Source organism: Pedobacter westerhofensis (genome assembly GCF_900182595.1).
Lineage (GTDB): Bacteria > Bacteroidota > Bacteroidia > Sphingobacteriales > Sphingobacteriaceae > Pedobacter > Pedobacter westerhofensis.
In genome coordinates, this window is sequence record NZ_FXTN01000016.1 from 57,672 (window position 1) to 113,742 (window position 56,071).

Here is a 56,071-nt window from a genome sequence, read left to right on the forward strand (position 1 = left end):
GTTCATCGCATTTTTTGGCGGATGTACCGTATCAGAGTCATCCAAAAGCGCACTTAATCCTCTACCTAAACCTGTTTTTCGCTGAAAAGATGTCATTAAATTTTATTTAAATAGTAGTTACTGAAGTCACGCCCGGGGTTTCTGCAACCAATCCGTTTTTACGGACGATCTCCCTGGCAAGGTTCAGATAATTAATTGCACCCTTACAATTGGCATCATGCATGATCACGGAGACCCCATAACTTGGTGCCTCGCTCAACCGCGTATTACGCTGGATGATCGTATCAAAAACAAGGTCCTGGAAATGTGTTTTCACTTCCTCTACCACCTGATTGGACAGGCGCAAACGAACATCATACATCGTTAGTAAAATACCTTCGATCTCCAGTTCAGGGTTCAGCCTGTTTTGTACGATTTTGATGGTATTGAGTAATTTGCCCAAACCTTCGAGGGCGAAGTATTCGCACTGTACAGGGATAATGACAGAATCTGCTGCTGTAAGGGCGTTGATGGTAATAAGTCCCAAAGAGGGAGAGCAATCGATAATAATAAAATCATACTGGTCTTTGATCTTCTCCAGCACAGCTTTCATTTTATATTCCCTGTTAGTCAGGTTGATCATTTCAATTTCGGCACCAACAAGGTCGATATGTGCCGGCAAAAGATCCAGGTTTGGCGTTTCCGTCTTTTGGATAGCTTGCGAAGGTTCCACATCGTTGATAATGCATTCATAGATACTGTTCTTGATGCTTCTTGGATCAAATCCAATACCTGAAGTAGAATTGGCCTGAGGATCTGCGTCTACCAATAAAGTTTTGTATTCTAATACGGCCAGGCTGGCGGCTAAATTTATAGATGAAGTTGTTTTACCTACACCACCTTTCTGATTTGCCAATGCAATAATTTTACTCATTTATCTTTTTAATAATTACCAATTATTTCCCTGAGAACTTGTGAATTAGATTCTTTATATAAAAAAACGCTATTTTTTCCTATATTTAGGCGCTTTTTAACAATTAGCTAAGATACAAACTAAATGACAATATTAGTGTTAAACACCTAAGTGTTTTAAACATCTTATTAACAATATCACATGGTTACCATCATTTCCGGCACAAACAGACCTGGAAGCAATACGCTCAAAGTCGCAAAATATTATCAGGAAGAGCTTACAAAAAAAGGCCAGGAAGCCAGCATTCTTGATATGATGGAACTTCCGGAAAATTTTATCCAGACGGATATGTTTGGAAACAGGACCGAAGCTTTTGCAAAAATACTCAAAGCGATGGACCGTTCAGAAAAGTTCGTTTTTATCATTCCGGAGTATAACGGTAGTTTTCCGGGCGTTTTAAAAGCCTTTATTGATGCCTGCGATTTCCCGGGAAGTTTCTACAATAAAAAAGCCTGTCTGGTGGGTATATCAGGTGGTAAATATGGCAATATCAGGGGCATCGACCATTTTGTTGGGGTCTGTGGTTACCTGCATATGAATGTTTTGCCGCTGCGCCTGCACATCCCCGCGATCAAGACTGAACTGAACGAAAACAATGCCTTTTTCAAAGAAGACACCCTGAAGTTCACAGAGGAGCAGATCGATAAATTTATCGCATTTTAATTCCTTTTACACTCCGAAGCTTGTCCAGGTTTTCCCTTCGTTGCCGAAAACAAAATACCCCGGATAAAGCATCTCTGCCATATCCTCCAGTGAAGAAACAAAGGATTCAGGATCACTTAAAAAAGCAGAATTATCTTCCATCAGGTACAGCCTGTTGAACTCTACGGCAGGCCATTCGTTCTCCAGCAGTGCCGGTACAATACCCATGAAGTCGAGCATGCTTACCTGCGTTTCGTGGTAGATCAGTACCCGAGCCTGCATCGGATCGTACTGAATTTCGCCACCCGCAGCCTCAATCAGTACATTCAGCAGCGGATTCACTACATTTTGGGTATCCAGACAGCAAACAGGTACTTTGTCCATAAACTTAATCTTATGCAGCACGATATCTACGCGGTCCTGAAGATCTTCGCGCAAGGTTTCATCTTCAACATTATTTATAACTGCATTTAAAAAAGACATAGGATTAATTTATTACTTTGTGCAAAAATACTATTCCTTACCGATGCCCCGAATTATAAAAAACATTTTTTACACTTTGTGTGTGATTGCGCTGTACAGCTGCAGCCGGTCGGCAGACGATGACGGAAAAAAAGTATTCAACCTTAACCTGGATCAGAACCTCACTTCTATGGACCCCGCCTTTGCGCGCAACCAGTATGCGATTTGGATGATCAACCAGATCTTCAACGGTTTAGTCCAGATAGACAGCGCCCTCAACGCTGTGCCTGCAATTGCGAAGTCATGGGAGGTTTCTCCTGACGGACTGAGTTATACCTTTCACCTGCGTAACGATATTTCCTTTCAGGATGATCCGCTTTTTAAAAACGGGAAAGGAAGAAAAGTGATAGCTTCAGATTTCGTGTACAGCTTTAACAGGCTGATAGATCCCAAAGTAGGTTCTTCGGGGGGATGGATTTTCAGCGATAAAGTAACTGACATCCACAATTTCATTGCCGTAAATGATACCACTTTTAAGATCAATTTAACCAAGCCCTTTCCCGCCTTCCTCAACCTGCTGTGCACGCAGTACTGCATGGTAGTGCCAAAGGAAGTGGTAGAGCATTACGGAAAGGACTTCAGGAGCCACCCTGTAGGCACAGGCCCCTTCAGGTTTAAATACTGGAAGGAAGATGAGATTCTCGTATTGTTAAAGAACGAGAATTACTGGGAAAAGGAAAACGGTGTAAAACTCCCGTACCTGGATGCTGTAAAGGTTACTTTTATCAGCGACAAACAAAGCGCCTTCATGAATTTTATCAAAAAAGACCTTGATTATTTCAACAGCGTTGATGGTACCTACAGGGATGATATTCTGACCAAAACCGGGAACATGACCAATAAATACAAGGGTAAATTTCAGCTGATCAAGGCGCCTTACCTTAATACAGAATATGTTGGAATCCTGGTAGACACTTCCAAATCACTGGTGAGAAATTCTCCTTTAAGATTTAAAAAAGTGAGACAGGCGATCAACTATGGTATTGATAAGGCAAAACTGGTAAAATACCTGAGAAACAGTATAGGCGTTCCTGCTACATCCGGGTTTGTGCCCAAAGGCATGCCCGGATTTGACAGCACTGTCGTTAAAGGCTACCATTATGATCCGGCAAAAGCTGCAAGGCTGCTGGCCGAAGCCGGTTACCCGAACGGCAAGGGAATGCCCGAGGTAATGCTGACTACCTCAACATCCTATAAAGACCTGATTGAGTTTATACAGGGTGAGCTGAGCACACTTGGAATGAAGGTTAAGGTAGATGTAAGGCCTACCGCCAGCCTGCGTGAACTGATGGCCAAAAATGAGGTGAACTTTTTCAGAGGTTCCTGGATGGCCGATTATCCTGACGCTGAGAATTATCTTTCTGTTTTTTATTCAAAAAACAAAGTACCCTTCGGGCCAAATTATACGGGTTACTTTAACAAAGAATTTGACAGGCTGTTTGTTGCAAGTTACTATGAGAGAGACGCCAGGAAGCGTTACATCTTAAACCAGCGTATGGATAATATGGTCATCGAAAATGCGTCTGTAGTGCCGATATTGTATGATCAGTCGGTCACCATGCTGCAAAACAACATCAGCGGGTATTCGATTAACCCGCTGAGCTGGATGATTTTGAAGCGTGTGAAAAAGAAGTAATCATTTTTGAATTCTCTATACTAACAATTCTTAATTAGAATAAAGGCTCCACACCATGCTCCCGCATATAATCTTCCACTCTATCAATCTCATTGGTTGGAACCAGGTCTAAAACTGCAGAGTCATTGACAGCCCGCCAAAGCTTATGATTTTCTATATAATCTTTTGGAGGCTCGTCTCCAATTAGAAAAAAATGACCATTTTTTCCCATCGGAGTATCTCTAATTTTATCAATCAAAAACAAATGTGCATTGATCTGCTGCTGAATGATGTGTGGTTTTAGTCCATTGAAATCTTTAGCTTCTCCCGTTACCTGAACCTCATTTTTTCCTATAAACCAAACTTTGGCCGGAACAATTAAACCCGGAATCTTTGTATGATCAATATCTGCATCAAAATTGACATGTTCAGCAATAGATTTGGACAATCTTTTTTTTATCTGCTCGATAGGTTTTAGTACTGACTCATTTGAAGCCGGCAAGGTATAGACGAACTTTTCAAAAAGCTTATTGAAGACGTTTTGATTAATATCCACATCAATCGACTTTGGCGCTGAATAAGTTATTAAGTTATTGGCATATTTGGATAAATAACTGAAATATTGCTCTTTTAAAACAGATGCTCCCCTGTAAGTATTTGAATAATCGGCTTCATATTCATTAGCAAGCTTTTGCAGAGATTTCAAACTGATCTTCAACATGCTAAATGCACCTTCGGAAAATAGTCCTTTTATAATTGATAACTTATCCGCAGAAAATTGAAACTTGCAGGTTTCTTCGTTTCCAATAAAAAGACCTATACTAACTCTTTCATCCACATTTGGACGGATTGTACAGTATAATATTGAGTAAAACGTTTTCATCTTTGTTATTAACGAATAAATTTATGAATAAGTTGTGAAAAAGAGGTTATAGTCTCATTTAACCAAATATCATTCTTAATGATTGCGGAACTAATATTCTCTGATAATAAAGCTTTATCATCACACCACTCCTCCGGCAGCCTTTCTATGATAGCGGGTAAAATCTCGTTACAATCATTTACAAAGGTAGGGAAATTTTGAATCAGTTTGAAAGCCTCTTCTTCCACTTTCGTCTTTTGATTTAGGAAAGTAAAAGCCAGATCAGAAGTTAAAATAGAGTCATCTTCAGACAATTGTGCAAGCGGGCTCCCTAATCTTCCTCCATCAAATATGGTTGAATGGTCGATCGGAATGAACATATGATCGGCAATTAGAATATTGTAATTGTTGTGATTCCGGTCATCATTTGCCACCCAAAAATCAAACAAGGCTATTTTAAGAAGGTCAAGTCTGTTTGTAAATTTTCCTAATTCATAATTATCATTTTTCAACCCCAATAACACATTGGTTGCATCAAAAGCATCATTATTATATTGCAAACCGAATGCCGGCTTTTCAAAATCCACTATCCGAATCCGGCCCTGTAAAATATTTTCCGGAATATGTTCCCTTTTAATATTGACAAAGGCAGCCGGAAATAAATGTAATCCCCACTTCTGCAGAAATTGGTGAGCAACATACTCATTTACTAACTTACTTTTATGATCATACTTGCATGCCTACTCTTCCAAATCACTAGCCAGCACAACAACGGGCATACTTCCGCTGGTATCAATTACACGTGAAATTTCAGAAATTGATTGAAGAAGTGGCAACATCCTGATTAATTTGAATGAAACGCAAGTTAATAGTTTTATACATCTTAACAGAATTATATGAAGCTACAGGAATTTGCAGACATTTAAGTTAAAAGTTCTTTTCCAAAAAACATGTAAATAATAAGATCTTTATCAACTGTAGAACACTGAGAAAACCAATCTTACTGTTTAGGCTGCACTCCTCCGCCCATTCCACCGGCACCTTCGTCCTGTTTCAGGTCGTCATTATTCACGCCCTTTTTCTTTTTAGGCTGCGAGAAGGTAACCTTTCCAAACTTGTAGCTGAAGCTTACGCCAAAAGAGCGCAGTGGATAATAGATGTTGGTACTTTGCAGGAAGGTTGCCCCTTTATTTTCTGTACGGATATGCAGGTCCCTGTTGAAGGGATTAAGCACATTCACCCCAACAGTTGCCTGTTTCTTCATGATATCTTTCTTGAAGGCACCGCCATAAAAAGCCATTGCACCGGAAGTCCCCTGGAAGGTTTTCTTTCTTCCGTTATATACACCAAAAACCTCTGTGTTCCAGCCGCCGGTAAAGGCAACGGCTGAACGGGCAAAAACAGTATAGTTTGCATAGTTACCAGTACTTACCCCACTATCAGAATTCCTTACATTATAAGTACTTACACTAAAGTTTCCCATTAAAGTCCATTTAGGCAAGGGATTGTATGACCCGAATACATTGGCACCATAAGACCTGTTGTTACCTACGTTGGAGTAGGTGGTCAGTTTTTGGTCCGGCACATAAATACTTTCAATCACATCCATTGTAGAACGGTAGAATATCGAAGCATTGATCACCGATCCTTTGATAAAAGTAGAGTAACCCAGTTCAACAAGGTCGGTGAGCTCCGGGCTCAGGCTGGGATTTCCCTGCGACTGATTCTGCGGGTCTGTCCTGTTCAGGAAGGGGTTCAGGTAGTTTAAGCTTGGACGCTGCATACGTCTGTTGTAGCTTAACTTCAGCGTAGAGTTGCCCTTCATCTTTTTAGAGATGATTGCACTTGGGAAAAGGTTAAAATAATCGTTATTAAAATTCAGGGAGGATCCGGATACACCACTGATATCAGTATACTCAGCTCTTAATCCACCTTTAACATCAATCGTTTTTGCCAGTTTAAAGCTCAGCACACCATAGGCGGCGCCAACATCCTGGTTATAATCAAAATCCTGTTCGCTGCTTTCGTATTTACTTTTGATCGTTCTGAAAATACCTTTTAAACCTGTTTCCAGAATTACACCTTTACTAAATGGGTAGGTATAATCTGTTTGCACCGTGTACTCATTGTTCTTACCTGTGTTGTCTCCGATAACAGGAACACTGGTCTGTCCATTCTGGAAAATATTGTACGTATTGTAGTCGCTCGTATTTCTTCCAAAGCTTGCCTGTCCCGAAACAGTAAACTCTTCTCCTTCTTTTTTTGTAGTCCTTCTGTAATCAGCACTCCAGTCTACATTTTTGAAGCTCATATTATTTTTAGAGAAACGGTTGTAATTTACTGTTGTATCCACTACCCTGCTGATGACGCCAAGGCTTCCGTCAGACCCGGTAGTAAAATCGTTGTACTTGATATTTGTAGAAAGGCTGTTGTAAGCATTGATATCATAATCCAGTCCTACACTACCATTGTAGCCATATCTTTTGGCTTTGGTAAATCCGTCCTGCACCAGCGATGTATTGGCCGTATAATTATCATTTACAAGCACCACCTTTGTATCCTGCGGGATTGCATACTGAACGCCAAAGTTACTGGTTATCCCTAAACGGCCCTTTTTACCATTCAAACTAAAATTGCCATTGTTCTGGCGGGTTCCCGCAGATACACTTGCATTTCCGTTGATGCCCTGGGCAGTTTTCTTTTTGGTGATGATATTGATGATCCCGCCGGCACCCTCTGCGTCATACTTTGCAGAAGGACTGGTGATTACCTCAACGCTTTTGATCTCTTCCGCAGGGATCATCTTTAAAGCATCAGATACGCTATTAGACATCGTTCCGGATGGCTTGCCATTGATCAGCACACGCACCGCACTTCCGCGCAGCGTAGGGTTGCCGTCGATATCTACCGTAACCATAGGAACTTTCCGCATCACGTCACTGGCGTTTGCCCCCGCCGTGGTTACATCCTGCTCTGCATTGTATACCACCTTATCAATCTTGTTTTCGATCATTGGGGTTTTGCCCACAATAGCCACCTCCTTCAGATCGCTCTGCGTGCCGGAGATGTAGATCGTACCGGCGTTGAGATCAGGCTTCTCCGGACTTGTTTTTAACATCACCGTTTTATTCTTATAGCCCATGAAACCAATAGACAGCTTATATTGGTCGGGAGCAACATTCTGGAGCGTTACCTTTCCTTTTGCATCAGTTACTGCACCATTGACAGATTTATTATCCTTTACGCGGACCAGGGATATCGTAGCATAGTCGATAGGGGCTTTTGTAGCGGAGTCTGCAATGACGGCGGTGATCCTTCCGGTGATGGTTATCTTTTGCCCTCCGCCGCCAAGGCCAAATTGTGCCTGTGCGTTCTGCATCAATCCCAGGACAGCTAATAATAGTAAAATTCGTTTCATTTAGGTAGCGTTAATAGTTTTTATGTCTGATTAGTCTCTGCAAATGTAAATTTGTTACGCTTATCAAAAATTGTTTTTTTTGCCGCCGGAAGAAAACTGCCGGTGAAAGCAGGAAATCTGCCGGTTAAAAAAAAAGTTAAACTATCATCCTGCCCATAAAAGGGTCACTAAAACTCATTTTACCGGTTTCAACACGTCCGGCATACCGCTTTGTAAAATTATGGTTTCCTTTTACTTTCACACTGAAATCATACCAGCCATGGCTGTTCTTCAGGTTTAAGATCAGGCTTGCTGTCTGTGAAGCTTTTACTATTTTAGTGTGGTTATTTAATTTATAACCGTGGTCTGTAATCTCCAACGCAAGATCTTCTGAAGCCGCGTTTGCTAGCTTAATCGCGATGTTTCCACTGAGGCCGTCTCTGTTGCCGTCATGCTCATAAGCTACCGACACCTGAACAGCAGGATCTTTTTCATCCCCCATGTACTCACGGTAGAAACCATTGGGGCCATACGCCCGCAGATGATAGATGCCGTTCTCAAATTCAGACAGCGGCCAGTTATCGCTGATGGTATCACCCGCTTTTAGTCCGTAAGCCCAGGTCCTCACCTGCTCCAGCACACCAGGTTTATTGATATTCATATATTTACCCGGTGCATATACATTGAAGGGCGCTCCTGCGGTTTTACTGCCAAACACCTGATTTTTATTATCAAATGTTATTTCAAATGATTTTTTATCTGCGCTGAGTTTACCTTCTGCGTATAGCTGATAAGGCAATGCGCAGGAAGGACGGATTCCGGGCTCCTGTTTTGCCATATATGGTGAAGACTGCGGGTCCCTGTTGATCTGGGCAATCTCTTCCTGCGTAAGCAGTTTGTAATCTGAAGGAAGCTTTTTAAATTTCGCTTTATGGATACCTTCAAGAAAATTATTCTTGGCGATCGGCTCTGGATGGGCTATTTTTTCTCCGGTATCCGGCCTGAATACGGAGCTGAGATCCCCACAGATCATCCGCCGCCAGTCGCTGATATTCGGTTCTTCTATTTTCTTACCTGTTTTATTTGACAAAAAGTTCTCCAGGAACTGCAGCGTGGAGGTATGGTCAAAGACCTCCGAGTTCACATAACCGCCGCGGCTCCAGGGCGAGGCAATGATCATCGGGACCCGGTATCCCAGTCCGATTGCACATTCACGGTCGAACTTCTCCGGGAAATCTTTTCTGGCCAGTTCCTGCTCCAGCGTCACGTATTCTACACGCGTATCAATTCCTTCGGAGACTTTTCCTGTTCCCTTTTTGTGTGAGTGAGGTGCTGTAAACGGTGGCACATGATCAAAATAACCATCGTTTTCATCATAGGTGATGATAAAGATCGTCTTTTTCCACACTTCAGGGTTCTTCGTCAGGATATCCATCACTTCAGAGATATACCAGGCACCGTACCATGGTGCACTTGGATGATCGGAGAAATTTTCGGGAGCAGTGATCCAGGATACCGTTGGCAGCTTCCCGTTTTTCACATCTGCCCTGAACTGGTGAAGGACATCGCCCTTTGGCACCTTCATCGTGCGCGGGATGCCGTTATCATTGTAGGCCAGGTCTGTTACCAAATGATAATCAGGATCATTTTTGTTGGTATCAAATGCCCTGGAGTGTATACTTTGCTCGTGTTTGGGCAGCTGGTCAAATTGCCCCGGTTCAAGGAGCTGTTCCTTATTTTTATAATCCAGCTGTTTCTGGTTCAGCTGTTTCTGCAGATGGTCGATATGTGCATCTCCGGGCCTGAGCGCAGCCAGCTCGCCTTTCAGTGTTTCGATCTCTGCGGCTAAAACCGGCAGGCGTTTTTTGAGCTGCTCCAGATGTTTAGGGTGCAGGTCCACATGATACTGTGAGAAAAATTCAAGGGGGTTATCCTGGAAATTTGATAACCATGATTCCTCCTCACCTTTAAATCCCACATCGATGGCCACTTCATTCTGATAACATTTCCAGCTGATGTTGTTCTCTTCCAGCCTTTCCGGAAAAGTCTTCCATTTAAGTGTACCGTAATCCATATCATCGTTCCAGACATTGGCTTTTGAGTTTTCGTTCTGTTGTTCGCGAATGGTGCCCGACCAAAAATATAACCTGTTCGGATTTGTACCTGTAAGTGCAGAACAAAAATTCTGATCGCATACCGTAAAGGCATCAGCCATGGCATAGTAGAAAGGAATATCCTCCCGGGTATGGTATCCCAGCGTTAGCGGCATCTTTTTATAATCCGGATGGCCTGATTGTTTTACATTGAGCCACTGATCGTACTTACCGTCATTTCTGGCATTCACCTGATTTGCCCAGCTGTGCGGCAGGGAGCTCATCCAGGTAGATTTGGTGTCTTTGATATTTAAGCGGAATGGTGCATAAGTTTCTCCTGCGGCATTGCTTTGCATCCATACTTTATTTTTATTGGGAAGATCAATGGCACGCGGGTCGTTAAAACCACGCACACCTTTGAGCGTACCAAAACAATGGTCGAAAGACCGGTTTTCCTGCATCAGGATCACCACATGCTCTGCATCCATATAGGTACTCCCTGCTTTGGGATCAATGGCCATCGCTTTGAGAATTGATGACGGAAGTACACTGTAAAGACCTGCAGCACCGGATAAAAGTGCTGCTTTTTTAATAAATTCTCTCCGGTTGTCCATAAGGGAAAAATAAGTATCTGGTATGACCAGGATATGAAATTATAATAAAATATTGGTACGCTCTGCAACAACTTGCTCACATAAACCAAATGACAGCGTCATGCCGTTGCCGCCCATTCCGTTAATGATCATCACTCCGGGTTCCGCTTCCAGAATGAACTCGGTTTTTCCACCCGGCATCTTCGGATAGATACCGTTCCAGGTCTGGATGAGTTTACTGTTTTTTAAACTTGTAAAAGTTTGGAGATAATCCAGGATCATGCGGTTGATAAAATCTTTATCAAAGGGATCATGCACCAGTCCGTATTCATGAGAATCGCCCACGGTAAGTTCGCCGGTATGGTTCTGTGAGACCATCACATGTACGCCCCATTTCAGATGCTCGGCGTACTGTTCTTCATAACGCCTGCGCAATGCCGGTAAGGAGGCTGCCGACTGAAAGCCCGGATAATGGATCATAGACAGTCCGCCGCAGAGCGATGGGCCAATCCGCCAGCCATCAGGCTGTGCCTGCAAACGCATCATCTGCAATTTGCATTTGGTGATTTCTGCGGCGCTGTACAACTCAGGGTAGAGCGTTTCAAATTCAGCTCCGCTGCACACAAAGATCTCATCAGCTTCCCAGCTTTGCTGTCCGGCAAACACCGCAGGATGCTGAATCCGGCTGATTGCTGTGTTCCAGTAAAATTGAACATCGTATCTACCGCTAAGGTAATCTGCTACCTGCTGAATGGCTGCCCTGGCTTCCACGATCATCTCTGTACCGCTCCACAAAGCTCCTTTTAGTCCATCCGGTCTTACTGCCGGTGATTTTTTTAAAGTTTCTTCTATACTGAGCAGCCTGCAATCACGCAGGGATTGGTTTGCTTCGGCATATTCCGTCATTACCTGCAGTTCATCGTCATGGTAGGCGATGTGCAGCGAGCCTACTTCATCATGCCAGATACCAGCTTCTTCACAGATTTCTTTCCAGATACTCCGTGAGAGCATTGCCCGTTCAAACAAAGGTCCTGCGGGCTGACCGATGGGCCATACCATCCCGAAATTACGGATGGAAGCACCCACTGCCCGTTCGTTACGCTCAACAATCTTTACCTGGTAACCTCTGATGGCCAGTGCCCTTGCAGTAGCCAGCCCTACTATGCCAGCGCCAATCACTATGGCAGATCGTTTACTCATGCTGTATATAATTTAAGTTTACGCTTGTCTTTTTGTTCTTTATTTGCCGTTTGCAGAAAGTAAAGGAGCGACAGGATCCCTCCAATCCCGCCTATCAGCGACAACACCAGCAATCCATGTCTGAAAAACTGGTCCCAGCTAATCCCCGGTTTAACCAGTTCTTTCACCAGCAAAACACTGATACTGCCAAGATATCCCATTGCATCGGCCACATACATCACAAAGCCCACATTACTTTTATAATTGAAAGAGGCGATCATGCGTTCAAAAAATATGGCATTGTAGGGCACATATCCTAAATACAGGCCTAAACCCGCCATGGTCATCCAGCTGACAGGATCAATCAGTTTCAAATCAAACAGTACCGTAGAAATTCCGGCAAGGATACAGCCGCCGATAATCATCATATGGATCAGGCTAAAAGCGAGCAGGTTCTTCCTCACCAGGATCAGCAGGCTGATTAAAGTTAGTACAATCACTGAAATGATCGTATCAATATGCGTATAGATGGTATTGCTTTTAATACCGATGCCCGTCCAGATCTCTACTTCAAAGTTATCCCGGATGTCGCGCATCATGGTGAGCATCACATAAATGATCACTGTGAGGATAATCCCCGGAAGAAAGCGGATTAAGAAACCTTTTCTCTCGGCGGCCGACATTGGTACACGTTCTGCCCTCAGCTGTCTGTCTTTTTGTGTAGGCGGCGGCATCAGCTCCATGCAAAATACGAATAACAACAAGGGACCAACAAACAATGCTCCTGTACAAAATGGCATGAAATATTCGCCCACATGCAGGTGGTCCATCAGCGTCCGCCCGGTTGTTTTTACAAAACCCGAAGCAAAAATCAGACTGATAGACATGACGGAAGCCATAAACTCTGTTGACCTTCTCCCTTCCAGATAACCAAATACCAAACCCCAGATCATCCCGAGCGGAAAACCATTCAGGAATAGCATTGTGATATTGTAGGGGGCAGGGATCAGTGCAAAGCCCAGTAAAGCCAGCCAGGAAATTCCAATCAGCACCAGGATGCTCTTTGCCCGGTTTTCTGGCTTAACCTCGGCGATGAAACGGATTCCGTAGAATTTACTGAGCGTATAGCCCAATACCTGGGCGATCACCAGCCATACTTTGTAGTCGATATGAAAGTACTGTTGCCCGCTGTAGGTACCCGCAGCGAATGCTTTGCGAAAGGCATACATGCAGGTATAAGTTCCGAATGCCGCCAGGGCAGCCATTACCGAAAGCAAACCATAGGGCCACCTGGCAACCCTGGCTTTGAGATGGCTCATCAGCTGCATCTACTTAGCCTTTGATGATTTCCAGAACTTCTGCTATATTATCAATGATATGGGTTGGGTGATAAGGTTCCAGTTCAGCCCTGCTGAAAGCGCCCGTTGTTAGGGCGATCACAAAACGGCAGCCTGTATTTTGTCCTTCGCGCACATCCACTTCAGTATCCCCTACCTTTACCACGTCATTTGCATCTTCAATATTGCCTTCCTGCATGATTTTTTCGATCATGAAGGGAAAAGGGCGGCCCTGTTTAACTTCATCAGAACCGATAAGAAAATCAATCAGGTTTTTTTCGCGCCATTGCAGGCGGTTAATGATGGCATCGGCGATATCACGTGAAAAACCGGTGTTGATCCCTATGCGGATGCCTTTTTCATGCAATGCCGCAAAGGTTTCTTCAACGTTTGGCAATGGTTCAATGGTTCCGCTAAAGCTATAATGATCAATCATTGTCCGCACAAATTCACGGTGGATATCGCGGACAAGATCCGCAGTAATCTTTGAGCTTTCCGGTTCATGTGTATGCAGCATTTTGGTAATGGCCTCCGTTTTCTCATAACCCATGATTGGGTTAATCAGTTCAAGAGGTATACTGTACCCGAATTTGTTCAGGGCCGACTGAAAGGCTTTGCTTACATCATTGTTGTCTTTAACCGTAGTACCGGCAAGATCAAAAACCGCTAATTTGACAGACATATATTGCTTATTAAATGTTAAGCAATACTAAACTTTGTTTATTAAGGTTGAACTAAGTAAACATTAAGATATGATTAAATATCACCTTAATTCTTTTCTTCAAAAAAGTAAACGACCAGCATCCTGGCCGTCTGGCGGCCTAAATTGCGCGGGGTATGCGGAATCCTGCCGTCAAATAGCATAGAGTCCCCCTGGTTAAGCTCATACTTTTCTTCATTGAACTGATATTCTACCTTGCCCTGCAAAATATATTTATATTCAAAAGCTTCAGTTTGTACCAGGGGGCGCTGGGCATTAGGCTCCAGCTCAAGGATAACGATGTCTACCGTAGATGCTGTAAAGGACTGGGTGAAAACCCGCTGGTATAAAAAGCCCTCAGCATGTTCCTTTTCAAAATGATCATAGTCTGCCCTGCGTTTAATCAATACGGGCGACTGGCTTTCCTTAGACCTGATGTCTTTGAAAAAAGAATTGAGGTCAATTTCAAGTGCTTTGATGATGTCTATCAGTACAATTAAGGAGGGAATGGTACGGCTGTTTTCGATCTGTGAAATTAATCCCTTACTTACATTAGCCCTCAGCGACAACTCCTGAACTGTAATATTCATTTCGCGCCTGCGTTCTTTTATCCGGTTACTAATCTGTATCAGTACATCACTTCTCATCAGCTTTTTTATTATCAGTTTACTTTGGTTTGCATCAGCATATTTGTATCCTGGCAGATGCTGATGCAGACCTTAGCCTAAATCATATATTCTTATGAATGGCCGCAAAAATATAAAATAATCCGGGGCAGCACAACATTGCAGGGTTAAGGCTGAAATCAAATCAAAATGACAATCAATTGCAATACAAGAAGTTGATCGAAATGCCTAGATTTTATATCACTGAGTTAACAATTACATAACATGGGGAATTTTCCTTTGCTAAAAACAAATAGCTCATGACAGTATCTGCACGCAACGCCCAAATCATTGTTAACGAAATCTTTGCCCTTTATGAAAAACATGGGGATGAAGATTATATCGGCGAACCCGTATCCCAGCTGGAACATATGTCGCAGGCCGCAGCACTTGCAGCCGCAGACGGGCATGATGATGAGGTTATTCTTGCAGCGTTCTTCCATGATATCGGCCATCTCTGCGCAAGCGATGATGCGGCCAGCATGGACGGTATGGGCGCAGTAGACCACGAAAAGCTGGGTGCAGAATATCTTTCTGAAAAAGGGTTCTCCGACCGCCTTACACAACTGGTGCAAAGCCATGTAATCGCTAAAAGATACCTTACTTATAAGTTCCCGAAATATTACGAAAAGCTTTCCGACGCCAGTAAGGTTACCTTAGAATTTCAGGGCGGCAGAATGAGCGCTGAGGAAGGCGCAGCGTTTGAAGCGCATCCCGATGCAGAACTCATGATCCAGCTGCGTTACTTTGATGATAAGGCCAAAGAAACCCATATGGAGGTTAACAATATTACCTTTTTAAAACAACTGTCAATAAAACATTTATCCAATACAGAACTTTAATATACTATTCTAACATTAAGCCATTGTAAAATATTTATCTGTAATTTATTACCAGAAGCCGCCTGCTTAACGGTGAGGACATGAAATCTTAAGATACACTTAACCTAATCTTGGTTTACAAATAATAAACAAAGTTTAGTATTGCTGTATCAAATAATACTTCATTTCTCAAATAAAGACAAGCAGATGGAACACATTTACAAGCCGCTAAAAACTTTGATAACTGTGCTGTTGATTTGCATCGCTCCAATGATATCATTTGGGCAATCGCAAATAACAGGTACGGTTAACGATGAAACAAATCAGCCCTTACCCGGCATCAGCGTTGTGCTAAAGGGCACAACCAAAGGAACAACCACCGACGGCAATGGCCGTTTTACCATCTCTGCCGCTTCGGGCCAGGTGCTGGTTTTCCGCTCGGTGGGCTACGACCCGAAAGAGGTGACGATTACAGGTAATACTACTGTAACGGTAAACCTGATCAGCAACAGCAGTCAGCTGAGCGAGGTGGTAGTTACCGCATTGGGTATTAAAAAAGAAATCAGGCGCATCGGTTATGCTACCCAAACCGTAAAGGGCAGCGACCTGACTACCGCACGCGATGCCAATCCGATCACCGGATTGATCGGTAAAGTGGCAGGTTTATCCGTTGGCCCCTCAGCAGAGCTGCTGGGTTCACCAAATGTAAGTCTTAGGGGAAATACCATTTCATTATATGTGGTAGATGGTTTCCCGATCAATACAGATACGTACAACATCAGTCCTGACGACATTGAAAGCTATACCGTTTTAAAAGGTCCTGCAGCTGCCGCATTGTATGGAAACCGCGCTTCTTACGGAGCGATCCTGATTACCACGAAAAAAGCCAATAAAGAAGGTAAAGGACTGGCCGTTGATTTCAACAGCAGTACCGTGATCAACAAAGGCTTCCTGGCTTTCCCCAGGGTACAGCATTCTTATGGTGCGGGTGAAAACACGCAGTACCAGTTTGTGGATGGTAAAGGTGGTGCACCGGGTGGTGTGGATGCCGATTATGATATCTGGGGACCTTACTTTGCCGGTCAGCTGATCCCTCAGTATGACAGTCCGGTAGTCAATGGTGTACGCACAGCTACTCCATATACGGCCCGGGGAGCAAATAACTTAAACAACTTCCTGCAAACAGGTTATCAGACCAACAACAACATCTCCCTCTCTTCGACAGGAGATACCTACACTACACGTTTTTCTGCTTCACAGCAACATCAGTCGAGCTATATCCCTGAACAATACCTGGATATTGCCAACCTGAACATGTATGCTGCATTTACTCCAAGCAAACGCTGGAAATTTGAAGCTAACGTAGATTTTAACAGACAAACTACTGATAACTTTCCTGATGTTCAGTATGGCCCAAACAGTATCATCTATAACCTTGCTGTGTGGACCGGTGCCGACTGGGACGTGAATGCCCCGGATATCAAAGCCATCTGGCAACCGGGAAAGGAAGGTGTACAATCACAATTTGCCGAATATACACGTTATCACAATCCATGGTTGCTGGTCAAAGAATGGACCCGCGGTCATTATAAAAATGACCTTTACGGATACTTTTCCGGAAACTATAAAATCAATGATCACCTGAACGCTACTTTACGTTCACAGATCGATACTTACAACATCCTGCGTACCGAGAAACTGCCTTACTCTGCCCACCCTTACGGACGTGAAGGAAACCAGGGAGATTACCGCGAAGACCGCCGCGATCTGTTTGACAACAATACTGAGGTAATGGTAAACTACGATTACACGGTGAAAAACTTCCTGAACCTCTCAGGTGTGGTCGGCGGAAACATGAGGAACTTTAAATACAACTCAAGCTGGACTTCAACAGATTATTTAAGTGTGCCGGAAGTATATACTTTCAGTAACTCTAAAAATGCGGTACAATCTACCAGCTTTAACTCACAGATGCGTGTAATGAGTGCTTACTATTCATTGGATGCAAGTTTTGGAAAGTACGCTACATTATCAAGTACAGGACGTATTGATAAATCTTCTGCATTCCTTACCCCTACTACGTATTACTACCCAAGTTTATCCCTGGCAACAGTAGTATCTGATTATATCAAACTGCCATCAGTGATTTCTTATCTGAAAGGCCGCGTATCTTATTCAAGTATCAAATCCGACGCAACGTCTACCACAATCGGCCCGGCTCCGTATAACTCGATCTCTGTACTTGGCGGGACAACATCAGGCGACAATCCTTTATTCTATAACCCGCTGGGATATGGAACAACTTATGCTTCTCCATACAATGGACCTGACTATTCTTTGGTTAGCTCTTATTCATCTACCAAGCCTTATAACAGCCAGGCAGCAGGATACGCTTCTGATTACCTTTTCCAGAATGGCATTAAAACTTCTACACGCTTAAACTATGAAGAGGGTTTTGATATCAAGTTCCTGAAAAACAGGTTAGGTTTTAGCGGTACGGCTTTTCAGTATATTGACGGCCCACAGATCTTAGCTAATACAATTTCTACAAGTACAGGTTACACAATTGAATATATCAATGCACTGAAGACCAAGAAAACTGGTTACGAAGGATCGTTAACAGGAACACCGGTGAGAACCTCTACAGGCTTTAACTGGGATGTGATGGTGAATGTTTCTACGTATAAACAGGTATACAAAGAACTGCCTCCGGGACAGGACATCTACAAAACCTTCTTTAAGGTAGGAGACCGTACCGACAAATTATACGGTACTGCCTTTGTAAGGACTCCGGACGGTCAAATCATCAATGACGCTTCAGGAAAACCATTAATCAATCCTGTTTCACAACTATTGGGAAATATGAATGCAAACTTTGCGTGGAGTATATCCAACACCTTCAAATACAAAAGCCTGAGCTTAGGCTTCCAGTTTGATGGTTCGGTAGGCGGAAAGATTATCGACTATATGCACAACAAAACCATGCGTGGCGGTAGCAACATCGAAACTGCCGAAGGCGCACTTGGTGCAGCACGTTACCAGGATTGGTTAAACTACGGTAAGGACGGCTACACAGGTTCATATGTTGGTGAAGGTGTAGTGATTTCAAACGGTAAATCAATCAACTACAACTCTGCCACAGGTGCGGTACTCAACTATAACGAGCTGCAATATGCGCCGAACACCAAAGCTTCACTTGTACAGGGATACGTTAGTACGTATTACAATGCTGACGAAGCCAACCTGATGAGCAAGACCTATGCTAAACTGCGCGAAGTAACACTGGGTTATGACCTTCCAAAAAAATTCCTGGAGAAATCTTTTATCAAAAAAGCATCAGCATCCATCTACGGGCGTAACCTGCTGTACTTCTATAAAGACAAGAGATTTAAGGATGTAGACCTTGATCAGTATAATTATGCTACCAGCTCGACCGGATTACAGTCGCCAACAGTACGCAGCTATGGTTTCAATTTAAACCTGTCATTCTAATTCTATGAAAAACATTAAAATATACATCCTGCCCCTATTGATTTTACTGGCAGCAACAAGTTGTAAAAAGAGTTTTGACGACTTAACAGAAAATAACAATAAGCCTTCTACCGTACCTGCTTCGCTCCTTTTTAACGGGGTACTCAACAGCATGGCTGATCTTCCTGAAAAAATGCCGGAGGTTTATGACCAGTACTATCTGTACAACTATGACTACTATGGAAACAACAGGTATGACTTTGGCGGCGGAGATGATTATTACACGGTATTAAAAAACGTAGCCGCCATGGAAACCGCAGCGGCAAACACCGGTGGTGCTGCTGTTAACCCTTATGAAGCTGTAGGCAAGTTTTTCAAAGCCTATTTCTTTAGCAAAATGAGCCTTGAAATGGGCGATATCCCAATGTCGCAGGCCTTGCAGGGGCTCAACTCGCTGGAACCTGCCTATGACACGCAAAAAGCCGTTATGGTACAATCATTAGCCTGGCTTGAAAGTGCCAATGCAGACATGACCCAGCTGATTGCCAATCCTACTGCCGGAGGTTCCGGAGAGGGTGCTGCATTAGCCAACGATATCTATTATGGCAATGACCTGAGCAAATGGCAGAAAGCGGTAAACGCGCTAAGGCTTCGCCTGCTGGTTCAGCTGAGCAAAAAAACTGCTGATGCAGACCTGAACGTTGCAGCACAGTTTGCATCAATTGTGAATAATCCTTCCAAATATCCATTGATGATCAGCGGAGATGATAATTTGCAGTATACTTATGTTACTCCAAGTAATTTTTACCCCTCAAATCCTAATAACTTTGGTCAGAGTGGCTCACGTAAAAATACATCTGCTACCTATATCAGCCTGCTTACACAGCTGAAAGATCCAAGGGTTTTTGTAACTGCTGAGCCTTCACGTGACGCAGTGGATAACCTGAAGAAAAGCCCAACTGATTTTGCTTCCTTTATCGGAGCTGATGCAGGTGAGGATTTGAGTACAATGTACAACAATGCAGGTGCTCAGAAATACTCCTTCATCAACAGAAAGCATTATTACTCTACTTTCACGGGCGAGCCTACAATACAAATCGGTTATGCAGAAGAGCAGTTCAACATTGCCGAAGGGATTAATCGCGGCTGGGCAACAGGTGATGCTGCTACTTACTACAGAGCAGGTATCAAGGCTTCGATGACCGGATACGGAATACCAGACAATGGTATCTTCATTGCGTATTTCTACCGTCCGGGTTCAACGGATGTAACCAAGTCATCCAACTATGACAACTATAGTATCACTGCAAATTTTGAAGCGTACTACGCGCAGTCTCTGGTACAATATGCCGCCGGCAGCGCAGGACTGACTAAGATCCTGCAACAGAAATATATTGCACTTTTCCGCCATTCTGGTTTAGAGTCGTATTTCACTTACCGCAGAACCGGTGTACCTACCTTTACAACAGGGCCGGGTACAGGTAACGGAACACGTATCGCTATAAGGTTCCAGTATCCTTCAGTGGAAAGGACATCCAATACTACCAATTACAATAAGGCATTGCAAAGCCAGTTTGGCGGCAATGATGATATTAACGGGATCATGTGGATTCTGCAGTAGATTTCCTTTAGGGAATTTACAGGGGTAAAAAAAGAGATGTGATAAATCAAGACTGCCTGCTGCTGAAACGCAGCAGAAGGTCTTGATTTATCACATCTCTTTTTTTATGTATGGGTTAATTCCCCGCAGTCCATTGGGGGGATCATCCGGGAAACTGGGACAGTGCCAATACATCAGCGCATGCAATGTCAAATGGAAGAACAAAACTATTTAGAAGAGCTATAAAAACAAAAACATCGTTTAAAGAAATATACAGCCATTAATTAAACCTTTGTAATAATTATTTACTTAATATATATTAATTGTATAAATTATTTAACTTTGGAGAATGCAAGCGGAAAGCAATAGCAGGAAACAGGTTAACCAGTATGACAAGATCATAAAGGAAAATCTTGAAGTTACACTCCCGGTAATCATTAGAGATATCCTTGCGTTAGACGTTCTTATTAGTGAAGAATTGCCTGATGATATCCAGCATACTAAAGAAAGAAAACCAGACGCTTTAAAGAAAATAACTGATTTAAGCGGGAACACCTATGTTTTGCATGTTGAGTTTCCACTGAAGGATGAAAAAGAAATGGTATACCGCATGGCAGAATACAGCATTATGCTGATGCGCAAATACCAACTCCCTATTAAGCAATATGTTATTTTTATGGGGGATACCGATCCCCTGATGCGCAATTACTTAAATACCGATCATCATAAATACGATTTTACCCTAATTAAACTGTCAGAGGCGAACTTTAAAGTATTCCTGAAATCCGACAATCCTGAAGTAAAGATGTTAGGAATATTAGCTAAGTTTGATAGGGATGATAGTTACAGTGCAGTAAAATCAATTGTTGATGGCATTCAATCAACTGCAAAAAGTGATTTGAGAAAAGCAGATATTTTAGACAATTGCGTATATTTGTACAGTTACGCAATAGTATTAAACCACAATTAGAAAAAGCTATGGAATCTATAAGCACATTCTATAAGGAAGAAAACGATTATTTATATCGGAAAGGCGAAGAAAAGAAGAGCCATGCTGTTGTTGAAAACCTGATATTAAAATTAGGACTATCAGATGAAGAGGCGGCAGATGTTGCAGAAGTAGATGTAGCTTATGTGACAAAAGTCCGCGCTGAATTGAAAAAATAATCGAAATCATATTAACAGGAAGATCCACATATTGTGGATCTTCCTGTTAAAAATTAAGCTAATTTGGACCGTACCCCGTTAAACCACCAGATTAATAATCCGTCCCTTCACAACAATCACCTTCTTCGGGGTTTTACCATCAAGGTATTTTTGCACCTGCTCATCAGCAAGCACAATCTCTTCAATCGCAGCAGCTTCAAGCGTTAGGCTCAGATTCAGGTTCAGCCTTGTTTTACCGTTCACAGATACAGGATAACTAAACTCATCTTCCACCATATACGCCGGATTAAACACCGGATATTCCGCAAAAGATAAACTTTCCTTATTGCCCAGTAAGGACCAAAGCTCCTCAGTAATATGCGGCGCATAAGGCGAAAGCACGATCACCAGATCCTGCAGCACCGCACGTTTATTACATTTCAGATCTGTCAGTTCATTCACTGCAATCATAAAGCTGGATACCGAAGTATTAAACGAGAAACGTTCAATATCTTCCTGTACCTTTTTAATGATCTTATGCAAAGCTTTTAACTCCGCCTTGGTTGGCTCAGCGTCGCTGACAGCTAATTCCCATGCATCGTTATGGAACAAACGCCAGAACTTGCGCAGGAACTTAAACACCCCTTCGATGCCGTTCGTATTCCATGGTTTACTTTGTTCAAGCGGGCCCAGGAACATCTCGTACATCCTTAAGGTATCAGCACCATAACTACCGATCAGCACATCAGGGTTCACTACATTAAACTTGGATTTAGACATTTTCTCGACCTCTACCCCGCAGATATATTTCCCGTTTTCCAGGATAAATTCTGCATCAGTAAATTCAGGTCTGAAAAGCTTGAACTTCTCAATATTCAGGATCTCATTGTCAACAATATTCACGTCTACATGCAATGCAGAAGTTTTGTACTGGTCTTTCAGTCCATGGGAAACCAAAGTATTGGTAGCCCTGCCATCTGCTTCGATCACACGGTACACAAAATTACTGCGTCCCTGGATCATGCCCTGGTTGATCAGTTTTTTGAAAGGCTCTTCTTCATTTACATAACCAAGATCCTTCAAAAACTTATTCCAGAAACGGCTGTACAGCAAGTGCCCTGTAGCATGTTCAGATCCGCCGATATACAGATCCACGTTCTCCCAGTAATCAATTGCCTCTTTTGATGCAAAAGCATTTTTATTATGCGCATCCATATAGCGGTACCAGTACCAGCTGGAGCCTGCCCAACCCGGCATTGTGCTTAACTCATAGCTATACTGATCCTCATAGCTCCAGTCTTCAGCCCTTCCCAAAGGAGGTTCGCCGGTTTCCGTTGGCAGGTATCTATCGATCTCCGGCAAAACGAGCGGCAGTTCTTCTTCTTTAATCAGGTAAGGGATGCCCTCTTTGAAATACACAGGAATAGGCTCGCCCCAGTAACGCTGGCGGCCAAATATCGCATCGCGCATGCGGTAATTGATTTTAGCCTTGCCCACCTTCATCTCTTCAAGCCAGGCGTTCAGCGTTTTTACCGCTTCGGCATAGGCCATTCCGTTGATAAAACCAGAGTTGATATACAAACCCTCTTTGGTGCTGTCGGCCTGAACATCAATATCTTTCTGTCCGTCCAGGATCTGCACTACAGGCAGGCCAAAATGCTTGGCAAAAAGCCAGTCGCGCTGGTCACCGCTAGGCACGCCCATTACTGCACCGGTACCATAACCTGCAAGTACATAATCGGCAATCCAAAGCTGTACGCGCTCACCGCTTACCGGGTTGATCACATAACTGCCGGTAAATGCTCCGGAAACAGTTTTTGTATCCGCCATCCTATCGAGCTCAGACTTTTTCCTGGTCTGTGCGATATAATTTTTAACATCCTCGGCCTGTGCTTCTGTAGTTACAAAAGGAACCAATTCATGCTCAGGAGCCAGAACCAGGTAAGAAACCCCAAAGATGGTATCTACACGTGTGGTAAAAACCTCGATATAATCCGCAGGAACCTCAGCACCGTCTCTTTCTTCAATCCTGAAACGCACACTGGCACCAACACTCTTGCCAATCCAGTTCCGCTGCATTTCCTTTACAGGCTCCGGCCAGTCGATTGTATTCAGTCCCTGCAATAAACGCTCAGCATAGGCAGAAATACGCATGCTCCACTGCATCATCTTCTTTTGCTCTACGGGATGGCCGCCACGCTCAGAATAACCTTCCTTTACTTCGTCATTTGCAAGCACTGTTCCCAGCGCAGCACACCAGTTTACGGTACTTTCACGCAGATAAGTTAAGCGGTATTTCAGCAGCTCTTCCTGTTTTTCTTCGGCAGTCATCGCTGCCCAGTCGCTCGGCATAAAAGTTTTCACCTCTTCATCACATACTGCCCTCACATCGGCACTGCCGGATGCGTTAAACTTTTCGATCAGCGTAATGATGTCCTCAGCTTTATCCGTATCCAGGTTATACCATGAGTTAAACAGCTGCATAAAGATCCACTGCGTCCATTTGTAGTAATCAGCTTCACTGGTACGGATTTCCCTGCTCCAGTCGAACGAGAACCCAATCTGGTCCAGCTGGCGACGGTAGGTATTGATATTTGTTTCGGTTGTTAATGCGGGATGCTGACCTGTTTGTATCGCATATTGCTCAGCCGGCAGTCCGAAAGAATCATATCCCATCGGGTGCAGTACATTAAAACCTTTTATTCTTTTATATCTTGAAAAGATATCAGATGCAATATAGCCCAGCGGATGACCTACATGTAAACCCGCCCCGGAAGGGTACGGAAACATATCCATCACATAAAATTTAGGTTTTGCAGAATTATTTTCTGTTTTAAACGTTTGGTTCTCTGCCCAAAACTGCTGCCACTTCTGCTCTATTTCTTTAAATTGGTAATCCATTTACTACTATTCCTTAATACAGCGCGAAAATAACTAAATAAAGGGTGTTTCAGAAAGGTTATCAAAAGAATTTGGATTAGAGCTCAATAACATACGATACAATACAGTTTAACCGTTTAAAAGGCATATAATTAATTTTATTGCTTATATTTTTTTATTTTCGCAGAACATAAATAAATACCATGGAAGAATTTGAAGTTAGCGATGCTTCTAAGAAAACAAAAACCATCTATATCTCTACCATATTCAGCATCACACTGGTGCTGTTGATGCTGGGTGTACTGGGACTGATACTGGTACATGCGAAAAACCTTTCCAACTATGTAAAGGAGAATATCGTATTAAACATTATTGTGGATGAGGGCGCAAAAGAATCAGACGTACTCCAATTTCAGAAAGAGCTGAATGCCAATCCTGCCGTGAAACTAACGCAGTATGTAAATAAAGAACTCGCAGCAAGAAACCTTACGCAAGACCTGGGTGAGGATTTTGTAAACTTCCTGGGCTATAACCCTTTGTTATCTACGGTAGACGTGTATCTAAAGGCCGATTACGCGAACAACAAAAGCATTGATGCCCTTAAAGCCAATATCAGCAAAAACCCGGTAGTGAAAGAAGTGATCTATCAGAGTTCACTGATCGACATGGTAAACCAGAACATCAACACCATCGGACTGATTGTACTGGGTTTCGCAGCCATTTTACTGGTAATCTCCATTGCCCTGATCAACAATACGATCAGACTGGCGATTTTCTCCCAGCGTTTTATCATCAAGAGTATGCAGCTGGTGGGCGCTACCAAGAACTTTATCCGTAAACCCTATATTTTGGTGGCCATGCTGCACGGACTGATCGCATCATTTATTGCGGTAATCATCCTGCTGGGCCTTTTATTTTACGCACAAAAAGAAATCCCGGAAATTGTAATCCTGCGGAATTATACAGAATTTGGTATTGTGCTTCTCTTTTTAGTGGGCGTTGGCATCTTTATCACAGCCATCAGCACAACCTTTGCCGTTAACAGGTATTTACGTTTAAAAATTTACGATCTTTACAGATAATCATGGAGAAAAAAGCAACACCTGCAAATCAGGATCCCAAACATGAACTGGTTTTCACCAAAAAGAATTATCAGCTGCTGCTGATCAGTATTGCTATTGTAGCCTTCGGTTTTATACTGATGATGGGCACAACAGATATTTATGATGTAAGGAAAACCCTGATTGCTCCTATGGTAGTGCTTTTTGGATTTGGTTTTGGTATCTACGCAGTCCTGAAAAAGTAAGCATCCATGAATCTTATTCAGGCAATTATTCTCGCTGTCATAGAGGGATTAACGGAGTTTTTACCCGTATCTTCTACTGGCCATATGATCCTTGCGTCTTCCTATATGGGCATCGCATCCGATCCTTTTGTAAAACTTTTCACGATAGTGATCCAGCTGGGCGCTATACTTTCTGTGGTGGTTTTATACTTTAAACGTTTTTTCAAGACCCTCGATTTTTATTATAAGCTGATTGTGGCCTTTATCCCGGCAGCAGTATTTGGTGTCTTATTGAGCGATAAAATCGATGAGCTGCTCGAAAGCCCGATGACGGTAGCGATATCCCTCGTAATCGGTGGCTTTGTCCTCTTATTTGTTGATAAATGGTTCAGTGAACCTACTGTCCATACTGAAGAAGAAATTACCTATGGAACAGCATTAAAGATTGGTTTTTTCCAGTGCCTGGCGATGATCCCCGGAACATCGAGGTCCGCAGCTACTATCGTTGGCGGGATGACACAGAAACTGAGCAGAAAAGCAGCTGCCGAATTTTCTTTCTTTTTAGCCGTGCCCACCATGTTTGCCGCTACGGCAAAAAAACTGCTCGATTTCTATAAGGCAGGAAATACCGTTACACATGACGAAGTACAGATCCTGCTGATTGCCAATGTGATCGCTTTTGTAGTGGCCTTACTGGCGATTAAAAGCTTTATCGGTTTCCTTAATAAAAATGGTTTCAAGCTTTTTGGCTGGTACAGGATTATTGCCGGAATTATCATTATCCTGCTTATCTACAGCGGGCATGACCTCCAGATCATATAATTGTGTAAATTTGCCGCTTAATTAAAATCAGAGTTTTGAGCGTAGAAAAATTAATGGAAAGAACCTTCAATTTTGCCGAAGGTGAACTGTTACTCATCAACAAACCGTATGAGTGGACAAGTTTTGATGTAGTTGGGAAAATCAGAAACTCCTTAAAACCCCTGAAATTAAAAGTAGGCCATGCCGGCACGCTGGACCCGCTGGCTACCGGCCTGCTGATCCTTTGTACCGGAAAGCTGACCAAACAGATTGACACTTTCCAGGCAGAAGATAAAGAATATACAGGTACTATGATCCTGGGGGCTACTACCCCCTCTTTTGATCTGGAGACCACCGTTGATACAGAATATCCGCTGGATTACCTCACTGATGAAGCAATATATGCGGCCACTACTCCTTTCACCGGAGAAATCCAGCAATATCCCCCGGCACATTCTGCAGTAAAGGTAAACGGAGAACGTTTGTATGTTAAAGCCCGCAGAGGCGAAGAGCAGGAACTGAGGCTGCGCTTTGTAAATGTACCGGTGTTTGAAATCACGCGGATTGCACTGCCGGAGGTAGACTTCCGGATTGTGTGCAGCAAGGGGACATACATCAGGTCGCTCGTTTCAGATTTTGGCAAATACCTTGATAATGGTGCTTATCTTTCAAAACTCACACGCACCCGCAGCGGTAATTTCCTGCTGGAAGACGCATTTGAAGTAAAAGACCTTGTTGAGTATCTTCGTAACAGAAGAGCAGCCGCCACAACTGAAGCAGCAGTCACTGAAACAGCTGCAGTCATTGAAACAGCTGCAGCCCATGAAACAGCTGCAGTCATTGAAACAGGAGCAGCCACTGAAACAGGAGCTGCAACTGAAGCAGGGGCAGCAACTGAAAAAGCAACAGCTCCGAAAAATACCTGATCAGATGCACAATCATTTAACAAATAACTACCTGCGCTTCCTCAGAGACCTTCTGCTGATCACCTGCGGGATCTTTTCGGCTTGCTTTGGCCTGAAGAGCTTCCTGATGCCCAGCGGTTTTATCGACGGCGGCGTAACCGGTATTTCTTTGCTGATCAGTACCTTAACGGGACTCAAGTTATCCTATCTGATTATATTCATTAATATTCCCTTTGTGATCCTGGGATTTTCCCAGATCGGCAAAGCTTTTGCCATCAAAACGGCCTGTGCAATTGCTGTTCTGGCAGCATTCCTGATTATTATCCCTTTTCAGCCGGTTACACATGATAAATTGCTGATCGCCTTTTTTGGTGGGCTTTTTCTCGGCGGCGGGATCGGACTGGCCATGCGCGGCGGATGCGTGATTGATGGAACAGAAGTACTGGCGCTTTACATCAGTAAAAACAGCCAGCTCACGGTAGGCAACATTATCCTGATCCTCAACGTTGTGATCTTTGGTGTTGCAGCAATATTTCTGGGCACGGAAACGGCAATGTATGCCATACTTACGTACTTATCGGCATCAAAAACAATCGATTTTGTGGTGAATGGACTGGAACAGTATATCGGGGTAACCGTGATTTCGGAAAGGAAAGACGAAATCAAACAATTCCTGATCAATGAGATGAAACGCGGTGTCACCATCTATAAAGGTGAAGGCGGATACGCAGAGAATAAAGAGATTGATATTTTATATACAGTAGTGACCAAACTGGAAATGGGCAAGCTGCAAAACGAAATCCGGCAGATCGATCCGAATGCCTTTGTGGTGCAGCAGCAAATTTCCGATATCAAAGGAGGGGTGGTTAAACGCCATGCCCTGCATTAATTCTAAAGATTTTGAAAATATATAACCACCTGTCCGAATTTAAGAGATTGAACAACGCTGTTGCCACCATTGGCACTTTTGATGGCGTCCATTTTGGCCACCAGAAGATCATCAACAGGCTTTGTGAACTGGCCCGCAGTACCGGCGGAGAAAGCGTGATCCTTACCTTTTTCCCGCATCCGCGGATGATCATTGATCCTGAAAACCAGGACCTGAAAATGATCAACACGATCGAAGAAAAAGCAGAGATCCTGGCCGCGCTGGGTGTAGACCACCTGATCATTACGCCGTTTACCAGGGATTTCTCTAATCTTAGCCCCTCAGAATATATCCAGAAGATCCTCGTAGAAACTATTGGCATCAAACAGATCATCGTTGGGTACGACCATCGTTTCGGCAAAGACCGCTCGGGGGGGATGAAGGACCTGATTGCCTTTTCAGGGCCTTACGGCTATGAAGTTGAAGAAATTGGCGAACAGGACATCAACGATGTGGCGGTGAGTTCCACCAAGATCAGGGAATCGCTGCTCTGCGGACAAGTAGGACTGGCAGCAGAATACCTGGGCTATCCCTTCTCCCTATACGGCCCTGTGATCAAAGGAGATAAAATCGGCCGCACCATTGGCTATCCTACAGCAAATATATTTATCGAACAGCCTTACAAACTGATTCCCTCAGATGGCATTTATGCAGTCACAGTAGAAACGGACAACCAGGCGTACAAGGCAATGGCCTATATCGGGCAGCGCCCCACCATCAACGGTATGACCCGCAATATTGAGGTCAACATTTTTGATTTCGATAGGGAAATTTACGGTCAGTATATCAAAATGAACTTCCATGAATTTCTCCGCCATGATGTAAAATTTACCGGTCTGGAAGCCTTAAAGGTACAGCTGGCCCAGGACAAGGAAGACACTTTAAAATATTTCGCCCAACAGCATTAAACAAAGAAATCAGCATTTTCTTATTGAAAAACGCCATATTTTAGTATATTACGATAATCAGTTTTTCATCAGCATACATTTGTCTTTCATCGGTTATGAAGCTATCATAAGCATATCACTACTGATTTCAGGCGGTATGCTTATGATAGTTTTACCAGTGATTATTTTATATGCTACATTTACCCGTTTTAATAACCGATTTAGGTTTAATACTCGCGGCCGCAGGGGTTACCACCCTCCTGTTTAAAAAGATCAACCAGCCTCTGGTGCTGGGCTACATTTTAGCCGGACTGCTCGTTGGCCCGCACATCCATTTCTTCCCTACTGTTACCGATCATGAAAGCGTACATATCTGGGCGGAGATCGGTGTGATCTTTCTGCTGTTCAGCCTCGGCCTGGAATTCAGTTTTAAGAAACTGGTGAAGGTTGGCGGCTCTGCGTCCATCACCGCTATTGTAGAGGTATTCTTTATGCTCCTGATCGGCTTCGTTGCCGGTAAGGTGATGGGCTGGGGAACCATGGACTGTATTTTCCTTGGCGGGATATTATCTGTGTCGTCAACCACAATTATCATCAGGGCCTTTGAAGAACTTGGGGTAAAACATAAAAAATTTGCCGGTCTTGTTTTTGGCGTCCTCATCGTGGAAGACCTGGTGGCCATCCTCTTACTGGTTTTGCTCTCTACGCTGGCTGTGAGCAGGCAGTTTGCCGGCACAGAGATGGTATTTTCTATCCTTAAACTTTGCTTCTTCCTGGTGCTATGGTTCATTGGCGGGATCTTCCTGGTGCCAACTTTCCTGAAAGCCACAAAGAAACTGATGAACGACGAAACCATGCTGATCGTTTCACTGGCGCTGTGCCTGCTGATGGTGATGCTGGCTGTTAAGGTGGGCTTCTCTCCTGCCCTCGGCGCATTTATCATGGGCTCGGTACTGGCAGAAACTACACAGGCAGAAAAAATAGAGCACCTCACCAAGTCCGTTAAAGACCTTTTTGCCGCGGTATTTTTTGTGTCTGTAGGTATGCTGATTGATCCCGGGATCCTGGTCACCTATGCAGTGCCGATCCTGATTATCACCCTGGCCACCATCACCGGGAAGTTCCTCAGTTCTGGCCTTGGTGCACTTGTATCCGGCCAGCCGCTCAAAACTGCGGTACAGACAGGTATGAGCCTTGCTCAGATCGGTGAGTTTTCATTTATTATTGCAACCCTCGGGACTACCCTGAAAGTAACCAGCGACTTCCTTTATCCGATCGCGGTAGCTGTTTCAGCTATTACCACTTTTACCACACCCTACCTGATCAGGACTTCGGAACCCTTTTTCCTGTTTCTGGAACGAAAGCTGCCGGCAAAATGGGTGGCAGGCATCAGCAGGTACAGTACCAGTACGGCGGGGATTACCACAATGAGTGACTGGAAGGTCTTATTAAAGGCCTACACCTTCAATACGATCATTCATTCTGTGATCCTGATCGCCATCATATTTGCAGGCTCCCGTTACCTGCAGCCTTTTGTAACAGCACACCTCATCAGCGGCAATAACGGAATTATCATCAGCCTGATCATCTCACTGGTTTTAATGGCGCCGTTTTTATGGGCCCTGGCCATCCGCAGGATCGAGCGGAAAGCACATGCCCATCTTTGGCTCAATAAAAAATACACCCGCGGCCCGCTGATCTCATTGGAAGTACTGAGGATCAGCCTGGCGCTTTTTGCCGTAGGCTTCCTGATTTTTCAGTTTTACAGCACCTGGGCATCAATCCTGGCAGCACTTGCACTGATTATCCTTGGGATGACCATTTTCTCCAGGAAACTCCAGGCCTTTTACGACCGCATGGAACACCGCTTTCTGTATAACCTGAATGCAAGGGAAGAACAAAACAAACAGCCCGAAATCCTGCCCTGGGATACCCACCTGACGGAGCTCACCGTTTCACCTGAATCAGAGCTCGTGGGCAAGTCGCTCGTGGAACTTGCCGTAAGGGAAAAGTATGGTGTAAACATTGCCCTGATTGAGCGCGGGCATAAAATGATTCCCACCCCCCAAAGGGACGAAAGGCTGTATCCCAACGACAAGGTGATGCTGATTGGTACGGATGATCAGCTTGCTGCCGTACAGGAACTTTTTAACGGTTCCGCAAAGGAAAACGACGAAACCTATTTCCCAAAAAAGGATATGACGCTGCAAAAAATTGTTATCAACAGCTCCTCTCCTGTCTTTGCACAAACCATCCGCGATTCGGGGATCAGGGAGCAGACGCAGGGACTTGTAGTAGGAATTGAACGTCAGGGCGTAAGGATACTGAACCCCGATTCTAACCTTGTATTTGAAAACGAAGACATTGTCTGGATTGTAGGGAACCATAAAAAGATACCTGAACTGCTCAGGAAAACTTAAAAAGTATATTTTTGTTAACACAATTCATCACGGCAAAAAATGAAAATAGACCAGGAGAAAAGCGAGTTTTTGGACGAAATGCTGGAACACTGGCAGGAAGAACACCTGCTGAGCCAGGATCAGGTACAAAAACTAAAAGCAAGCTATGAGGCAAAATCCTTCGACTGGCGCAGGCTTGCACAGTATTCTTTCTGGATTGCAATGGCCTGTGGTGTCATTTCCCTTGGTGCTTTGCTGATCGACAACCAGATCCTCGATTACCTTAAAAAACTGTACGATACGCCCGACAGCATCATCAGCATCCTGTCTGCAGCTGCAGCTGCTGTACTCTACTGGCTCAGCTTTAAAAGAAAGAAATCATTGCCCCAGCAGGTATTCAGCAATGATGCCATCATTTTCACTGCGGTTATGCTTACCGCTAATGCAATTGCTTATTTCGGTAAAGCCATCGGCGATGGCGGCAGCCATTTTTCACTGCTCATCTTATTCTCGGTAGGGATTTACGGGGTACTGGCATTTGTATTCAGGTCGCGCCTCATCTGGGTATTTGTGCTGATCTCACTGGGTGCCTGGTTTGGAACAGAAACAGGGTACCTCTCGCGCGGAAACCTGTATTTCCTGGGAATGAACTACCCCCTGCGCTTTGTGATCTTTGGTTTTGCAGTAACCGCCACGGCACTACTGCTGAGAAAAGTAAAATCTTTTCAGTTTTTTTACCTCACCACCTACATCAGCGGGATGATGTACCTTTTTGTATCCCTATGGCTAATCTCGGTATTTGGAAATTTCGGTACGCTTGACCAGTGGTACGGCATCAAACAGATCAGCCTTTTCTACTGGGCCCTGATCTCTGCCGCAGCCTGCGGAATCGCAATCCTTACCGGGCTAAAATTCAGGGATGAAGTGGCCCGCGAATTCGGGATTACTTTTCTCTTCCTCAACCTGTATACCCGCTATTTTGAATATTTCTGGGATACCTGGCATAAAGCACTGTTCTTTTGTGTGCTGGCAGCTTCTTTCTGGTTTATCGGCCGCAGGGCAGAAAAGATCTGGAACCTCGAATTTTTGAAGAAGTAGTTAATGCCTGATCAAATGAATATAAATCAGCTTAAAGATATGATAGGCAGAAAGAGCAAAGAATAAACCTGCAATCGCCTTGTTTACCACATAATTATTGAGCGTAAACTTGGTTTGTATATACTGTGCAAACCGCGCAAAGCCATACAAAGCTACTGCTGCGCCAATCCCTGAACCGATACTGAAAATACTCAGGGAGATATACCCTTTGTCGATCCACTCATGCGAGATCAGGTATGTCCCTACAAACAGCCAGTATGGGATCTGCATCGGGTTTAATACCCCCAGCAGCATCCCGTAGCGGATACTGTCTTTTTTAGAATAGTCTGCTTTGGGCATCTCCTTGCGCGACCGCCATGTGGTGATCCCCAGCACAAGGAACATGATGATCATCACGCCATCGATATATTCCCCTACCTTGATTTCGCTGGACAGCCATTGTACAAAGCGCATCACCCCTAAAGTAAAAAGCACTTCAATGGATGAAAACGCGAGTATAAAGTAGATAGCCTGCTTTATTCCCCTCGTAATAGTAATCTGAACAACAGTCAGATTGATATTTCCCGGCGGGATATAACCTATAGAGTTAAGAAGTATCCCCAGAAAAAAGGTTAAAAAAAGCATTTGCGAATATAGATAATTATTTTTCTGTTAAAGCCGGTGTTAGATGGTCTTTGAGATATTTTCCGGTATAAGACGTTTTTTCGTTGACCAGATTTTCCGGTGTGCCCTCAAAAACGATATGTCCACCTTTGTCCCCGCCTTCCGGACCAATGTCAATTACCCAGTCGGCCGATTTGATCATATCCATATTATGCTCAATCACCAGGATCGTATTTCCCTGCTCAATCAGCGTATTCAATGCGATCAGCAGTTTTTTGATATCATGGAAATGCAGCCCAGTAGTAGGCTCATCAAAGATAAACATAGTCTTACTGGCGTTATTGCCTTTAATGAGGAACGAAGCCAGTTTAATCCGCTGTGCTTCACCTCCGGACAAAGTATTTGACGACTGTCCCAGATGAACATATCCAAGGCCTACATCTACCAGTGGCTGCAGCTTATTCAATATCTTAGGCTCATTCTTAAAGAACTCAACTGCTTCATCAATCGTAAGATCGAGGATATCAGCTACATTTTTATCCTGGTAAGTGATATCCAGGATCTGCTGTTTAAACCTGCGCCCGTTACAGGCTTCACAAGGCAGGTAAATATCTGCCATAAACTGCATTTCGATCTTCACCTCTCCCTCACCCTGGCATACATCACAGCGTCCGCCCTCTACGTTAAAAGAAAACGCAGCAGGTTTAAGTCCCGATGCCTTAGCCGCCGGCAATGCCGAGAATAATGAACGTACATCGTCCCATGCTTTTACATAGGTCACCGGATTTGAACGTGACGACCGCCCGATCGGGTTCTGGTCTACCATTTCCACCTGGCTGATCAAGTCATAGTTCCCGAATATACCATCGTACAAACCTGTTTGCTCGCCCGCATAATTACCGATAGCTTTCTGCAAAGCAGGGTAGAGGATCTTTTTGATCAGGCTGGTTTTTCCGGAGCCCGATACACCGCTCACTACAGTGAAAACTCCCAGCGGGAATTTCACTTCTATATTTTTAAGGTTATTCTCCCTTGCACCTTTAATCAGGATATGGTCGGCCCATTTCCTGCGGGTTGCCGGGATAGCAATACTTTGCCTGCCGGATAAATACATTCCGGTAAGGCTCTTTTTATCTTTAATGATCTGTTCGTACGTGCCGCTGAAAACCAGGTTACCGCCTAAAGTTCCGGCTTCCGGGCCAATATCAATGATATGGTCGGCCGCCTTCATCATCTCTTCTTCATGCTCTACCACTAACACCGTGTTACCAACATTTCGCAGCGACACCAGCACTTCAATCAGTTTATTGGTATCTCTGGGGTGAAGGCCAATGCTGGGTTCATCCAGTACATAGATTGATCCTACCAAACTGCTTCCCAAAGAGGTGGCCAGGTTAATCCGCTGTGATTCTCCGCCAGACAGGGTATTGGATAACCTGTTCAGCGTTAGATAGCCCAGTCCCACGTTATTCAGATAAAGCACACGGCTGGTTACTTCTGCCAGTAAACGTTTGGAGATTTTCTCATCCGTTTCTGAAAGTTCAAGGTGGTCAAAAAAGTTTTGGATAGATGACAGTGGCATCAGAACCACATCAACGATAGATTTGCCGCCTATCTTTACATAAGATGCGTCTTTTCGCAGGCGCGATCCCTTACAGTCAGGACAGATCGTTTTTCCGCGGTAGCGTGACAGCATCACACGGTATTGTATTTTATAAGTCTGCGTTTCCAGTTCGGTAAAGAAATCATCAAGGCCGGCAAACCACTTATTTCCTGTCCACACCAGACGCTGCTGCTCTTCCGTCAGTTCGCTAAAAGAACGGTGAATAGGGAAATCAAACTTACTGGCGTTTTTGATCAGCTTGTTTAACCATTCGCGCATTTTTTCTCCTCTCCAGGGAGCAACGGCATTGTCGTACAAACTTTTGCTTTTATCAGGGATCACCAGGTCTTCATCAATACCGATCACATTTCCATAACCTTCGCAGCGCTTACATGCTCCGTATGGATTATTGAAACTGAAAAAGTTTGGTGTTGGTTCTTCAAACCTGATCCCGTCAAGCTCAAAGCGGTCGCAAAAATGCGAAACCTTTTCCTCATGCTCCACATAGCAATCGCCCTTACCTTCAAAAAATGCCGTCTGTACTGAGTCGGCCAGCCTGCTCATCGTCTCGTCATCATCATGAAAAACGATCCTGTCAATCAGGATACGTATAGTTGAGGCATCGGTAAGTTCATAATCCTTAAAGTCTTCATCTTCGAGGATGGTTTCAATTTTGCTGACTTTATCATCGAGGTAAACCCTCAAAAATCCTTTCTGCAGCAATACCGCCAATTCTTCTTTTACAGAACGGTTGTTGTGCGGGTGCAACGGACAAAATATCGTTACAGTGCTGTCATCGCCCAGTCCGGATACAAAATCTACCACCGTACTTACAGTATCTTTTTTTACGATCTCCCCGCTGTCAGGAGAAATCGTTTTCCCGATCCTGGAGAACAGCAGTTTAAGATAATCATAGATCTCGGTTGATGTACCTACAGTTGATCTGGGATTGGAGGTAATTACCTTTTGTTCAATCGCGATTGCAGGGGCTATTCCTTTGATATAATCAACATCAGGCTTGTTCATTCTTCCCATGAACTGGCGTGCATAGGATGAAAGGCTTTCTACATAACGTCTCTGCCCTTCAGCATACAGCGTATCAAATGCCAGTGAAGATTTTCCTGAGCCAGACATCCCTGTGATGACAACCAGCTTGTTTTTTGGAATGGCAACATCGATGTTCTTAAGGTTATGTACCCTGGCACCCTTTATAATAATGTTTTTATGTGGATCTTTCTCGGTTTCCTTACTCATTTAATTCCTTATAGGATTTGCAAATATAACCTAAAAAACACAGAATTAGTTTTTTGGTCTGCAGCAAAAATAATGGGGCACAACTTCATTTAATTTTTTTTAGTATTTTTATTGTTGTAATCTGATAAAAAAATCCTTCTTTTGAATAAATTAAGCAATCAACTAATTCATCTCATCAAAACAATAGGAGAAACGATATAGATAAGAACGTCTACTAAGTATTTTTTAGCAAACAGCAAAGGAATTTAGTACAGATAATACTATGAATTTACAATCCTATAGTGATCAGGACCTGGTGAAGTTATATCTAACCGGCAATGAGTCGGTTCTCGAAGAACTATTAAACAGACACAAGTCCAAAATATACACTTCAATTTATTTATTGGTCAAAGATCAGTACCTGGCAGAAGATATCTTTCAGGATGCTTTTATCAAAGTGATCAATACCCTGCGCTCGGGCAGATATAATGAGGAAGGTAAATTTCTGCCATGGGTGATGCGTATCGCACACAATCTCGTGATCGATTATTTCCGCCGTGAAAAACGTGCACCGGTAATTACCAGTGCGGATGGCACAGATGTGCTCAATATGCTGCAGGTTTATGAGGAAAGTGCGGAAGAAAAGATCCTGCGCGACCAGACCCACAGCGACCTGAGAACACTGATCCAGTTATTGCCCGACGAGCAGAAGGAGGTACTGATTATGCGCCATTATGCCGACCTGAGTTTTAAAGAAATTGCAGACCTCACTGAAGTGAGCATCAATACGGCCCTGGGCAGGATGAGATATGCGCTCAGCAACCTGCGTAAGATGATGAAGGTGAAAGAAGTAACCTAGGCGGGAGGTTAAAATTCCATTAAAAATATTGTTATCAGATGCAAAATAAATAGTAACTTGTTTCGTTCTATTAATAACTAAAACAGAAACAGTAAATTGCTTATGATAACAACATCTACTTCTATTCCCGATTTAAACCACTCAAATCAGCAAGCTGAAAATTTAAGTGGAGAATCTTTTAATGACCTGGATTTAATGTTCTACGAGAGCATCAAACCACAAATGGATCTGCTGAATAAAAATCCTGAGGATGAAACGATCTCAAGGATACTTGCGTATTCAAGATCTTTATAACCGAGTTAAAATATTAATATTAAGCTGCCGGCAACCCGGGCAGCTTTTTTTATTTTATCTTTGCACATGCTCAAAAAAGAAAGGTATAAACAGTTTGTAGCTTATTTTTCTGCTAAACAGCCCGATGCTGAAACAGAACTGCATTATAACAACCCCTATCAGCTGCTCGTTGCTGTGATCTTATCAGCCCAGTGCACGGATAAAAGGATTAACCAGGTTACCCCCGCATTATTTCAGCGCTTTCCGAATGCCAAAGCACTTTCAGAAGCTACACCCGATATCGTATTTGACTATATCAGGAGTGTAAGCTATCCGAATAATAAAGCCAAACACCTGGTAGGCATGGCCAATATGCTGGTCAATGAATTTAACAATGAGGTTCCCTCAGATATCGGTCAGCTGCAAAAAATGCCGGGTGTTGGCCGCAAGACCGCAAATGTGATTGCCTCGGTAATTTATAATGCACCGGCAATGGCAGTAGACACACATGTATTCCGCGTAGCCAACAGAATCGGGCTTACCAATGGGAAAACGCCCCTTGCAGTAGAAAAAGACCTGGTAAAGTTTCTGCCGCAGCAGGATATCCATATTGCGCATCACTGGCTGATCCTTCACGGAAGGTATATTTGCGTAGCCAGGTCCCCAAAATGTGAGATCTGCCCGCTCACTTCAATATGCAGATACTATGAAAAAGTAGTGCTGCAGGCAGCTGGAAAAACGGCCGGCACAACTAAAGAAATTAGTCATTCAATAAATTAAAAATCAGTTTTTTTATTTGTTATGCTAATTATTGAAAATTAATACCTAATATTGCTAATATATTTAGTCACAACTTACTAACATATAGTTTTTATAAAGAATAAATATTCTATATTTACGAACACAATTTAACAAGATGACTCCGAACGCAGATAAATTAAAAGCATTACAACTTACACTTGATAAGTTAGAAAAATCTTACGGTAAAGGTGCCGTGATGAAATTAGGTGATACACCTACTGAATCTATTGAAGCGATTTCAACCGGCTCTATCAGTTTAGATATTGCTTTAGGTATCGGCGGCGTTCCAAAAGGACGTGTGATCGAAATCTACGGTCCTGAATCATCCGGTAAAACCACTTTGGCTACGCATATCATTGCCGAAGCACAGAAAAAAGGTGGTGTGGCAGCGTTTATCGATGCAGAGCATGCTTTCGATAAGTTCTATGCAAAAAAACTGGGCGTGGACGTAGATAATCTGCTGATCTCACAGCCGGACAATGGCGAGCAGGCACTGGAAATTGCTGATAACCTGATCCGCTCCGGTGCGATTGATGTGATCGTGATTGACTCTGTTGCGGCATTGGTTCCAAAGGCAGAGATCGAAGGTGAAATGGGAGATTCTAAAATGGGTCTTCAGGCACGTCTGATGTCTCAGGCCTTAAGAAAACTGACGGGTACAATCGCTAAAACAGGATGCTGCTGTATCTTCATCAACCAGTTACGTGAAAAAATCGGTGTGATGTTCGGTAACCCTGAAACGACTACAGGTGGTAATGCACTGAAATTTTACGCTTCAGTACGTCTGGATATCCGCAGGACTTCCCAAATCAAAGATTCTGATGAGGTTTCTGGTAATAGGGTGAAAGTGAAGATCGTTAAAAATAAGGTTGCCCCTCCGTTCAGGATCGCAGAGTTTGATGTGATGTTTGGCCAGGGTATTTCTAAAGTTGGTGAGATCATCGATTTAGGTGTTGACTTCAATATCGTGAAAAAAGCCGGTTCATGGTTCTCTTACGGAGATACCAAGCTGGGACAGGGAAGAGATGCTGTAAAACAGTTATTGCTTGATAATCCTGAGCTTGCAGATGAGATCGAAGCAAAGATCAGGGCCGAGGTTACAGGAGAGAAATTAGAGGAACTGCAATAGTAGCAGCCTCAGAACAAAAAAGGGATTCGTATTGCACGGGTCCCTTTTTTTGTTTGCGGCAACCTATCGTTGCTGAATATTTGTTGCTTCCGGAGACATGTATTTAGAGTCGACCGTGATGATCACGTAAGCTGCCACAAAAATTGCGATAACGAGTACAACCAGGCCGATGTAATTTTTTTTCTTATCCTGTCTGATCAGGTAGATCAGAAAGATGATCAGGGGAATCAGCATCAGGCCAAAAAACATAAAGCTCATTGAGTTCATAACGGTATGTATTATTTAATATATTAAAATTCCATTCTTGATGCAGGTGCAATATCCTGCCCTACAAATTCTTTATTCAGGTACTTATAATGACCTGCAATAGCGATCATCGCTGCATTGTCGGTACAGTATTCAAAGGCGGGGATATAAACCTTCCAGCCCAGTTCTTCTGCTTTCTGTGCAAGTGCATCGCGAAGGCCGGTATTGGCTGATACTCCTCCCGCAATGGCAATATCTTTAATGTTATACTGCTGTGCCGCTTTTTTCAGCTTATTGAGGAGAATGTGCACAATGCTGTGCTGCACTGAGGCACAGATATCGTCAAGGTTTTCCTCAATGAAGTTAGGGTTTTCTTTTTGGTGATCGCGGATGAAATACAGGATCGCGGTCTTTAAGCCGCTGAAACTATAGTTCAGGTCTTTGATTTGCGGTTCAGGAAATTTAAAGGCCAGGGGATTACCGTTTCTGGCATGCTTGTCAATCAGCGGCCCGCCCGGGTAAGGCAGGTTTAAGATCTTTGCAGTCTTATCAAAAGCCTCTCCTGCAGCATCATCAAGGGATTGCCCCACGATTTCCATATCAAAATAATCTTTTACCAGAACGATCTGGGTATGCCCGCCTGAGACCGTAAGGCAAAGAAAGGGAAATGCAGGCTTTGGATCTTCAATAAAATGGGCCAGGATGTGCGCGTGCATATGATTGACCGATATCAGGGGCAGATCAAGCGCCAGCGCAAATGACTTGGCAAAGGATACCCCCACCAGTAAAGAGCCTAATAATCCGGGGCCACGCGTAAAAGCTACTGCATTGATATCCTTTTTGCTAACTTTAGCATCAATTAATGCCTGCTGAATAACCGGAACAATGTTTTGCTGGTGAACTCTCGACGCAAGTTCGGGAACCACTCCACCATAATTTTGATGAATAGTTTGGTTTGCAATAACATTGGCAGTAATTTTGCCGTTGTTACAGATCGCAACTGAAGTTTCATCACAAGAAGATTCGATAGCAAGTATTACTGACACCTTTGATTATAATTAAGCTACAAAACTATCAAAAAACTATTAAAAATACTTCTTTGGATTATTGCATCAATTCTGCTGTTGCTGGCGATTATTCTATTTTCGCTCCAGTTCAGGCCTGTGCAGACTTTTATTGCTAAAAAAGCTGCAGCATATCTTTCAAAAGAATTAAATACGACGATTTCTTTACACAGTATTTATATTAAACCGTTTAAGTCGGTGGTCATTGAAGACCTCCTTGTACTCGATCGGCAGAAAGACACACTGCTTAGCACGCCAAAATTCATTGCAGACCTGAATGTATTTTCACTGGAGAAAAGAATAATAGACATCAATACTGTTCAGGTAAACAACGGCTCGTTCTTTCTCAAACAATATAAAGGCAAAGACAAAGGCTCTAACCTCGATTTTATCATTGATTACTTTGATTCGGGCCCCTCTACCGGCAAAAAGAAAAAACCCTTTCAGGTTTCGGTAGACCGGGTGATCATCAATAACCTGCAGCTCAAATACAAAAACCTTGAAGTAGATACGGTAATTAATGGAGTAAACTTTGATGATATTGAACTCAAAAATATGAACGGTATTTTTGAACAGCTCAATACCAAAGACCATGTGATGCAGGCAGATATCAAAAATCTGACCTTTAAAGAAAAAAGCGGCTTCTACCTTAAAAACCTTACTGCGTTTACAACAATAGACACCAACCGTATAGAGCTGAAGAAACTGCTGCTGGTAACCAACAAAAGCCGTTTAACAGATTATTACCAGATGAGCTTCAGCAAATTCGCCGACTTTAATGACTATGTCAATAAGGTAAGGATGAAGGGCCATTTCAAAAACAGCCACCTGGCTTCAAGGGATATCTCATTCTTTGCCCCGGAGCTTTCCAGAATGAACCTCGATATTGATATTGATGGACAGATCACCGGCCTCGTCAATAATCTGCGGGCCAAAAAACTGGCAATCAAGGCGGGTAAAGCAACTTATTTTAAAGGAGATTTTAACCTCAAAGGCCTGCCCCACCTGAAAGAGACTTTCATGGAGCTGAAGGTAGATATGTTATCCACTAACAAAAAAGACCTGGATGAGATTTTAGGGAATACCACAGGAAACAAAACAAAGGTTATTCCTGTGATCGTGGAGAAATTTGGAAATATCTATTTCAACGGAAGCTTTACGGGTTTTCAGAATGACTTTATCGCCTTTGGCGAATTTAAGACCAAGCTTGGAAGAGTGGTATCTGATGTGAACATGAAGATCAATTCCAAAGGTGTGCCCTCCTATTCGGGAAATGTAAAGGCGTACGACTTTAACCTCGGCGACCTGCTCAATGAAAATAGCCTGGGCAGGATTACCGCTGCTGTATATGTGAAAGGAAAAGGAACCGAGATCAACAGCCTGACGGAAGAAGTGAATGGGGATATCAAGTATATCGACTTTAACAACTACCGTTATTCCAATGTGAAGATTGACGGAAAGTTCGATAAGAAATTCTTTGACGGAAACCTGAAAGTAAATGATAAAAACCTGCAGCTGGTATTTGATGGTGGTGTAAATTTAAACCCAAAGCTGCCGACATTTAATTTTAAAGCGACCATCAAAAATGCAAAGCTCAGGGCGCTGCACATCTTTAAAGATTCGTTAAAGGTAGATGCGGTTTTCAGCACAAATTTTTCAGGCACCAACCTGAATAATATACAGGGTAACCTGCTTATACAGAAAATCAGGCTCGACAACGTCAAGGGGATTTACAATATTGACTCCGTACAGCTGCAAGCCCAGGGAATGGGAATAGACCGGACGCTAAAGATCAGCTCTGACGTACTGGATGCCAGCATCAGGGGCCAGTATGATCTGAATACACTCCCTTCCTATTACAAACAGCTGGCGAAAACATATATCCCTTCACTGAAGACAGATATTGTAAAATTCAAAGATCAGATCTTTCAGTTTAACCTCAACATCAAACGTTTTGAGCCGGTAGCAGAACTGATTGCCCCCGGACTGGAAATACAGGACCAGGCCATCCTGGTGGGGAATTTCGACTCCAAGAAGAATATTGCCACGCTAAACGGTTTTGTAAAAAAACTTACCTATAAGGGTGTGATTGCCAATAACATCATTATTGATGAGAATACTACCCAGAACCAGCTTCAGGCAATTATTACGTCAGACCGGGTAGATCTTAACGACAGTCTGTACATCAAGAATGTCAACATCTCCAATATATTACGGAACGACAGTCTTGCCCTCAACATTAAACTTTCCAATGCAGACGATGCCAACCAGCTGGATTTAAACGGCCTGGTTGAATTTGGCAAGGATACCACTGCCAGGATCAGTATCCTCCCTTCCATACTCAAGATCAACAGCCAGGACTGGGCGATCCAGGAGAAAGTACGCATCAATTTCAGGGGCGGAAAAACAGAGATCAGCAACTTTGATCTTAAAAACGGGAACCAGCTGCTCAGCGTTGACGGGGTGCTGTCTGGCGACCCCAATGATAAGCTCAAAGTTGGATTTAAAGCTTTCAGTTTGAGAACACTCAACCCTTTTGTAAAAACACTGGGCATTACACTGTCTGGTAATGTAAACGGGGAGACGAATTTATACAGCCTGCTGAAGTCGCCGCGCATCAGTGATGGCATTACTGTTGACTCCCTAACTCTTAATAACACCTACATTGGCACGCTTACAGATACTTCATCTTTCAATCAGGAAGCAAACATGGCCAATGTATTCATGCGTATCAATACTACGGATAAAGAAACGCTCAAAATTGACGGGAAGCTGGACCTGAAAGAAAAGAACCTGGACCTCAGCGTTAAAATGGATGAAACAGAACTTACCGTTATCACTCCATTTGTAAGCGACCTGGTGTCCAATCTCAAAGGGCATATATCAACAGATTTAACCATAAAAGGCCCCTTCAGCGCACCAAAAATTAATGGCGATGTTACCCTGAAGGAAGCACAGGTAACGGTAAATTATCTGAAAACCACTTATAAGATCAATGATAAGGTGCAGGTAGAAAACAGTGTGGTACAAATTAACAACCTGGATTTGAAAGATGTAGGCGGAAATACAGCTACAGCGAACGGCTCTGTTGACCTGAATGAGATCAATACGCCCAATCTTGATATTACCATCAAAGCCAGGACTTTCCAGGCATTGAATACCACCGCCAAAGATAACCAGCTGTATTTTGGGCAGGCTTTTGCTACGGGAACATTCATCTTCAAAGGGCCAACAAACAAGATGTATATCGGCATTGATGCCAAAACCGAAAAAGGGACGGTATTTAATCTCCCGCTGAATAGCTCCGAAACAGTAACTTCAAAAGAGTTTATTACCTTCATCAGCAAGGATACCCTGGCGAATGCAAAAAAGGCAACCAACTTTGACGGCCTTACGATGAATTTCAAACTGCGGATAGATCCTAACAGTACGGCCAACTTATTCACCAACCTCGGTAACCTGAGCGGAAAGGGAAATGCAGAGCTGGAGCTTAACATCAACAGCCTTGGTGATTTTGAGATGTCAGGTGACTATATCATCGAGTCCGGAAACTTTGATTTTACAGCCCAGGAAGTAATCAACAAGAAATTTACGATCCGGCAGGGAGGTACAATCCGCTGGATAGGCAATCCTAACCAGGCACAGATTCAGCTCAAAGCGATATACGAATTAAGGGCGGGTCTAAGCGATCTTTATATCGCAGCAAACAGAGACGTCAACAATAGTTCTAATGCTAATCTCAGGGTTCCTGTGGAGGTTGAGATGGGACTTAGCGGTCTCCTGACCCAACCAGATATTAAGCTGGATATTTTCTTCCCTTCCAACCCTTCCATTAAAGAAGAACTTCAGGCCTATTTTAGTGATGCCAACAATCTGAACCTGCAAGCCTTCAGTTTGATTATCCGGCGTAGTTTTGCACCGGGCTCGGGCAGGGAAGATCTGGGTAAACAATTGTCATCCGGCGTGGCCAGTACTGCTACCGAACTGCTTTTCAATCAGTTTAACAATGTGCTCTCTACGCTTAACCTCGACTTTGTGGACATCAATATCCGTTCACTAAGTGAGGCCAGTGCCTCATTCCGGTTTTTCGATAATAGGGTGACCGTAAATGCGGGTGTGGTAGACAGACGGATCAGCAACAGTGATTTATCGCCAATTGGCTTTAACAGCAATAATGTGGGTGGTGAAGTAGAAGTTCTTGCGCTGATCAGGAGAGACGGTACACTGGTAGGTAAACTGGCCAACAAACCGCCAACGGTACAAAGTATCTTTGCCAACCCCGGCATCAATAATACCAATGTTACCTCTGTCGGCCTGATTTATTCACAACAGTTTGATAACTTCAGGGAATTTGTGCAGAAGGTAACCGGTGAATACCGCAGAAATCAGAAAAAGAAAGAGGAAGAAAGAAAAAATAAGGCTAAGCAGTCGATCAATAAAGAAGCCATCACTGAGGAGCAGAAGAAAATGAAGAAAAACAGGTAAGCACACCATCATAAAAAAGGCCGGTTCAAAACCGGCCTTTCCTTTATCCTTTCATAATGGTGTGACCCATTTTATCTCTTTTCGTTTTCAGATAAGTCTCATTATGTGTGTTGCTCAATATCTCAATCGCAATATTCTCTACAACCTCTAAACCATAGCCGATCAGCCCTGCTCTTTTTGTAGGGTTGTTAGACATCAGGCGCATCTTTGAAACGCCCTGTGCCCTTAGTATCTGTGCGCCTACCCCATAATCACGTTCGTCACCTTTAAAGCCCAGTTTAATATTAGCTTCAACGGTATCGAAACCGGCATCCTGAAGGTTATAGGACAACAACTTATTTACAAGACCAATACCGCGGCCTTCCTGGTTCATGTAAACTACAATTCCCTTACCCTCTTCCTGGATCATTTGCATAGCCTTGTGCAATTGCGGACCGCAATCACAGCGGCAGGAACCAAATATGTCTCCGGTAATACACGAGCTGTGCACACGCACCAGTACCGCTTCATCAGGTGTCCATTCACCTTTGCTTAAAGCAAGATGTATAGCATTATTCTCCAGTTGCGTATAGGCCGTCATTTTAAAATCTCCCCATTCTGTAGGCAGGTTAATGGTAACATCTTCCCTGATCAGGCTCTCCTGATTAAGACGGTATGCGATCAGGTCTTTAATGGATATTATTTTCAGCTGATGCTGTTCGGCAATCTTTAATAAATCAGGTAACCTGGCCATTTCACCATCATCTTTCATAATTTCTACCAGTACCCCGGCAGGTTCCATACCCGCAAGTACAGCCAGGTCAACAGCCGCCTCGGTATGCCCGGCGCGCCTCAGTACCCCGCCATCTTTTGCACGTAAGGGAAAAATATGCCCGGGCCTGCCCAGTTCTTTAGGATCTGTAGCCGGGTTAATTAGTGCCTGTATAGTTTTAGAACGGTCTGATGCCGAAATACCCGTTGTACAGCCATGTCCGATCAGGTCTACTGAAACCGTAAAGTTAGTTTCATAGGCAGCGGTATTTTTACCTACCATCAGTTCAAGATCCAGCTCTTCACATCTGGCTTCAGTGATGGCTGCGCAGATGAGGCCTCTGCCGTAGGTAGCCATAAAGTTGATCACTTCAGGCGTGGCATTGGCAGCAGCAGTCAGAAAATCGCCTTCATTTTCACGATCTTCATCGTCTACAACAATTACAACTTTACCAGCTTTTATATCTGCAACAGCATCTTCTATTGCGTTCAGTTTAATTTCCATTTTGTAGCGTTTTCATCATTGTACCTAATCAGAATGCAATCCAATCAGATAACAATAAACAAAGTTACAACCTTATATGATAATATGTGTGTCCAAATATCATGCGTAAGTAAGGAACACAAGACTATTTGTGGGCCTGTTTCTTTTTGCTGAAAAGTTTGTTGAAAAAAGCCTTGTATAAGCTGATATCAAACAGTGCAGAATCCACTGTTGCCTTGTAGGTGAGGAATGCCCCTACCGGACTGAGCACAAAAACTGCCATCCAGATACCCAGTATCGGATTGATATTGCCCTGGTTGGCCGATTTCTCTGCTACCGTGGTGATAATATGATAAAAAAGGAAGAAGATAATGGCCATTACCACAGGCAAGCCCAGTCCGCCTTTCCTGATGATGGCCCCCAGGGGCGCCCCGATGAAAAACAGCATCAGGCAGGACACAGCCAGGGTAAACTTGCGCTGGTACTCAATCCGGATCCTGATCAGGGTTTTAATCCTTTCTTCATGATCGGCAACCCTGCCATCTGTAGTTTGCTCCACTGATTTTGCCTGGTCCAGGGCCGACTGTAAGGTGGCCACCCGCTGTGCAGCCGGTACGGCATTGAGGAGTGCACCTTTCACTTTTACCGGGGCCATTTTGATTTTGGTATATCCTTTGGTGTAATTGCTCTGCTTAAAATACGTACCAATAGCAATCCTGGCGAAGCGGTTAACGCTGTCCAGTTCCTTCTTAAGCGAATCACCTTTATGTTCAAGCCCCTTAAGATTGAGCATCTGGTTGTTTGTCCTGAAACTATTCTCATCCGTGCGGGCCATCTTAAAGCTGGAAATATCAAACTTTTGAGCGGTTTCGCCAAAGCGCATCCTGGTGAGCTGCTGTCTGGGATTATAGGTAGCATTCTGACTGCTCGATTCCTCATAACGCACACCATCCTTCAGTTTCAGCACAAGGAACTGCTTATCTTTAGTGGTATTCATGGTGCCGCTTTTGGCAATGATGATCTTAGGCACACCATTATTGCTGGTATGATCATAGATCATGATGCCTGTCAGGGAAACACCGTCCTCCCCTTTTTTATCCACCCGGATTGAATACTGGGGAATACTGTTATTGAATACCCCTTCCTTAATCAGGAAAGACAACTTCTTGTTTCTTACATCCCAGAGCAGCGACCCAAATTTCAGATTTGCCTTGGGCAGCATATACTCTGAAAAAAGGAAGGATGAAAAAGCTATACAAATGATCAGCACCAGCAGTGGCCGCATGGCCTTCTGCAGGGATATACCCGCTGATTTAATGGCCACCAGCTCGTAATTCTCCCCGAGTGTCCCAAAGGTCATGATGGAAGACAGTAAGATGGCCAGCGGCAGCGCCATAGATACGTTGGCGGCGGATGCATAAAACATCAGCTCCAGTATAATGTACCATTCAAAGCCCTTTCCTATCAGATCATCAACATATTTGAAGAGGAAGAACATCAGTAAAATGAACATTACCACTAAAAATGTGACCAGGAAGGGCCTGATGAATGCTTTCAGCAGAAGTATATGAATCTTTTTCAATATACAAATGTAGACATTGCATCTGAAAAATTATGCACCAATTACACTGTGCAGGTAGGTGATCTGGTTATCCCAGATTTGGGTTCTTTCTTTTAGTGTTTCTTCGGTAGCGAAATCAGTGATTGAAAGTGCTACATCATTTGTTAACTCATCCTGCACGATTTCCATCTCAAAATAGCAATGAGGCTCATCATCAATCCATTTGAACTTCACCATTTTATTCTCTTTAAAGCTTAACATTTTGGCCTTTTGTACTTCGTCATCCCATGTAAATGTATACACCTGGTCACGAAATACAACATCATCTGCAAACCACTGGGACAACCCGTTTGGCTCACTGATGAAACTAAACAAAATACGCGGAGACGATTTCAACTCATATTCTAATGTAAATTTTTTCTTTTCTGACATCTTAAATCGCTTATATCTTGTTATTTGTAGATTATTTTTTTATTTTTTTCTAAAGGAAAGTATTTTATTCTATATTTGCAACTCTTTAAAAAAACAAGCCCACGGCGGGGTAGCTCAGATGGTTAGAGCGCAGGATTCATAACCCTGAGGTCGGCAGTTCGATCCTGCTCCCCGCTACTAAAAAGCCCATCTTGCGATGGGCTTTATTTGTTTTAAGGCGGTTTTGACGTGCTTTATTGAAACATAAGCTTCCGACTAATATATGGTTATTAATTAAAGAATACGCAAAATCAAACTATAATTGGCGCATCCTTTGGCGCACGCCAAATTGATGGCGACACAATTATCTTAAACAAACTATATCTAAATCTTAAACCTCTCCTTTAAATAAAGGAATTCAACATTTTTTTGGATATTGTTAATCATAGCCAATTCCAATATGTCAGATTTTAAAGTCGATGTAGATTTCGATAAATTAAAGGAGTACTTTCCTAACCTTTCTCCTCAACAGAAAGCCCTTTTAAAAGAACAAGGAGGCATCACTCTCAATTTCGAGTTTGAGATGGACGATTCTGTTTATGAAGAACTATACCAAGGACTACTGAAGATCCTTACAAGGTACGAGCTGCAAGAACACATAAATGAGCTATACTACATTGTCATCACACTGGACAATCAATATCAGGACATCGAATATTTATCGAGGGAAAGATATAATGATGACCAGACGAGCAAGGAGGTTGCGCAATTTCTCCTTGCCTTTAAATCTGCTAAACCTAATCAAGCATTTCAACTTGTGGCAAAATCACTGACTGAGACTGCTGCAATTAAAAATCCAATTGTTGCAAAATGGATGACACAACTGATTTTAGATGCCATTGAAAATAAGAATTTTCCTTTTGAGGTTTTTGGGGAAAGGATTTTACTTCATCTATTTGGAATGGACTTTTCAAAAGAAAAAAGTATTTCAATGGATCGATTAGAAGCAACGTCAAACTTAAAAATTAAGAAGCCTACACATACAGACTTATTATTCAGATTTGCTCTACAGCTCAGAACATACCTAAATGAATTTACAGATGTAAGAACTACTGGCTCTGTTGTACTGGCAAATGTACAAGCAAATATATTCTTCGATATTTTCGAGATGTTAGGATACTTTCACAGAGATAATATAGAGTCTGAACCCAAGGATTACATGCATGCAATATTTAGGAATCAAATAAAGTCATATACTTCATTATCAGGGCAATAAAAACCTCTTAAACTACTCAATTAGTATTGCCCCAAGCCTCTCTTCATCTAAGCACTTTTGTAATGCGATCAGCAATTAAGCATGATTGTTAAACAAAAAAAGATGATTAATAACAATGAGATTTCGGCATTATATTTCGCCAATAAGGTGGAAGGTAGAAGCCACCTCGACCCAAGAAAAGGTGTTTTCAAAATTGTTTCTATTTCTGAAGGTACCTGCTTCAGAAGGCCTGCAACTATGGCAACTGTAAAATGGAAGCTGAATGAATCGGACGCATATGCTGACATCAATTTCAAAATCCAATTAGAAACTCTGAAAACAGGTCTTACCCCCCTTGACACTACTGACATTGTTGGAAGAGAAATCAAAATCACTGAAGCTACATGGCATCCTGCTGTTCCCCTATTTTGTGTAACATGGGAAATGCTACCAAAAGAAAGTTCGATCATTGATCATCTGAATGGTTTATTAGCAAAAGGAATTTTTCCTTGTCTTGATAGTTTTGATGACTTCGAAGATGATGACATTCAAAACTGGGAGGAATACTAAGATGGAAAGAGTAAACCTAAACCTCAGAACGCAATACATAACTGATACAGAAATGTTTAGAAATGGTACTCCTAGCAACTTCATTATTTTCAAGAAACTTTGTGGTACTGGAGCCACACATGGAGAAGCTAAAGTATACAAACGTCATTCAATCATAATTGTCCCAAACACCCCGGTACTAAAAGGAAAAAAAGAAGCTATTGATGAGAATGGAAATAGCAAATACCCTGACATCTTCGTTGTTTACGAAGGTGTCTCCAAACAAGAGGTTGAGGTCTATCTAAATGGGCAAGTCACTTTCAAAAAAATACTTTGTACGCCTGAAGCCTACATTTTGAAAGTAAAGCCAGCAATCGAAGAAAATAATAATTTCAATTTATTTACCGACTTTTTCATGCTTCTAGATGAATGCGATAAAATTACTAAGGATGCAGACTTCAGATATAGTCTCGTTGCACCCCTTGATGATTTTTTTCAATTTAAAAACAAAGCAATGATTTCTGCAACCGCACTTATACCATCAGACAGAAGGTTTGAAGAGCATAATTTTAAAAGGCTTTACGTTAAACCGAAATTTAATTACAAACAGAATATCACGATTTTTGACACTAACAATATCGTAGCAACATTAAAAGAAGAGCTTGCGAAGGTGGGCGAAGAAAAGGTGTTTATATTCCTAAATAGTGTTGAACTGATCCAAGTAATCATCGAATTGCTTCAAATTGAAGATTTTAGCAAGGTATTTTGCGCCGAGAAAAGCAAGGTAAAGCTAATAGATAGCGGTTTTTCTAATGTGAGTACCGAACTAACAGACTTCAAAAAATACAATTTTTTGACCTGCAAATTTTTCAATGCTGTTGATATTGATTTAGAGGAGAAGCCTAACGTGATCTTGATTACTGATGTACTTAGGAAAGCATTTTCAATGCTGGATCCGTACTCGGACTCTGTTCAGATCGTTGGAAGATTCAGAAATGGGATAAAGAACGCAGTACACATTTCAAATTCTAACAAGAACCTGAAATGGAAAGAGAAGCAAAGAGCAATTTCTTTTATCAAGGACGCTTACGACACCTACAAGGATCTGGAGGTCATGAAAGCAATTACAACAAAAGAAGGTGCTATAGTAATTCTGACTGAAGCTATGACTGGATCATTTATACACTCTTACATCAAGGAAAATGGTGAAGTTGACCCATATCTTGTCGACGGCTTTCTTTTGGATCAAGCCATCACAGGTTATTACACGCATATAAATAAGCTTAATCGCGCTTACCTGCACAGTAATTTTTTTAGACCGACAGTTATAAAAATGAATTATAATATCAATGATGCTCATATCATCTCAATGAAACTGAAATCGACAGCAAGTGCATTGATTCAAAATATATCAGAAATATTAAGAGCTAATGAAAATGCACCTAGCAACGGAGTACTGAACTTTGACCTTGGCAGATCAAATGAGGTAATACGCAAGCAACATGCTGATATCGCAAATTTCTACGATGTTATAGGATTTGATTCTATGGCAGAATTAGAGTTCAATAAATCTGCGATCAAGCTAAAAGTGAAAAAGACAGAAAAGGAACTGGAAAGGAACAATCCCAAATTAATTTTAAAGATCCAGTCATTATACAAACCTGACGAAACCCCATCGGAAATGGAGATAGCAGCTGACTTCCAAGTTATATACAATGACTTAGGAATTTGTGAAATAGCTAGACCAAGTCACCTTACCCGATACTACATCGCGTCAAGAACTTCAAATGACCAAGGGATTAAAGTCTGGAAAATTAAAGGAAAGAAAGTTTTGTAGAGCATATCCAAAAAATACACTAAACCCATTATTTAAGAGCCCCATTTAATTTTTGGATACAAGTAAGCACCAGTTCTCCTTGGTGCTTTTGTTGGTATTACCCGAATCTGGTAGTCAGCGAAAAAAAATTGTGTGAGATTTTTTCACACAGTCACTATAGAAATGATCCCCCACCTTGATGTCGATGTAAAGTTGTTTCCTCCTATCTTCTTATGAGGGACAGCTTTTAGAAATTTTTCACTTAAAAATCTATTCAAGATCATGGAAACAAAAATCAAACCTCCACCAACCAAATCTAAAATTCCAAGAATCAATCATGATGAGAAGATTGAGAAAGCTTACTTTATTATTGTTGAGAAAGCTATCAATCTTTTAAAGACCTTCGAGAATCCTGAGCATCGTACCTATTGTCAGATGGATCACAGTAAAAATGAACTCAATAACAATATGGTGATAGAGTTTCTCTGCTTTTTCTGGAACATTACTTTGCAAGTTGCCCCTCATAACAATAGAAGGCAGATCGTCATAGACATTGGTACAGAAGGGATCAACAACTTTGGAAAGGAGCTGACTACATCTTTACTTCGCAAAATGTTTTCTGTGGCTACGTCAAAGACACTGGTCTCAGGGGAAGAAAATACGCTGATTATAAATTATCAGCCTTTGCCGATCCTAGACTATTACTATAGGACTGTAGCCCAAGGTGAAACAGAGTACATCAGTATTAGTACGGTTGCAATAAAATCCGATGACAAATTCGATTTATTAGAGCTGGATTTATCTGAATCTTTATTACTTTTGGATAGAAAATAACTAAAAGCAACTGAAAAGAAATAAAAATTAAATAAAATATAAGCGTTAACTAAAGTTCTTGTCTAAGAAACCTGAGAAATTTCAATGTACAACGAGAACAGAAGACTAACGCCTTACGTGATAAGCGTAGGGTGTAATCTATCTGTTTGTACGGGCTTCTCAGGGCCTCTTAGACGGATCAAGGTTACAGTCCTGCGCTTATTGTGTTATGTAACCATCGAATAGGGACCATTCGAGCCAATTAACCTTTCCATGAAATTATTAGTCTCTATTTTTTTATTGCAGATTTTATTCTTTACTACTGCTCATTCACAGGAATGTAAATCCACCTACAATGTTTCCATAAAAAATTCACAGACAAAGGAGGTTCTAAGTCGGACAACTACCGTTGCATTCAAATCCGGGTGGCAGATGTGGCTATTAACTAATGATGCCTCTTATAAAACCAAAGCGAATCTAACTTACATATTTGCTGTTGTAGTTTTGCCTACGAGGAATTTAGTTTTAAGAGCATTCAAAGGTCAGGGAGCAGATTTATACTGGTCTGGGGCATCTCCTTACGCTAACTGCGATGCGATCATTCTTCTCAATAACTTTCCTGTAACGGATATAGACGGCAACAAAGGCATAATTAAAAAAGCCTCTTACTAGCTTTACTTAGTTCTACCTAGTCAATAAATATTTCCATTAACAATTTATCCAGTACATATGATGACTTTAACAGAGGCGACTATAACATTAGGGATAGCCGGAATTGCACTATTAATAATAATCATAAGAAGATATGGCAATAAATAAAAACAACACCAGCACCGCAGTTCAGTTGATTAGCCGAACAATTTTTTGCGGCCTAATATTACTTGTGCTATGCGTAGGTAAGACTAGAGCTCAATCGGCATTAAGGTTCAAACTATATGAGAAGGAAGTGGTATTCGATGAAGGTTATCTGGATCAAAGTTTCGCTTCCTTAATGAATACTAAAAGGGCACTTATAAAGAATAGAGACCAAGCTTATGCAGAATATTACAATTTCAAGGCAACAGTAATTCGAGGAAATAAATCCGGTCAATATATTGTAGTTGATAACCTGCATCGCTTTAGCTTATATCCCTTTGAAAGTAATTATTATGCTCAAGAAGGCACTGATAGATATGAATCTTTACTGAATGAAGCAAAAAAAGCCGGTACGTCAGGCCAATTCAAAAAGATTAATAAGCTTAGAAATGATATTCTAGGATGGATTATTGACTTAACTATTGTAAATGGTCGATAAATGAGCGTAAACAAATATGCACTGATATTATTACTGATGGTTGTTTTCAGCTTCTCATCTGGCTATGCTCAAAGTAAGAAGAGGGTTCTAAAGCCTTCTTCTTATGATTCAAAGATGAATGCTCATTATGATTTCGATTATTTAAAAAGATTGAATGGTAAATACCCTAAAGAAGCACAACTTTTGGGCAACAATGCTCTTACCCGTCACTTGAAGGTTCTCTTAAAGGACAGATTTATATTTTTGAAGAACACTTGGGCAGTCGAAACGCCTATAGAAATCAAAAATAACATTTTTCAAGCTTGGGGATGCCAGCAGCACAATTGCGACCAAACAAACTTCCTTATTGTCGTAGATCTAAATAAAAATGTGGTTTACTGTGGCATTAAAGAGAATGGCATGATCAAGACCTTTTCCGAGGATAACAGTTATAATCAGGAACTATTTGATTGGAGTAACAGAAATTAAAACGATAACAATATTTATGAGAAAAGGAGCTACAGTAATGTGGCTCTTTTTTTTTATCAAAAATTTATGAAGCGATCAAAAATATTATGGCTAATTACGCTGGCGGTACTCATTCTGCTATCAGTATGGTTCTACAATAGAGTTAGAGAAGGCCGAGAAACGGAGAACAAAACTCATAATGGTTATCCATTTTGACAGAGTTTTAATATCCTCACAGCATACCTTTTAATAGTTAGGAATGAAAGGTAGGCTCCTGCCTTTCATTTTCTAGCAACTACAGATCATTATTCAGAATAAACTTATCAATTGTTTGGGCATGGAGGTTCAATAACGAAACGGAACCTGACCATAATGGAACGCCATTGCCATCTGAATTTATAAAATTGGAATAGTTGCTGCTGGCTTATTTAATATATTTATAGTTGATCTTTATACGCCTTTTCATCCCGCTTTCTTTGAGATAGAATCTGCAGAAAGAAAAATATGCCGCCTAAAATTCCAATTGGAAGAATCTTAGGTTTTTGTAAAAGCATATAACTTAAAAGGATAAGCCATCCGCAACCTATGGTCGTTAGAATAATTGTTCCAAAAGTACTTATTAATAAGCTGGGCTTTATTGTGACTTTGTCATTGTCTGTAGATCGATTAAAATTCTGAATATATTTAGAAAATAATGTTAAGACAGAATCTGGAGTTCCTATATCCTGATTATCAAAATTGTAGTCCTTTCTAGAACCATCTCTCAGATACAAACCGAGATAAGATTCATTTAATGCCTCAGTACATCGATATGACTTGATACATTCATATCGGTGTTCAATAATTGTTTTACTATCATCTGAAGGAATCTCAATTAGCATTTTATTTTTATCAAACTCAATTGTGCAATCCTTGGTGTAAGGATGCCTGAATTGCCTCTTGAAAAAAACTGGTGCTAGACATACAATCAATGCTCCAATGGTTAATATTAGCCCCTGATGAGTATACCATGTTATAATTGCCATTATGGAAAGTCCAATTAATAAATAGGTATAGATAAAATATCTGTAACGATTAGCATATAACAATTTAATTGTAAGCTTGGAATATTCTATCATAGATATTGATTAAGTATAAATATTCAAAGTTAGGGATTAGTATTATATATACCAGCAACAATATCGGCGTCATTGAATAACGACAATGGATTAAGAATCAAAATGGCATCGGGTACAGAATTTTAAAATACGATTTTACTGCATAAATCTGGCTACCAGTTATTAAATATAGCATCCTAAATCCTCCCCTCTCTCATTTTGGTGCTTACAAGGAGAAAGGGGAGTTTTAGTCTTTATAAAGTGCTGTTACAAAATGCCTACTGTTTTACAAGGGGCGATGCTTACAGTTCGTTCTATCATTAGGGTTGTGGGGTCTGGACAAAGCAACACGCCGGAAATATGGTATTCCGCATTTGTAAATGGTGCATTACGAATGCCAGATATGCCTTCACTCATCTAGGATAGGGAGTGTAAAGCGAACTGTGTCAACACCACTTCTTCCTAGGTGGAGGCGGTCAGCCTCCACCTAGGAAGAAGTCGCCGAAGGCTTTAAGTCGTT

At 42.4% G+C, this 56,071-nt stretch carries 45 protein-coding genes, 1 tRNA gene and 2 pseudogenes (1 of these 48 running past the window's edge); 28 read left to right on the top strand and 20 right to left on the bottom strand.

What is annotated here, in order from left to right:
* Positions 1 to 96, bottom strand: partial view of a ParB/RepB/Spo0J family partition protein gene (locus FN831_RS25235; RefSeq protein WP_142530992.1) — the start only. The gene continues 822 nt to the left of window position 1, outside the view; only the first 96 of its 918 coding nucleotides appear in the window; the start codon lies at positions 94 to 96; its stop codon lies beyond the left edge, outside the window.
* A 10-nt stretch (positions 97 to 106) separates the two neighbouring features.
* Positions 107 to 913 carry a ParA family protein gene (locus FN831_RS25240; protein WP_142530993.1) on the bottom strand — a complete coding sequence of 269 codons (807 nt, stop codon included), beginning with the start codon at positions 911 to 913 and terminating at the stop codon, positions 107 to 109.
* A gap of 180 nt (positions 914 to 1,093) precedes the next feature.
* Between FN831_RS25240 and FN831_RS25245 the strand changes: the two genes are divergently transcribed.
* The gene (locus FN831_RS25245; protein WP_142530994.1) at positions 1,094 to 1,615 is read left to right on the top strand and encodes an NADPH-dependent FMN reductase; all 522 of its coding nucleotides are present in this window, start codon (positions 1,094 to 1,096) and stop codon (positions 1,613 to 1,615) included.
* A gap of 6 nt (positions 1,616 to 1,621) precedes the next feature.
* On the opposite strand, the gene FN831_RS25250 is transcribed toward FN831_RS25245, so the two are convergent.
* Entirely contained in the window at positions 1,622 to 2,077 is a 456-nt protein-coding gene (locus FN831_RS25250; protein WP_142530995.1) for a hypothetical protein, read from the bottom strand.
* Positions 2,078 to 2,120: 43 nt separating this feature from the next.
* Here FN831_RS25250 and FN831_RS25255 point away from each other — a divergent pair, with 43 nt between their 5' ends.
* Positions 2,121 to 3,752 carry an ABC transporter substrate-binding protein gene (locus FN831_RS25255; RefSeq protein ID WP_142530996.1) on the top strand — a complete coding sequence of 544 codons (1,632 nt, stop codon included), beginning with the start codon at positions 2,121 to 2,123 and terminating at the stop codon, positions 3,750 to 3,752.
* A 34-nt stretch (positions 3,753 to 3,786) separates the two neighbouring features.
* On the opposite strand, the gene FN831_RS25260 is transcribed toward FN831_RS25255, so the two are convergent.
* The 8 genes and pseudogenes from FN831_RS25260 to FN831_RS25295 form a co-directional block, all read right to left on the bottom strand.
* Positions 3,787 to 4,614 carry a hypothetical protein gene (locus FN831_RS25260; protein ID WP_221931408.1) on the bottom strand — a complete coding sequence of 276 codons (828 nt, stop codon included), beginning with the start codon at positions 4,612 to 4,614 and terminating at the stop codon, positions 3,787 to 3,789.
* A gap of 8 nt (positions 4,615 to 4,622) precedes the next feature.
* Positions 4,623 to 5,303 (bottom strand): annotated as a pseudogene (locus FN831_RS25265) (hypothetical protein); the annotation flags it as partial.
* Positions 5,304 to 5,593: 290 nt separating this feature from the next.
* Complete coding sequence (locus tag FN831_RS25270; RefSeq protein WP_142530999.1) at positions 5,594 to 8,011, bottom strand: outer membrane beta-barrel family protein; 2,418 nt, start codon at positions 8,009 to 8,011, stop codon at positions 5,594 to 5,596.
* 136 nt (positions 8,012 to 8,147) lie between these two features.
* Complete coding sequence (locus FN831_RS25275) at positions 8,148 to 10,697, bottom strand: phosphocholine-specific phospholipase C (protein ID WP_142531000.1); 2,550 nt, start codon at positions 10,695 to 10,697, stop codon at positions 8,148 to 8,150.
* A 39-nt stretch (positions 10,698 to 10,736) separates the two neighbouring features.
* Positions 10,737 to 11,876, bottom strand: a complete 1,140-nt coding sequence (locus FN831_RS25280; protein WP_142531001.1) for a TIGR03364 family FAD-dependent oxidoreductase — start codon at positions 11,874 to 11,876, stop codon at positions 10,737 to 10,739.
* Entirely contained in the window at positions 11,873 to 13,174 is a 1,302-nt protein-coding gene (locus tag FN831_RS25285; protein ID WP_185960602.1) for a DUF5690 family protein, read from the bottom strand. The genes FN831_RS25280 and FN831_RS25285 overlap by 4 nt, the downstream gene beginning before the upstream one ends.
* Before the next feature lie 13 nt (positions 13,175 to 13,187).
* Positions 13,188 to 13,874, bottom strand: coding sequence for an HAD hydrolase-like protein (locus FN831_RS25290; RefSeq protein ID WP_142531003.1), 687 nt, complete (start codon positions 13,872 to 13,874; stop codon positions 13,188 to 13,190).
* Positions 13,875 to 13,960: 86 nt separating this feature from the next.
* Positions 13,961 to 14,539: a helix-turn-helix domain-containing protein gene (locus FN831_RS25295; protein ID WP_142531004.1), complete on the bottom strand. Its 579-nt coding sequence runs from the start codon at positions 14,537 to 14,539 to the stop codon at positions 13,961 to 13,963.
* A 278-nt stretch (positions 14,540 to 14,817) separates the two neighbouring features.
* Between FN831_RS25295 and FN831_RS25300 the strand changes: the two genes are divergently transcribed.
* The 5 genes from FN831_RS25300 (at position 14,818) to FN831_RS28200 (ending at position 21,616) form a co-directional block, all read left to right on the top strand.
* On the top strand, positions 14,818 to 15,399 hold the full coding sequence (locus FN831_RS25300; protein WP_142531005.1) for an HD domain-containing protein: 582 nt from the start codon (positions 14,818 to 14,820) through the stop codon (positions 15,397 to 15,399).
* A 186-nt stretch (positions 15,400 to 15,585) separates the two neighbouring features.
* Positions 15,586 to 18,870, top strand: coding sequence for a SusC/RagA family TonB-linked outer membrane protein (locus FN831_RS25305; RefSeq protein WP_142531006.1), 3,285 nt, complete (start codon positions 15,586 to 15,588; stop codon positions 18,868 to 18,870).
* A gap of 4 nt (positions 18,871 to 18,874) precedes the next feature.
* A complete protein-coding gene (locus FN831_RS25310) occupies positions 18,875 to 20,470 on the top strand; it encodes a SusD/RagB family nutrient-binding outer membrane lipoprotein (RefSeq protein ID WP_142531007.1) in 1,596 nt (531 codons plus the stop codon).
* Positions 20,471 to 20,798: 328 nt separating this feature from the next.
* Complete coding sequence (locus FN831_RS25315; protein ID WP_246101757.1) at positions 20,799 to 21,419, top strand: RpnC/YadD family protein; 621 nt, start codon at positions 20,799 to 20,801, stop codon at positions 21,417 to 21,419.
* An 8-nt stretch (positions 21,420 to 21,427) separates the two neighbouring features.
* A complete protein-coding gene (locus FN831_RS28200) occupies positions 21,428 to 21,616 on the top strand; it encodes a hypothetical protein (protein ID WP_246101759.1) in 189 nt (62 codons plus the stop codon).
* 78 nt (positions 21,617 to 21,694) lie between these two features.
* Here the strand turns inward: FN831_RS28200 and leuS are convergent, their stop codons facing one another.
* Entirely contained in the window at positions 21,695 to 24,496 is a 2,802-nt protein-coding gene (gene leuS, locus FN831_RS25320) for a leucine--tRNA ligase (RefSeq protein ID WP_142531008.1), read from the bottom strand.
* Positions 24,497 to 24,678: 182 nt separating this feature from the next.
* On the opposite strand from leuS, the gene FN831_RS25325 reads away from it, so the two are divergent.
* The 8 genes and pseudogenes from FN831_RS25325 to FN831_RS25360 all read left to right on the top strand — a co-directional run bounded on the left by FN831_RS25325 (position 24,679) and on the right by FN831_RS25360 (position 32,778).
* On the top strand, positions 24,679 to 25,557 hold the full coding sequence (locus FN831_RS25325; protein ID WP_142531009.1) for a cell division protein FtsX: 879 nt from the start codon (positions 24,679 to 24,681) through the stop codon (positions 25,555 to 25,557).
* A gap of 2 nt (positions 25,558 to 25,559) precedes the next feature.
* A complete protein-coding gene (locus FN831_RS25330) occupies positions 25,560 to 25,781 on the top strand; it encodes a DUF3098 domain-containing protein (protein WP_185960603.1) in 222 nt (73 codons plus the stop codon).
* A gap of 6 nt (positions 25,782 to 25,787) precedes the next feature.
* Positions 25,788 to 26,582, top strand: a complete 795-nt coding sequence (locus FN831_RS25335) for an undecaprenyl-diphosphate phosphatase (protein ID WP_142531011.1) — start codon at positions 25,788 to 25,790, stop codon at positions 26,580 to 26,582.
* Positions 26,583 to 26,635: 53 nt separating this feature from the next.
* Positions 26,636 to 27,319 (top strand): annotated as a pseudogene (gene truB / locus FN831_RS25340) (tRNA pseudouridine(55) synthase TruB); the annotation flags it as partial.
* 64 nt (positions 27,320 to 27,383) lie between these two features.
* Positions 27,384 to 28,355 (top strand): YitT family protein, encoded by a 972-nt coding sequence (locus FN831_RS25345; protein ID WP_317132116.1) that lies wholly within the window; start codon positions 27,384 to 27,386, stop codon positions 28,353 to 28,355.
* A gap of 11 nt (positions 28,356 to 28,366) precedes the next feature.
* Positions 28,367 to 29,302 carry a bifunctional riboflavin kinase/FAD synthetase gene (locus FN831_RS25350; protein ID WP_142531013.1) on the top strand — a complete coding sequence of 312 codons (936 nt, stop codon included), beginning with the start codon at positions 28,367 to 28,369 and terminating at the stop codon, positions 29,300 to 29,302.
* Between the two features lie 170 nt (positions 29,303 to 29,472).
* Entirely contained in the window at positions 29,473 to 31,701 is a 2,229-nt protein-coding gene (locus FN831_RS25355; protein ID WP_142531014.1) for a cation:proton antiporter domain-containing protein, read from the top strand.
* 39 nt (positions 31,702 to 31,740) lie between these two features.
* A complete protein-coding gene (locus FN831_RS25360) occupies positions 31,741 to 32,778 on the top strand; it encodes a DUF2157 domain-containing protein (protein ID WP_142531015.1) in 1,038 nt (345 codons plus the stop codon).
* Here FN831_RS25360 and FN831_RS25365 read toward each other — a convergent pair whose 3' ends face one another.
* Both FN831_RS25365 and uvrA read right to left on the bottom strand, forming a co-directional pair.
* Positions 32,779 to 33,402, bottom strand: coding sequence for a LysE family transporter (locus FN831_RS25365; protein ID WP_142531016.1), 624 nt, complete (start codon positions 33,400 to 33,402; stop codon positions 32,779 to 32,781).
* Between the two features lie 16 nt (positions 33,403 to 33,418).
* On the bottom strand, positions 33,419 to 36,238 hold the full coding sequence (uvrA, locus tag FN831_RS25370; protein ID WP_142531017.1) for an excinuclease ABC subunit UvrA: 2,820 nt from the start codon (positions 36,236 to 36,238) through the stop codon (positions 33,419 to 33,421).
* A gap of 262 nt (positions 36,239 to 36,500) precedes the next feature.
* Between uvrA and FN831_RS25375 the strand changes: the two genes are divergently transcribed.
* The 4 genes from FN831_RS25375 to recA all read left to right on the top strand — a co-directional run bounded on the left by FN831_RS25375 (position 36,501) and on the right by recA (position 39,279).
* A complete protein-coding gene (locus tag FN831_RS25375; protein ID WP_142531018.1) occupies positions 36,501 to 37,076 on the top strand; it encodes an RNA polymerase sigma factor in 576 nt (191 codons plus the stop codon).
* 102 nt (positions 37,077 to 37,178) lie between these two features.
* Positions 37,179 to 37,370, top strand: a complete 192-nt coding sequence (locus FN831_RS25380; RefSeq protein WP_142531019.1) for a hypothetical protein — start codon at positions 37,179 to 37,181, stop codon at positions 37,368 to 37,370.
* A gap of 66 nt (positions 37,371 to 37,436) precedes the next feature.
* Positions 37,437 to 38,129: an endonuclease III gene (nth, locus tag FN831_RS25385; RefSeq protein WP_142531020.1), complete on the top strand. Its 693-nt coding sequence runs from the start codon at positions 37,437 to 37,439 to the stop codon at positions 38,127 to 38,129.
* A 136-nt stretch (positions 38,130 to 38,265) separates the two neighbouring features.
* The gene (gene recA / locus FN831_RS25390; protein ID WP_142531021.1) at positions 38,266 to 39,279 is read left to right on the top strand and encodes a recombinase RecA; all 1,014 of its coding nucleotides are present in this window, start codon (positions 38,266 to 38,268) and stop codon (positions 39,277 to 39,279) included.
* A gap of 63 nt (positions 39,280 to 39,342) precedes the next feature.
* Here recA and FN831_RS25395 read toward each other — a convergent pair whose 3' ends face one another.
* Together FN831_RS25395 and tsaD are read right to left on the bottom strand one after the other, a co-directional pair.
* Positions 39,343 to 39,546, bottom strand: a complete 204-nt coding sequence (locus FN831_RS25395; RefSeq protein ID WP_142531022.1) for a hypothetical protein — start codon at positions 39,544 to 39,546, stop codon at positions 39,343 to 39,345.
* 23 nt (positions 39,547 to 39,569) lie between these two features.
* Positions 39,570 to 40,571 (bottom strand): tRNA (adenosine(37)-N6)-threonylcarbamoyltransferase complex transferase subunit TsaD, encoded by a 1,002-nt coding sequence (tsaD, locus tag FN831_RS25400; protein ID WP_142531023.1) that lies wholly within the window; start codon positions 40,569 to 40,571, stop codon positions 39,570 to 39,572.
* A gap of 78 nt (positions 40,572 to 40,649) precedes the next feature.
* On the opposite strand from tsaD, the gene FN831_RS25405 reads away from it, so the two are divergent.
* Positions 40,650 to 45,074 carry a translocation/assembly module TamB domain-containing protein gene (locus FN831_RS25405; protein ID WP_246101760.1) on the top strand — a complete coding sequence of 1,475 codons (4,425 nt, stop codon included), beginning with the start codon at positions 40,650 to 40,652 and terminating at the stop codon, positions 45,072 to 45,074.
* 43 nt (positions 45,075 to 45,117) lie between these two features.
* Here the strand turns inward: FN831_RS25405 and FN831_RS25410 are convergent, their stop codons facing one another.
* The 3 genes from FN831_RS25410 to FN831_RS25420 all read right to left on the bottom strand — a co-directional run bounded on the left by FN831_RS25410 (position 45,118) and on the right by FN831_RS25420 (position 48,301).
* Positions 45,118 to 46,329 carry a bifunctional 3,4-dihydroxy-2-butanone-4-phosphate synthase/GTP cyclohydrolase II gene (locus tag FN831_RS25410; protein WP_142531024.1) on the bottom strand — a complete coding sequence of 404 codons (1,212 nt, stop codon included), beginning with the start codon at positions 46,327 to 46,329 and terminating at the stop codon, positions 45,118 to 45,120.
* A gap of 124 nt (positions 46,330 to 46,453) precedes the next feature.
* On the bottom strand, positions 46,454 to 47,890 hold the full coding sequence (locus FN831_RS25415) for an LptF/LptG family permease (RefSeq protein WP_142531025.1): 1,437 nt from the start codon (positions 47,888 to 47,890) through the stop codon (positions 46,454 to 46,456).
* Between the two features lie 30 nt (positions 47,891 to 47,920).
* Positions 47,921 to 48,301, bottom strand: a complete 381-nt coding sequence (locus FN831_RS25420; RefSeq protein WP_041882351.1) for an START-like domain-containing protein — start codon at positions 48,299 to 48,301, stop codon at positions 47,921 to 47,923.
* 103 nt (positions 48,302 to 48,404) lie between these two features.
* Between FN831_RS25420 and FN831_RS25425 the strand changes: the two genes are divergently transcribed.
* The 8 genes from FN831_RS25425 to FN831_RS25460 all read left to right on the top strand — a co-directional run bounded on the left by FN831_RS25425 (position 48,405) and on the right by FN831_RS25460 (position 54,475).
* Positions 48,405 to 48,478 (top strand) — tRNA-Met (locus FN831_RS25425).
* A gap of 262 nt (positions 48,479 to 48,740) precedes the next feature.
* Positions 48,741 to 49,556, top strand: coding sequence for a hypothetical protein (locus FN831_RS25430; RefSeq protein ID WP_142531026.1), 816 nt, complete (start codon positions 48,741 to 48,743; stop codon positions 49,554 to 49,556).
* 102 nt (positions 49,557 to 49,658) lie between these two features.
* Positions 49,659 to 50,105 carry a hypothetical protein gene (locus tag FN831_RS25435; RefSeq protein WP_142531027.1) on the top strand — a complete coding sequence of 149 codons (447 nt, stop codon included), beginning with the start codon at positions 49,659 to 49,661 and terminating at the stop codon, positions 50,103 to 50,105.
* Position 50,106: 1 nt separating this feature from the next.
* On the top strand, positions 50,107 to 51,921 hold the full coding sequence (locus tag FN831_RS25440) for a DEAD/DEAH box helicase family protein (protein ID WP_142531028.1): 1,815 nt from the start codon (positions 50,107 to 50,109) through the stop codon (positions 51,919 to 51,921).
* A 261-nt stretch (positions 51,922 to 52,182) separates the two neighbouring features.
* A complete protein-coding gene (locus FN831_RS25445; RefSeq protein ID WP_142531029.1) occupies positions 52,183 to 52,734 on the top strand; it encodes a hypothetical protein in 552 nt (183 codons plus the stop codon).
* A gap of 252 nt (positions 52,735 to 52,986) precedes the next feature.
* Positions 52,987 to 53,385: a hypothetical protein gene (locus FN831_RS25450; RefSeq protein ID WP_142531030.1), complete on the top strand. Its 399-nt coding sequence runs from the start codon at positions 52,987 to 52,989 to the stop codon at positions 53,383 to 53,385.
* 133 nt (positions 53,386 to 53,518) lie between these two features.
* Positions 53,519 to 54,007 carry a hypothetical protein gene (locus FN831_RS25455; RefSeq protein ID WP_142531031.1) on the top strand — a complete coding sequence of 163 codons (489 nt, stop codon included), beginning with the start codon at positions 53,519 to 53,521 and terminating at the stop codon, positions 54,005 to 54,007.
* On the top strand, positions 54,008 to 54,475 hold the full coding sequence (locus FN831_RS25460; protein ID WP_142531032.1) for a hypothetical protein: 468 nt from the start codon (positions 54,008 to 54,010) through the stop codon (positions 54,473 to 54,475). It begins immediately after the preceding gene.
* Positions 54,476 to 54,891: 416 nt separating this feature from the next.
* On the opposite strand, the gene FN831_RS25465 is transcribed toward FN831_RS25460, so the two are convergent.
* Positions 54,892 to 55,572 (bottom strand): hypothetical protein, encoded by a 681-nt coding sequence (locus FN831_RS25465; RefSeq protein WP_142531033.1) that lies wholly within the window; start codon positions 55,570 to 55,572, stop codon positions 54,892 to 54,894.
* Between the last annotated feature and the right edge of the window lie 499 nt (positions 55,573 to 56,071).

Excerpts from the sequence above, each read along its gene's own strand:
- FN831_RS25240 (WP_142530993.1), bottom strand. The coding sequence starts at position 913 with ATGAGTAAAATTATTGCATTGGCAAATCAGAAAGGTGGTGTAGGTAAA.
- FN831_RS25245 (WP_142530994.1), top strand. The coding sequence starts at position 1,094 with ATGGTTACCATCATTTCCGGCACAAACAGACCTGGAAGCAATACGCTC.
- FN831_RS25250 (WP_142530995.1), bottom strand. The coding sequence starts at position 2,077 with ATGTCTTTTTTAAATGCAGTTATAAATAATGTTGAAGATGAAACCTTG.
- FN831_RS25255 (WP_142530996.1), top strand. The coding sequence starts at position 2,121 with ATGCCCCGAATTATAAAAAACATTTTTTACACTTTGTGTGTGATTGCG.
- FN831_RS25260 (WP_221931408.1), bottom strand. The coding sequence starts at position 4,614 with ATGAAAACGTTTTACTCAATATTATACTGTACAATCCGTCCAAATGTG.
- FN831_RS25270 (WP_142530999.1), bottom strand. The coding sequence starts at position 8,011 with ATGAAACGAATTTTACTATTATTAGCTGTCCTGGGATTGATGCAGAAC.
- FN831_RS25275 (WP_142531000.1), bottom strand. The coding sequence starts at position 10,697 with ATGGACAACCGGAGAGAATTTATTAAAAAAGCAGCACTTTTATCCGGT.
- FN831_RS25280 (WP_142531001.1), bottom strand. The coding sequence starts at position 11,876 with ATGAGTAAACGATCTGCCATAGTGATTGGCGCTGGCATAGTAGGGCTG.
- FN831_RS25285 (WP_185960602.1), bottom strand. The coding sequence starts at position 13,174 with ATGAGCCATCTCAAAGCCAGGGTTGCCAGGTGGCCCTATGGTTTGCTT.
- FN831_RS25290 (WP_142531003.1), bottom strand. The coding sequence starts at position 13,874 with ATGTCTGTCAAATTAGCGGTTTTTGATCTTGCCGGTACTACGGTTAAA.
- FN831_RS25295 (WP_142531004.1), bottom strand. The coding sequence starts at position 14,539 with ATGAGAAGTGATGTACTGATACAGATTAGTAACCGGATAAAAGAACGC.
- FN831_RS25300 (WP_142531005.1), top strand. The coding sequence starts at position 14,818 with ATGACAGTATCTGCACGCAACGCCCAAATCATTGTTAACGAAATCTTT.
- FN831_RS25305 (WP_142531006.1), top strand. The coding sequence starts at position 15,586 with ATGGAACACATTTACAAGCCGCTAAAAACTTTGATAACTGTGCTGTTG.
- FN831_RS25310 (WP_142531007.1), top strand. The coding sequence starts at position 18,875 with ATGAAAAACATTAAAATATACATCCTGCCCCTATTGATTTTACTGGCA.
- FN831_RS25315 (WP_246101757.1), top strand. The coding sequence starts at position 20,799 with ATGCAAGCGGAAAGCAATAGCAGGAAACAGGTTAACCAGTATGACAAG.
- FN831_RS28200 (WP_246101759.1), top strand. The coding sequence starts at position 21,428 with ATGGAATCTATAAGCACATTCTATAAGGAAGAAAACGATTATTTATAT.
- leuS (WP_142531008.1), bottom strand. The coding sequence starts at position 24,496 with ATGGATTACCAATTTAAAGAAATAGAGCAGAAGTGGCAGCAGTTTTGG.
- FN831_RS25325 (WP_142531009.1), top strand. The coding sequence starts at position 24,679 with ATGGAAGAATTTGAAGTTAGCGATGCTTCTAAGAAAACAAAAACCATC.
- FN831_RS25330 (WP_185960603.1), top strand. The coding sequence starts at position 25,560 with ATGGAGAAAAAAGCAACACCTGCAAATCAGGATCCCAAACATGAACTG.
- FN831_RS25335 (WP_142531011.1), top strand. The coding sequence starts at position 25,788 with ATGAATCTTATTCAGGCAATTATTCTCGCTGTCATAGAGGGATTAACG.
- FN831_RS25345 (WP_317132116.1), top strand. The coding sequence starts at position 27,384 with ATGAAACAGCTGCAGTCATTGAAACAGGAGCAGCCACTGAAACAGGAG.
- FN831_RS25355 (WP_142531014.1), top strand. The coding sequence starts at position 29,473 with ATGCTACATTTACCCGTTTTAATAACCGATTTAGGTTTAATACTCGCG.
- FN831_RS25360 (WP_142531015.1), top strand. The coding sequence starts at position 31,741 with ATGAAAATAGACCAGGAGAAAAGCGAGTTTTTGGACGAAATGCTGGAA.
- FN831_RS25365 (WP_142531016.1), bottom strand. The coding sequence starts at position 33,402 with ATGCTTTTTTTAACCTTTTTTCTGGGGATACTTCTTAACTCTATAGGT.
- uvrA (WP_142531017.1), bottom strand. The coding sequence starts at position 36,238 with ATGAGTAAGGAAACCGAGAAAGATCCACATAAAAACATTATTATAAAG.
- FN831_RS25375 (WP_142531018.1), top strand. The coding sequence starts at position 36,501 with ATGAATTTACAATCCTATAGTGATCAGGACCTGGTGAAGTTATATCTA.
- FN831_RS25380 (WP_142531019.1), top strand. The coding sequence starts at position 37,179 with ATGATAACAACATCTACTTCTATTCCCGATTTAAACCACTCAAATCAG.
- nth (WP_142531020.1), top strand. The coding sequence starts at position 37,437 with ATGCTCAAAAAAGAAAGGTATAAACAGTTTGTAGCTTATTTTTCTGCT.
- recA (WP_142531021.1), top strand. The coding sequence starts at position 38,266 with ATGACTCCGAACGCAGATAAATTAAAAGCATTACAACTTACACTTGAT.
- FN831_RS25395 (WP_142531022.1), bottom strand. The coding sequence starts at position 39,546 with ATGAACTCAATGAGCTTTATGTTTTTTGGCCTGATGCTGATTCCCCTG.
- FN831_RS25410 (WP_142531024.1), bottom strand. The coding sequence starts at position 46,329 with ATGGAAATTAAACTGAACGCAATAGAAGATGCTGTTGCAGATATAAAA.
- FN831_RS25420 (WP_041882351.1), bottom strand. The coding sequence starts at position 48,301 with ATGTCAGAAAAGAAAAAATTTACATTAGAATATGAGTTGAAATCGTCT.
- FN831_RS25430 (WP_142531026.1), top strand. The coding sequence starts at position 48,741 with ATGTCAGATTTTAAAGTCGATGTAGATTTCGATAAATTAAAGGAGTAC.
- FN831_RS25435 (WP_142531027.1), top strand. The coding sequence starts at position 49,659 with ATGATTAATAACAATGAGATTTCGGCATTATATTTCGCCAATAAGGTG.
- FN831_RS25440 (WP_142531028.1), top strand. The coding sequence starts at position 50,107 with ATGGAAAGAGTAAACCTAAACCTCAGAACGCAATACATAACTGATACA.
- FN831_RS25445 (WP_142531029.1), top strand. The coding sequence starts at position 52,183 with ATGGAAACAAAAATCAAACCTCCACCAACCAAATCTAAAATTCCAAGA.
- FN831_RS25450 (WP_142531030.1), top strand. The coding sequence starts at position 52,987 with ATGAAATTATTAGTCTCTATTTTTTTATTGCAGATTTTATTCTTTACT.
- FN831_RS25455 (WP_142531031.1), top strand. The coding sequence starts at position 53,519 with ATGGCAATAAATAAAAACAACACCAGCACCGCAGTTCAGTTGATTAGC.
- FN831_RS25460 (WP_142531032.1), top strand. The coding sequence starts at position 54,008 with ATGAGCGTAAACAAATATGCACTGATATTATTACTGATGGTTGTTTTC.
- FN831_RS25465 (WP_142531033.1), bottom strand. The coding sequence starts at position 55,572 with ATGATAGAATATTCCAAGCTTACAATTAAATTGTTATATGCTAATCGT.